This window comes from Collimonas sp. OK412 (assembly GCF_900112135.1).
Classification (GTDB): domain Bacteria; phylum Pseudomonadota; class Gammaproteobacteria; order Burkholderiales; family Burkholderiaceae_D; genus Collimonas; species Collimonas rhizosphaerae.
Genome location: NZ_FOLC01000010.1, coordinates 1 through 56,611 on the forward strand (window position 1 = coordinate 1; position 56,611 = coordinate 56,611).

Genomic DNA, 56,611 nt, shown 5'->3' on the forward strand with positions numbered 1-56,611 from the left:
ACCATCGTATTGCTTGATGGCCGTGGTATTGGCCAGGTGCAGAGAATAACCAGCCTCGATGAGACTGTCGACAAGCCAGTACCAGTTATAGGTCGATTCCACAACAACGCCAGAGAGCTCTGACCGATACGGTTCCAAGGCCGCACAAATCTCGTCCAGATTATTCGGTAATCGCCTGGAATACACGACTTTGTCCGTGTCATCGGAAATGACAATAAAATTGTTGTTCGAATGGAGGTCTATGCCGCAAAATAACATGCCGTTCTCCTTGATAAAGTTGGGTTCGCACCGTTACTTTATCGCTTGGCGTTTGCCAAGGGGAGGACGGCTAGATGATTATCAGAGTGAACTTTCTGCGCGCTTTTTGCAGAAACTTCACTCTGACCCCACTTAGCGGGCCGCGGAGTACCTGCCTCTCATCGTTAAAAAAAGACAAAACCGTGCTGTGCGCCCTGTCTTTCTCCGAATCCGTCATATGGGGTCAGAGTCAAGTTTCGCGATGAAGCGCTGCGAAAGTTGACTCTGACCCCATATGACTCTCGCCGTGGCGATGTTATGAATGATCGCGCATCTGTCGATCTATGCTTGCCCGGCTCAGCCTGCGAGACCCTTGGCCAGCAGCTCGGCCACCAGCTGATTGAGGTCCAGTTCGCGCTCTTTCGCCAGGGTTTGCAATTGCAGCACCAAGGCGCCATTGAGCTTGACGGCAAATGGCACCAGCCCTGCCGCCTGGTCGCGCTTGCGCTGCTCGCGCCGGTCGATCGTCGCCGCATCGCCGCCGCCAAAGGCGGAAGCGCCGGGGGCAGTCATTTTACCCATGAGCTTCTTGGCGTCGCTCTTTGCCATTCCTGTTTTTTTCATGATGGAGATCCCTGTAGATGAACAATACGTGTTGCGCGCAGTATAAGCTGCATAAGCTGACTCAGGCTGGCGCTGTCCTGTTCACGTCGCCGTCCGGGGTTCACGGATCGCGGGTCACTGCCCCGGCACCCCGCCGGTTGCCGGCGGGCATCCTCTCCTGGCGCTGCCAGAACCGCAGCAGCGGCACGGTCATCGCCGTCGTCACCAGGGCCATCAGCACCAGCATCGAATACACCGGAACCGGCAGGATGCCCAGCTGCAGGCCGATGGTCAGCACGATCAGTTCCATCAGGCCACGGGTGTTCATCAGCGCGCTTATGATCCTGGCATCGCGGTGGGGGATTCCCGACCAGCGCGCCCCCAGGTAGCTGCCGCCGAATTTTCCCAGGACCGCCGCAACCAGGAACAGCAAGAACCATTGCCAGAAATCGGGCGACTGCACGCTGCCCAAAGAAACATGGATGCCGGCATAGGCGAAAAAAACCGGCATCAGGATCAGTTCGACAAAACCTGTCACCTGGCGCCGCCAGGCTTGCGCCAGGTCGGCGTGGCCGCGCAGGACCAGGGCTGCCATCAGGGCGCCGAAAGCGCTATGGAAGCCGATCGCCGCCGTTATCCATGAGGACAGGAGTACATAACAGGCCACGCACGCCAATATCGCGGCCGACGGCGCCGTCGTCTTGCCGCGGCTCAGCAAGCTGCGCCAAAGCGGCTTGGCAAGCAGCAGGGAAAACGCGATAAACGCAGCCAGCAAGCCCAGGTCGCGCAGGGTGCGGTCGAATGCATAGGTGCCGGCCGCGAAGGCGGCAATCATGGCCAGCAACAGCCAGCCGAGTATGTCCGTGAGCGTCGCCGCGGCCAGCGCGACGGTCGCCGGATAAGAGTCGGCCATGCGCAGGTCCATCACGATCCTGGCCATCACCGGCACCGCGGATATCGATAGCGCCAGGCCGCAAAACAAGACGTAGCCGACGGCGCCGGCATGCGGCGCAATCCACGGCCTGGAGACCAGGCCGATGGCGCAGCCCAGCGCAAACGGGATAAGCATTCCCAGCAGGGCGACCAGCAGCGGCGCGTTGGCCTGGCGCCGTCCCTGCAGGCTCTTCAGGTCAAGATGCAGGCCAAGCTGGAACATCAGCAGCACCAGGCCGAGCTCCCCCAGCTGCGACAAGGCCGGCATACTGGCGCTGCTGAACAGGAAACGATATGCATCGATATCGATGGCGCCGAGGACCGATGGCCCAAGCAGCAAGCCGGCGGCGATTTCTCCGACTACCCGGGACTGGCCCAGCTTTTCTGCCGCAGCCCCGCAGACAAGGGCGGCAAGGACGATGACGCTGAGTTGCACTAGGAAGATTGGCATGCCGGTACCTGGAAATGATTCGCGTGCAAGCGCATCGCGTGGTTAGCCGCCGCTTCTTTGCGACGTGGCATCGTCGTCGGCCATGTACACCGAGCGGTAAGGTTCGCCCCAGCCCAGGTAGTGCGTCAGCAAAGTATCGCTGGTGGCAAGCTGGGGCGGGGTGTTGATGCTCAGGCAGTCGACGATGTATTGTTCATTCAGCATGCCGGCCTCGCGCAATACCTCGATGGTGTGGAACTGATCTCCTTGGCTGCTGTAGACCGAGGATTTATCGTCGACGCCGGTGACGCGTTGCCATATCTTTTCCAGCAGCTCGGCGTTTGCGCCCGTATTGCGAAAGCCCATTACTCCAGCGTTCAACTCCCAGCCGCCAATGTCCTTGGCAAACAGGGCGTCGCGGTTTTCCAGCAAGGGCTCCAGTTTTTTCGCCTGGTTGGTAAACAGCATGTCGGCATCTATCCAGATCACCCAGTCGTGGTTGGCAATATAGCGCGACAACAGCCAGCTTTTCACCCAGGTTCCGGAAATGTTGCTGTCCAGCGGTTCCGGAATGGCGCGATACACATGGTAGGCGTAGCCATGGCGATCGCAGTAGCGTTTTACGTTGTGCTCGGAAACGCGGGCGTAGTCGGCGATGTGATGGGTGTATAGCGTGACCAGCGCGATTTTCGCCTCTGGATTGAAGCTCGATTGCAGTTCGTCGGAAAGGGCCGGGTAGGCCGGCGTCTTCAGCAGCGGCAAGCCGTCGATAAATGCGCCGTTGATTTGCCGCACCAGCAGGTTTTTCATGCGCTGGTCAAACAGGATGTCGTGGTTCGGTTCGCTGTCGGCCGAGGGCAGGGGAGCCAGGCTGACCATGAAGATGCGGGCGTCGAACCATTTCGTGATGCACCAGCTGACGTTGACGTAGCTGTCGCCGATCATGGCGTTGATTTCCAGCACCGGGAATTTCTCCAGCAGGTTCAGTTCGCTCCGGCCCATTTCATCCCGGATCAGGCCCTTGTGCAAGATGAAGATCATGTCATGCAGGATCTTGCGGTTTTCCGCGGTATTGCGCAGCGCCAGCATGTTGTTCATGACGATGCACGGCTCGCCCGACGCGCTGCGGCTGGGGCCTTTGACCACCAGTGCGTCGCGGCCGGCCAGCAAGGTTTCCATCGCCAGCGGATGGAAAATGGCGGCATTGCAGTCCAGCAGGAGGACCCAGTCGTTGTCGGCGGCTTGCCGCAATTCCTGCAGCAGCACGTGATAACGGTACGCCTGCCGCAGCATGGGATGGGCAATGTGCGCGGTTTCCAGCCAGCGGTGCGGATAACCGAACAGCCTGCAGTAATGCTGGTGGTTGCGCAAAACCTGCGGGTCCAGATGTTCAAACACACTGATGCACAAGGCCATTTTATTTCCCCAATGTTAGGTTGCTCTGGAATGAACGGGAATGCAGCATGTGTGTCGGCATTCAATTTTCCTGGTCGCCGTGGCATGGCGAATTAACGCCAGCCGCAGCAGCCAGCGCCAATGATAAAACAATAACGGCGGCATGAGTCAAGCCGCGAACGAAGAATATCCGCGCCGCGCAACGTAACAATCGGCGGCCGGCCGCCAAGCAGAGCAATTGCATCGCGGCTATCATGATGGGCATTGCGCCGCTGGCGCGAATTGATTAAAACATTCTTGCGACGCCATCCTATGCTTCCCATCCTGCTTATTCTCAATCCTTTGTCCGACCAAAGCCTGCAACGCATCGCACAAGGCTTCCAGGTCGTCTATGCGCCCACGGTGGAGCAGCGCAGCGCCGCCATCGCCAGCCACGCCGACGCCATACAAGCCGTGCTGACCATCGGTTCGATCGGCTTGCATGCCGGCGAAATCGCGGCGCTGCCCAAGCTGGAGCTGATCTGCGCGCTGGGCGCCGGCTTTGAGAACATCGACGTCGCGGCTGCGCGCGAGCGCGGCATTACCGTGTCCAACGGCGCCGGCACCAACGATGCCTGCGTCGCCGATCACGCCATGGGCTTGCTGCTGGCGACGGTGCGCGGCATTCCGCAGCTGGGAGTGGCCCTGCACCAGGGCATCTGGCGCGACGCCCTGCCTTTGCCGCCCAGCGTCTCCGGCAAGCGGCTGGGGATTATCGGGCTCGGCACCATCGGCAAGCAGATCGCGCGCCGCGCCGCCGGTTTCGACATGACGATCGGCTATCACAACCGTTCGGTCCGCGGCGATGTCCCGTTCGCGTATTTCGCCTCAGTGCTTGAACTGGCCCAATGGGCCGATTTCCTGGTGGTGGCCACGCCTGGCGGCGCGGGTACCCGCCACATGGTCAACCGCCCGGTGCTGGACGCCTTGGGACCGCAGGGTTTCATCGTCAATATCGCGCGCGGCAGCGTGATCGATACCGCGGCGCTGGCGCTGGCCTTGCGCGAAGGGCGGGTGGCCGGCGCCGGCCTCGACGTCTACGAGAGCGAGCCGCTGCCGCCGGCGGAATTGCTGGATTTGCCGAACGCGGTGCTGACCCCGCACGTGGCGGGCTGGTCGCCGGAGTCGGTGGCAGAGACGGTCCGCCTGTTCCTGGAAAACGCCGGGCGGCATTTTTCCGGGCAAGCGGTGTTGACGCCGGTGTGAGGCGATGAACGTTCAGGCAATAAAAAATCCGGCTTGGCGCCGGATTTTTTATTGCGCGACTGCCTGACCAAATCTGTCAATTCAGGAATTTCTTGTCCTTGGTGATCATGGTCATTTCGACAAATTTCGAACCGCTATGGTTGCTGCCGGTGAAATTCACGTCGAAGCCGCCGCCGTTATAGTTCTTCATGTTGATGGTTTCCAGCGCCTTGACCAGTTTGGCGCGGGTCAGGTCCTTGCCGGCCCGCTTCAAGCCCTCGACAAACACCTTGGCCGCGATGAAACCTTCCAGGCTGGAGAAGTTAGGCTCCTTGACGCCGGCTTTTTGCATCAGCTTGATGTATTCAGCCACCACCGGGGTCGACGAGCTCCATGGGAACGGCACCACCTGGGAAATGACGACGCCTTCTCCATCCTTGCCCAAGGCGTCGGCCAGGGCCTGGCTGCCGACGAACGATACGTTATAGAACTGGCCGTTATAGCCGGCCTTGCGCATTTCCTTGATGTAGGCGGCGCAGGAGGCGTAGGCGCTGATCTGGATGACCGCGGCAGGGCGTTTCGGCAGGATCTTGCCGACGGCTTCCTTGACGTCGGTGCTGTTGCGTTCCACCGTGGCCGCTTCGACCAGTTCCAGGTTCATCTTCTTCAGCGCGCGCTGCACGCCTTCCAGCCCGGCGCGCCCATAGGCGTCGTTCTGGTAGAACACGGCGATGTTCTTGATGCCGACGTTCGCCAGTTTTTCCACCAGGTGTTCGGTTTCGTCGAAATAGCTGGCGCGGATATTGAAGACCTGGCGGTTCAGCGGTTCACGCAGCGACTGGGCGCCGGTGACCGGGGCAAAGAACGGCACGCCGGCTTGCGTGAAAATCGGCAAGGCTGCGTTGCTGGTAGGGGTGCCGACATAACCGAACAAAGCGAACACATCGTCTTTTTCAATCAGGCGCTTGGTATTGGCGGCCGCCAGGTCGGCTTCGTATTTGTCGTCGGCCTTGATGATTTCGATCTGCCGCCCAAACACGCCGCCTTGTTCATTCACAGAGTCGAAGTACGCCTTGGCGCCGGCATTCATCTGGATTCCCAGCTGTGCGGCAGGGCCGGAAAATGCCGCGGATTGTCCCAGGATGATTTTCTGGTCGGTGACGCCGGATTCGGCAAAGCTGGCCGACAGCGGGCTGCAGACGCCGACCGCGATCGGCAGGACGAAGGAGAGCAGGCAGGAAAAAAGACGACGATGAGGGTGCATGATTGCCACTTTCTGATATTGATCAAGCGATGCAGCCAGGTAAGCATGAATCATACCTTCCCGTATTGCACCAGCGCGTATTATAGTGATATTGCTTGATGAAAACAAAAGAAGACGTGGTTTTGGCGGTAGTTAGGGCTTTTGCCAGTTTACTAAAACAGATCGGCGGTGCTGCTGGACCGTTTCTTCCACTTGGTGATAGCCTTATTGCAAGCGCATCCGGCGTACATGCCGGCATGCATCGCTAAATCAAGCAATCAATCAACAAGGAACGGGGATGTTTCCAGAATATGCCGGCGGGCAGTTGAACGCATGCTGAATTCCACGCACAGCCACGGCGACCTCGGTTTCGAGGCGCTGCGCAATACGCGCGACCTGGGCGGCTATCAGGCGGCGGACGGGCGCCGCATCGCAATGGGCCGGCTGCTGCGCGGCGCCAATCCGGGCATGGCGTCGGCGGCGGATATCGACAAGCTCAAGAATTACCGGCTGGACCTGGTGCTGGATTTCCGCACCGAGGCCGAGAAGCATGCCGCGGAGACGGCATTTGCGTCCTCTTTCAACTGGGTCTCCGATCCGGTCATGGTCGGCAACCTGTCGGCGGAAGTGCTGCAGCCTATAGTGAAGAGCGGCGATCCGGAAAACAGCCGGCGGTTCATGATCGATTTTTACCGTGCCTTCCCGGTGCGCTACCAGTCCCAGTTCCGGCGTTTCCTGCAACGCGCGGAGCAGAACCAGACCATGCTCTATCACTGCACCGCCGGCAAGGACCGCACCGGTTTTGCCAGCGCCTTGCTGTTGTCCGCCCTGGGCGTCGGCCACGCCGCCATCATCGCCAATTACCTGGAATCGAATCGCCATAACGCCATGGCCAATGCGCAAGCGCTGGCGCAGATGTTCAAGGTTGAATTGCCGCCGCAGCTGGTGGCGCCGTTGATGACGGTGGAGGCGGCTTACATGGATGCGGCGCTGGCGGTGATCGATGAGGAATACGGCGGCATGGACCGTTACCTGCGCAAGGTGCTCGGCATTGATATCGAACGGATCCGGAACAACTATCTCGTCTAAGCGCCGGTCTGGCGCATTCTCCCGCCTGCAAATAAAAAAAGCCACCGACAGGGTCGGCGGCTTCCGGATCACGGCACAACGGCTGCGATGTTTACCACATCAGGACACGCTGCTCCGGCGGCAGGTACATCTTGTCGCCCGGCTTGACGTCGAACGCGCTGTAGAAACCAGGCTGGTTGCCCAGCGTGCCGTTGCCGCGGAAACGCGGCGGCGAGTGCGGATCGGTTTTTACATACACGATGGCCTGGGCGTCGCGCACCTTGCCGCGCCACACCTGGGCCCAACCCAGGTACAAGCGCTGGTCGCCGCTGAGGCCGTCGATTACCGGCGGCGTCTTGCCATCCAGGGACAGGTGATAAGCCTTGTAGGCGATCGCCAGGCCGGAGTTGTCGGCGATGTTTTCACCCAGGGTCAGCTCACCGTTGACCTTGTAGCCGGGAACCGGGCTGTAGGCGCTGTATTGCGCTACCAGGGCCTTGGTCTTGACCGCGAATTTCTCGTGGTCTTCCTTGGTCCACCAGTCGCGCAGGTTGCCGATTTCATCGTACTGGCTGCCCTGGTCGTCGAAGCCGTGGCTGATTTCATGGCCGATCACCGCGCCGATGCCGCCGTAGTTGACGGCGTCGTCAGCATTGGCGTTGAAGAACGGCGGTTGCAGGATCGCTGCCGGGAACACGATTTCGTTGAACTCCGGGTTGTAGTAGGCGTTCACGGTTTGCGGCGTCATGCCCCATTCGGTGCGGTCGACCGGTTTGCCGAGCTTGTCGATGTTGCGCTTGAACTCAAACTCGCGGGCACGGATCACGTTGCCGACCAGGTCGTCGCGCTTGATGGCCAGGCTGGAATAGTCGCGCCATTTGTCCGGATAGCCGATCTTCAGCATCAGCGTCGACAGTTTCTTTTGCGCCTGCTTCTTGGTATCGGCTCCCATCCAGTCCAGGCCGTCGATGCTGTGGTTGTAGGCGGCGATCAGGTTGGCCACCAGTTTCTCCATGCGCGCCTTGTTCTCAGGCGGGAAGAACTGCTGCACGTAGAGCTGGCCCAGACCCTCGCCGACGCTGGCTTCCACCACATTGATGCCGCGCTTCCAGCGTGGTTCGTTTTCCGGCACGCCGCGCAGCACGGTGCCCTTGAATGCGAAATTCTGGTCGACATACTGCTTGGAGAGGTCAGAGGCGAAGCTGCTCAGCACATGCCATTTGAAATAGGCTTTCCAGACCGGCAGCGGCGTCTTTGCCAGGATCTTGTCGAAACCCTTGATGTAGCTAGGCTGGCTGACCACCAGGTAAGTCACCTTGTCTTTCAGGCCGGCGCCGGACAGGTAGCCGTCCCACTCGTAATGCGGAGCCAGTGCTTGCAGCTGCGCCAGTTCAACCCGGTTGTAGGTCTTGACCGGATCGCGGTTCTCGACCTTGGTCCATTGCACCTTGGCCAGTTCGGTTTCCAGGGCGACGATGCTGGCGGCGTTCTTCTTCGCGGCCTTGTCGCCGGACAGCGCCAGCATGGTTTCGATGTGGGCGCGGTACTTGGCCAGCGTGTCTTTCAGCTTGGCGTCGTCGGCCTTCAGGTAATAGTCGCGGTCCGGCAGGCCGAGGCCGCTTTGGCCGAGGTCGGCGATCACCTTGCTGGAATCCTTGGCGTCCTGGTGGATGCCGATGTCATACGGCGCGTTGACGCCGATGCTGTTCAGGTGGGCGATCAAGCCGGGGATCTGTTTCTTGTCTTTCAACGCATCGACTTTGGCGAACTCGGCGTCCAGCGGCTTGATGCTGAGCGTTTCCAGCGCCGGCTCATCCATGTAGCTGGCGTACAGGTCGGCGATTTTCTGCTGGTTGGAGCCAGGCGTGATGTTCTTTTCCGCGCTGACCGCGTCGACGATGGTATGCAGCTGGTTCAGCGAGTTTTCACGCAGCTCGTAGAACGCGCCCCACGACGATTTGTCGGCAGGGATTTCGGTTTTCTTGAGCCAGCTGCCGTTGACGTAGCTGTAGAAGTCGTCCTGGGGGCGCACCGCCGTATCGGCGTTCTGCATGTCGATGCCGCTGGCCAGCGGCGACGCCTGCGCCACGATGGCGGCGGCCACGGTGCGCGGAGTCTGGGCAAAACTGGCGGTGGAGCAGGTATAGCCTGCAACGAGTGTCAGCACTGCTGCACAAATCAGAGATCGTTTCACGAGTAAATAATCCTTATGAGAAGTCATCGGAAAAAACAGCCTTGTAAGGCATTCTAAAACCGGGTTAAAGCTGGGGCAGTCAAAGTTCAGGTTATACGCCCAAATGAAAGCGTTTGCTCAGGCCGCGGTTGACACGCTTCAGCGCAGGATTGCCTCCGGATCCTGCTTGTCGCGCAAGGCGGTGCACAGCAGCGCTTTTTCGCGGGTTTGCGCCAGGCCGCGCTCGGCGCCAGGCAATTGTTTCAGCAGCGGCTGGAAAAATGTCGTCAGGCGCTCTGCTTCGCGCTGCGAACAGCTGTCGCCGGCCACCAGCCCCGGCAGCTTGCCGCCGGACGAATCGCCGCTGCGCTTGATCAGTTGCGCATGGTTGGCGGTAAACCATTTCCACATGGCGTCGCGGCCTTCGCCATCTTCTCGGCTGGCGCGCAGCAGGGTGCTGATTTCGCCAACCTTGACGCGCGGATCGAGCGCCAGGTTGCGGGCGCGTTCGGCATTGCCGGCGGTCGTGGCAGAACCCAGGCCGGTCAGGATCGCCATCCGTTGCGCCGGTTCGCTGGTGCTGCCGAGCGCCTTGATCAAGACGTCGATGGCGCTGTCGCTGCTGTCTTGCGTGCTCACTGCCAGCACCGAACGCAGCAGGTCGGGATTGGCGGCTGCCAGCTTGAGCTGGCCGTCGGCATCCGGCTGCAGCGCTTGCTTGCCTTGCGCCAGCAGGGCTTGGCGCACTTCCGGCAATTTCATGTCGAGCGCCAGGAACTCCGCCAGCGTGGCGCGCAGCAGGGCGTCGTCCTGGCTTTCATTGGCGCGGCGCTGGTAACCGAGCTGCTGCAGGCGCGGCAGGTACAGCTGGCGCGCCAGTTCAGTCAGGCGGGCCTGCTGGGCCTGGTTGCGGGCTTCATGCTTGGACAACCACTTGAGCGTCGGGATCAGCGCAGTCGCTACTTCGCGGGTGTTTGACTGCGCCAGGCGCGGCGCCGCGGCCAGCACGGCGGCGGCATCCAGGGCGCCGCTGTCGAAACCGGCGTTGATGGCGTCGGCGTAGGCCAGCTGTTCCGTGTCCGGCAATTGGCCGAGGCTGGCAGTCAGGCGCACCAGGTCATCGTGCGCCATGTTGAAGCGGTAGTAGCCGGCGGCGTCTGCATTCGGCATGTACCAGCTGCTGGCGGAGGCGCCTTGCAACACCATCTTGCCTTGCTCCTGGTCCAGCAGTTCGCATTGCGTCTTGGCGCCGTCGCTGCCGGCGACGCTATAGCGTACGCATACCGGAATGCCCCACAGGCGCTTGGCTTCGCCGGTCGAGCCGAGCGGCAGGTAGCGCTGCTGTTTCAGGTGCAGCACGGCCTTGCCGTCTTCCCAGCTGAGCCTGGTGTCGACCAGCGGCACGCCGGACTGGTCGAGGAAACTTTGCATCGCTTTCGCAAAACGCCGGTCCTTGCCGGAAGCCTTGGCCAGCGCCGCCACCAGGTCATCCGCGGTAGCGTTGGAGAACTGGTGCTGCTTGATATACGCCCGCACGCCTTGGCGGAATGTGTCGGCGCCGAGGTAGCGCTCGAACATGTTCAGCACGGCCGCGCCCTTTTGATAGGTGATGCCGTCGAACGCCGTTTCGATATCGCCGTTGCCGGTGATCGGCTGGCGGATGCGGCGCACGCTGACCAGGCTGTCGCTTTGCATGGCGTAGCTGGCGCCGTTGATCAGCTCCAGGTTGGCGCGGTATTCGGGATGCAGCTGGCGCGTGATCTTGCTTTGCATCCAGGTGGCGAACGCCTCGTTGAGCCACAGGTCGTTCCACCATGGCATGGTGACCGTGTCGCCGAACCATTGGTGCGCCAGTTCGTGGGCGGTGACATTGAACGAGCCGCGCACATTGTGCGCCGGCGAATTTGCATCGAGCAGCATCAGGTAATCGCGGAACGTCACCAGCCCCGGATTTTCCATGGCGCCGGCGGCAAAGTCAGGCGCCGCCAGCAGGTCGACCTTGTCGAACGGGTAGCCGAAGCCGAAATAATCTTCCAGGGCGGTGATGATGGCCGGCGTCTGCGCCAGCGCGGGTTCGATGCGCGGGCCTTCGCCATGCGGCGCAATGCCGCGCAGCGGCGTCGCCTGGCGGCGCCATTGGGTGGCCGGGATTTCCGGTCCGTTCACCACATCCCATGGGCCGACGGCGAACGCCACCAGGTAAGTCGGCAGCGGCCTGGTCGGCGCAAAGCTGAGCTTGCGCCAGCCCTTGTCCAGCTTCTGTTCGCCGGTCTGCCGGGTGTTGGCGACCGCGACCTGGTCCTCAGGCACGGTCAGGCTGAGCGTGAACGGCGTCTTGAAGGACGGTTCGTCGAAACCGGGGAAGGCGTAGCGCGCGCTGATCGCTTCCATCTGCGTGATGACATAGGGCGCGCCCTGGCTGCTGACCTTGTACACGCCTTCCAGCTGTTCGTTGAACGGCGCACTGTATTCCAGCGTCACGCGATAGCGTCCGGCCGGCAACGTCTGGCCGAACTCGATCGTCGCCACACCTTCTTTTTGCGCCGCTACCTTGTAGCGTCCGGCATAGGTTTTTTTCCGCGCATCGGCCAGCGTGACTTTGCTGACGGCCAGGTCCTGGCCATGCAGCCACAGGTGGTCGGCGGCTTGCTTGAGGTCGATGTCGATGGCGGCGCTGCCGCTGTAGCCAGGCTGGCGCGGATCGACGCGCAAGTCGAGCTGATAGGCCAGCGGCTGGGCCCAGCGTGGCAGTTTTCCCAGCGGCGCGGAATCATTCGGGGTCGCCGCTGCGGCGTTGAATGAAGCGATGCCGAGGGCGAGAGCGGCTAATGTGAAACGACGGGTAGTACACATCACAGATGAAATCCTCCCAAATTTGGTCTTGGGATTCTAGCGCGCACCACGCTGATTCGCTAGGGAAATAGTATGAATATAAAAAGCGGAAATGATTTCCCGATGCGCCCGGCGCGTTTGGCGCACACCCTTGTGCGCGCGGCTGTCAGCTTGCCTTATCTGGAATAAGTAAAGGTGATAGGAGGGCGGGTAAAAGGGCGCGCGAGACGATTAGAAACGCTTAGAAACGGTTAATGCCGCGGCAAGGCGGCCGGGCCCTGCAGCGGCAAATTCAATACAAACTTCGCGCCGCCCAGTTCCGAGCTGCTGACACTGATCGTGCCGCCCAGCCGGTCGGCAATTTTCTTGACGATCGCCAGGCCCAGTCCGTAGCCGCCGGTGGCGCGGTCGCGGCTGCGGTCGAGCCGGTAGAACGGTTCGAAAATCCGCTCTCGTTCCTGTTCCGGGATGCCGATGCCGTCATCTTCGACGATCAGGCTCCAGCAGCCGGCGCCGGGTTCGGCGCGCACCCTGATGGCGCTGCGCGTATAGCGCGATGCATTGCGCACCAGGTTGGAGAATGCGCGGCCCAGGCTGCGCGGTTCGACGACGATCTCTTTCAGCGTGGCGTCGATAGCCCAGCTGATGGTGCTGCGGCGCAGGGCCAGTTCTTCGCTGGAGATACCGGTGGCGGAACGCAAGAAATCTTCCAGCATGATCTTTTCCCTGGATTCGGCCAGCGACGACTGTTCCAGCATGCTCAGCGTCAGCAATTCGCCGACCAGGATATCCAGCTCTTCCACGTCCTTGCGCATCGCCTGTATGCGTTTGTGGGCGTTGCTGTCGTCGGTGGTGTCCATCAGGTTGACCAGGCCGAATTCCAGCCGCGCCAGCGGCGTGCGCAACTCGTGCGAAGCAGCGTTGACCATGTCCCTCTGCGCCGTGATCAATGCGCCGATGCGGTCGGCCATGTTGTTGAAGTAGGCGCACAGCTGCTTGATCGAAGAGTTCTCGGACAGCTTGGCGCGCGCATCCAGTGCGCCGTCGCCAAAGCGGGCGGCGGCGATGCGCAGTTTTTCCAGGTCGCGCCAGTGCGGCGTCAGCCACAGCAGCATCGCTCCCAGCATGACGCTGAAAATGATCGCATAGGCAATCACTTCAATCCAGCCGGAAGAAATACGCGGATGAACTGTCAGGATGCTGCCGTCATCCAGCGTGATATAGACCTCGGGATGGTTAACGTCGCCGCCGGGGTTCCATGCCATGCCGTGTTGCGCCAGCTCCCTTCGGACCGTCGGCGACAGCGCATGCACCTGCTCTTCGGACATGCGGCTGTAACGTTGCTGGCTGATGCGATTCATGCCATCCAGCCTGGCTTGCTGGGCGTCGTCCCGGACCTGACCCAGGTATCGGCGCAGCAGCATCGACTCGCTGGCGTATTCGCGATGCATCTGGGTCGTGAATTGCGTCGAGAACAGATAGGGAAAACCTCTTTGCACGAAGATGATCGACAGGATCGACAGGACGGCAACGATCAAATACAGGCGTATCAGGATTCTTAGCATTATTCGTCCCAGGCGATAGGGCTGAACAGGTATCCGCGTCCCCACACGGTCTTGATCTTGCGCGGTTCGTTGGCGTCGTCGTCGAAACATTTGCGCAAGCGCGAAATGCTGACGTCGACGGTGCGGTCGAGGCCGTCGAAGCCGATGCCGCGCCAGCGCTTGAGCAGCTCGTCGCGGCTCAAGACTTTGCCGGCGGCCTGCACCAGGATCACGAACAGGTTGTAGTCGGCGGTCTTGAGGTCGACTTCCTGGCCCTTCCAGCAAACCTGGCGCGCCGACAGGTCGATGGCCAGTTCGCCGAACTGCAACTGCGCGCTGTGCGCAGGCTGGCCGCGCAGCTCCACCCAGCGCAGGATGACGCGCAGGCGCGCCAGCAGCAGGCGCGGTTCGACCGGCTTCAGCATGTAGTCGTCGGCGCCGATTTCGAGGCCGGCCACCTGGTCGAAAATGTCGGCGCGCGCGGTCAGCATCAGCACCGGCAGCGACGACGTCTTGCGGATCGCGCGGCAGATATCCATGCCGTCCATGCCCGGCAGCATGAGGTCCAGCACCACCACGTCCGGCTGTTCCTGGGCAATCGCTTCCAGCGCCAGGTCGCCGCGCAACACCAGCGTCACCTGGAAATCGTAGCGGCACAAGTATTCCGATATCAATTCGGCAAGGCGCGCGTCATCTTCGATCAGTAAAACCTTCTTCATTCCGTTTTTTCCTCTTTTGTCCATGATAGCGCCGCCGTCAAGCGCTCGATGGAGCCATTACAAACAAACACATAAATGATACGGACTCGCACATTTTTCCCACCGTTGTCTCACAGACACGCGCGACGAGACTGCCGAGAATGTGCGCTGGTTTCCTTTACCGACCGGAGAAAAATTTGAAACACCAAATCAAGTCAATTATCGCTGTCACCGTTTGCAGCCTTCTTGCATCGCGCATGGCGGCGGCGCAGCAGGCCGCGCCAAGCCAGCCGGGGTCCTGGCTGCAGGACACCAAGATTACAATCGGGCTCGGCGTCGGCCGCATGGCGCGTTATGCCGGCAGCGACGAGTACCGGGCGGTGCCGGTGCCGGTATTGAAGATCGTTTCCCCCAGCGGTTTCTTCCTCGACAGCACGCAGGGCGCCGGTTACCGCCACGACATCAGCGACACGCTGTTTGCCAGCGCCGCCATCGGCTACGACGCCGGCCGCAAGGATTCGAGCGACGGCTTGCGGTCAGGATCCGACAAACTGAAAGGCATGGGCGAGATCAAGGGCTCGGTGCTGGCCAATCTCGAAGCCGGCATCAAGCTGGGAGGCAGCAGCAGCTTTTCGGCCGGCCTGTCGCAGCCGCTCAGCAACCGCGAGCGCGGCATCAGCTATCACGCGCAGTTGAGCAGCACCGTGCTGAAGCTGGAAAAGGACAATGTCACCGTCAGCGGCGCCGCGTATTTCGGCAGCGCCAAATACAACCAGACGTTCTTTGGCGTTACCGCACTGCAGAGCCGCAATTCGGGCTATGCGCAATACAAGGCGGAATCGGGCCTGAACGCGTTGAATGCCTCGGTCGTGTGGACCCATAGCTTCAACCGGACCTGGTCGGTCTCCACCATGGTCGGCGCCACGCATTATGTGCAAAAGGCAGCCGACAGCCCGCTGGTCCTGGCCAAGACCAACTACAGTGGATTCACCAGCGTGAACTATTCGTTTTGAGCGCCCTCGGACTGCTGACACGACATGGTATTTAACCTGTTTCCGCGATCGAAGTGGCTGCGCGACACCCAGGACCTTGCCGCGCAGACGCGGCAGTCCGGACCGGCACGCATATTTCTCACCGGCGCCACGGGGTTCGTCGGCGGGGCGATTGCGGCGGCTCTCGCCGACACCGGAAATTTCAAGGAAATGCTTTTTCTGGTACGTGCAAGATCGGCTGCCGAAGGCGCGCAGCGGGTGCGTCAATCGATCGCTCGCTTTACGCAGCCGGGAGCGCCGCCGCCAGAGGTTTCGGAGCAGCAGGTCATCGTCGCTGACCTGAGCGATGCGGATGCATTCGCCGACGCCAGGCTCGATGCCGTGAGCCATGTCATCCACAGCGCGGCGATCACTTCGTTTGCCGACCGGCCCGCTATCTGGACGGTCAATGTCGACGCCACCATGCGCCTGGCTGAACGCTTCTCCCGGGTGGCCGGGCTAAGGCGCTTCGTGTATGTTGGCGCCGCGATGGCATGCGGCGTCGCGCGCGGGCCGCTGGTCACCGAAACCTTGCATTTGCCGCTTGAGCGCGCGCACCTGGTGCCGTATACCGCATCCAAGGCACGCGCAGAAAACCAGCTGCGGGAACGCTTCCCGGAGCTGCCGCTGGTAGCGTTGCGGCCGTCGATCGTCGTTGGCCATTCGGCGCTGGGCTGCAAGCCGTCGGCCAGCATCTTCTGGCTGCTGAAAGTGGTCTCTCAGCTGAACCGTTTTGTCTGTCCGCCCAGCGCTTACCTGGATATCGTGCCGGTCGATTATTGCGCCAGCACGATAGTGGCGTTGACCTTGAAGCCGACCTTGGCTTTTCCGGTGTATCACATCTCGGCGGGACAGGACGGCAGCGCTACGGTAGGCGAGCTGTTGCAGGCGTTCCGGCAAACCGAAGCAAGCGGGCAAGGACAGCCTTACCAGCGCGTGACGGAAGCGGCGCTGAAGCAGATGGTGCAATCATTCGGCGCGACAGCGCAGGAGGCGATCGATACCCGCATGCTGCATAAAGCCTTGACGCTGTACGGCCGCTTTTCGCGCCTGAATTACATCTTCGACCAGCGCCGGATATTGAGTGAAGGCATGCCGCCGGCGCCGTCTTTCCTGGATTATCTCGTCCGCTGCGACCATAGCGCGCGAGGACTGACGCTGAAGGCGCAAATGGCTTGTGACTTCAAGTAAGGCAAGGATTTGCGCCGGAAAAAGAAAAACCCGCATTGACGCGGGTTTTTCTGATACATCCGGCAATGCTGCAACTCAGGCGCGCTTGATAAGCCGCAGGATGAACAGCAGGATCACGGCGCCGACGGTGGCCGTCACGATCGATGCAATCCAGCCGCCGCCGACCTGGATGCCGAGGATACCCGCCAGCCAGCCGCCGATGAAAGCGCCGACGATACCAACGATGATATCGACCAGCACACCGAAGCCGCCGCCCTTGACCAGGACGCCTGCCAGCCATCCTGCAATTGCGCCCACTATCAACCAAGCGATAAAGCCCATGAGATTTCCTTTCAGAGTTGACCATCTTTAAACTACCCGTCAAGAGTAGCGTAAAAAGCATCAAAAATAGCGGCAAAATTGTTAAAGATAGATAAAACCGATGCCGATTTTATCGACCGCGGCGCCGCCGGTTTGCATGAGCATCAGCCAGAAACGACAACGGGACCCTGGGGTCCCGTTGCAGTCAGCTATCAGCTGCAAGCTTTGCCGTGGTCGGCATGGTTGCCTGCCGCCTTGGCTTCCGCTTCCGTCATGTAAGAACCGGCCTTGGTCTTGCCGTAGTATTTGGTGCCTTCGCAGTGATATACCTTGCTGGCGCTGTTGACCCAGACCTTGCCTGCGCCGCCGCCCGCTGCAGGAGCGGTAGCTGCGACGACAGGTTTGGCTGGCGCCATCGGGGTTGCTGCCGGAGCAGCCGGAGCTGCTGCTTTAGCGGCAGCAGGGGCTGGCGCTGCCGGGGCGGCTGCGGCTGGAGCCGGAGCGGCGGCAGGTGCGGCTGCTGCCGGTGCAGCGGAATACCATTCTTTTACGCCCTTATGGCCGGCGCAAGCGCCTTTCTTGGTAGCGTTGGAAGAATAGCTGCCGTCCTTGCACATGCCGGTAGTGCCGGCTGGCGCTGCTGCCGGGGCTTGGGCAAAGCTGGCTGCCGAAGTCAGTAAGGCTGCTGCCACTGCTGCTGAAATAAACAATGCTTTCATTTTGTTCTCCATGGAGTAAGTGAAACTCATGTGGCCGTTCAGCTGGCGCACCTTATTGTCAATCTATGTATCTATCCGTCTACCGCAGCACGACTAAGCAATGTTGTGCGCCGCACCTGGCAATATGACCGAGGTAGGTGTTAAACGCCGCCGGATTGGATATGGCTGACACGGTTATCGATACAATTGAAAACAATTGTGATATTTCTACCGCATGCCCTTGATCCATGCATTTCGATGCATTTAAGGAAATATTCGATTGGCCGGGTAAATACTCGGTTTTTCGTTACTTGAATGTCAATCGGAACCTGGGTGCATGCGCGGGCCGACATGGCCCGCGCATGCAGGCTAGAACGAGTAACGCAGGCCCAGGGTTGCGGTATAGCGTGGTGCAAGCTGCACGCCGTTGACCTTCTGGTAGACCGGCAATTGCACAAAACCGTACAGCGAGACTTGCTGGCTGACCGGAACCGATATTCCCGGGCTGAGATAGACCAGGGTGCCGCCGGTGCTGACGGTGTCCGCATCGGCGCCGGTATCGTGCAGCACACGCCGTACATTCAGCTGGATTTGCGGCGTGAAAGCAGCATTGCCCATGTAGCGCAGGCCGAGGTTCAGGTTGGCGCCGTCGCCAGGGCGGTAATGATCGCTGGAATTCAGCGCTTTCTGCACGATGCCCTGGACAAAATAATCCCAATTCTGGCTCAGCGTATCCATGTAATAGGCACCCAGGATGGCGTCGGTGGTGCCGGTGCCTGGCTGCAGGCCGCGGTCGATAGGGACCGGGCCTGGCGCGCTGGGGTCGCTGGACATGGCGGTGTCGGTATGGCTGCCGGTTGGCAGTTTCAGGCCGAACATGACGCCGAAATTGTGTTCCGGCATGAAGCCCTGGTAACGGCCGATGAGCTTGAGGTCGCCGATGCTGGAAGTCCTTGAATCGTACTGGCCGCCGCCATCCCCGGGCGTGACGCCATCCGAGGCGGTGCCTAGCGTGCTGTGGCTGCGCATGATGTAGGGCAGTTGCAGGTTGATGCCCCAGTCCGGATTGATGCTGTAGTCGAGGCCCAGCGTCAGGTAATTGTTGCGGGTATATTTTTCGACTTCTTGCGGATCGCCGTTATTGGAAATCCGGCTGGCGGCGCCGGGCGAAATCGTGCTGTTGCCGCTGCGCAGCTGGTTCTGGTTCAGGTAATCGTAGCGGATATCCAGTTTGAACCCGGAAGCGTTGCCGATGCCGAGGTTGTCCCAGTCTGAGCTGAGGGTGCAGCCGCAACTGGCGCAGGCCAGGGCTGCATGGGGAAACAGTGCAATGACAGAAAGCGCGGCAAACGGCAGTATTGCGGGCCGGATGCGGCGGCGTGATGGCGTAGCCATGGTATTCCTTGAGTAAGTTGTAAGGCGCAAACTCCCCGCGATGGGAGTTTGCGTTAGCAGACAAAATCAAGAAAAGGCCGGCGGCCCGCGTGATTGCGGATTGAGCCAGATGGCGCTGGCGTGCAGAGCGGATATGGCTGGCGCCAGGTCGACGCTGGCGCTGGCTGGGGCCTGCCATAAGCCCAGGCTGGGCGGCAAGCCGACATCGGTCGCGTGGATGAAGCACAGCAGGCAGTGGCCCTGGTGGTCCTGGTCTGGCGCCGGGTTGTCCGAGCCGGGGGCCTTGACATGGCCAGCCGTGCTGCATAGCTCGCCCAGCCCCGGCGGCTGGCCGTGGGCAGCCGGCAGCAGCTGCGCCACGCTTGGCAGCAATGCTGCAAACATGGCCAGGCAGACGGCTAGCTGACGCAATGGACGGGGCAGGCGGAACATAGAGCGGCACGGGTAAGCTGTTCGCCGAAATGGCAAACTTAGCCGTATGGTAGCGCCCCGCCAAGGCCGCAGCAAGTCGGGTAAACCCTATTGGTGGTCCTAGGCCTCGGGATGCAGGTCGACCTTGAACAAATCCTTGCCATCGACGTTGTGCAGGGACACCGTCATGACCTTGCTCTTGGCGTCGATCTTGCCGATGCCGAAAAATTGCAGCAGTTCGCTGGGCGGACGGTTCTGCTTCATGTCGCTGGGAATGCTGACATAACGCACGTCGGGACCGAAGGTGCGGTCGATTTCGCCCGGGCCGAACGTGCCGGCATGCAGCGGGCCGCCGACGAATTCCCAGAACGGCTTGAAGTCGGTGAAACTGGCTTTCTCAGGCAGATAGCAAGTGGCCGAGGCGTAATGCACGTCGGCGGTGACCCACACCACGTTCTTGATATCGTGCTGCTTGATGAACTTGAGCAGGTCGGCCACTTCCAGTTCGCGTCCGCTCGGCTTGCCGTGATCGTTGTTGGCCCATGCTTCGAAAGTGCCTTGCGGCACATCCGGGTTGAGGTCCGGCACCACGATGGAGATCGGCATGTCGCTGGCGATCACTTTCCAGGTCGAGCGCGAACGCAGCAAAGCCTGCTTGATCCAGCGCAATTGCGCCGCGCCGAGGAAGGCGGCGTCCTGGGTCAGCGCGCTCTGGCGGTTCGGCGAGTTGGCGCCGCGGTAGCTGCGTTCGTCCAGCATGAACACTTCCAGCAGCGGACCGTAGTTGAACATGCGATAGACCCGTTCGGGATCGCTGGGCTCGATCCGGTACGGGTTGTATTCGAACATCGCACGCTTGGCGTTGATTGCCAGGGTCGACAGGTCGCGCTCCTGGTAGCGTTTTTCCGCCGCGCCGATTTTCTGGCCCGGATACCAGTTGTTGCGTACTTCATGGTCGTCCCATTGCACCAGGAACGGCACTTCCGCGGCGAAGCGGAGCTTGTTGGCGTCCAGCAGGTTATAGGCGAAATTGCCGCGATAGTCGTCCAGCGTTTCCGCCACCTTGGACTTGGCCGGCGTCACCAGGTTTTGCCAGAGCGTGCCGTCGTCCAGCTTGACTTCCTTTTCGATGATGCCGTCGGCATAGATCTGGTCGCCGGAATGGATGAAGAAATCGGGTTTGAAGCGGCGCATCGTTTCATAGATCCGGTAGCCGCCCCAGGCCTCGTTGATGCCCCATCCCTGGCCGGCTTCATCGCCGGAGAAGGCGAAAGTGATGTCGCGCTCGGCGCCGCCGGGGATCAGCAGGCTGCCGCTCAGCGGCTCGCTGTAGACCGAGGGATTCTGGATGTCCTGGAAACGCACGCGGTAAAAAACGGTTTGTCCGCTGGGCAAGCCGCTGAGGTCGACCCGGGCCGAGAAGTCGCTGCTGGACAGGGCCAGCGGCCCTTGCACCGTAAGCGCATCGCGGAAATTTTCATTCGATGCGTACTCCACCACCATGCGCGAGGGGCGGTCGGCGCGGCTCCAGATGATTGCCTTGTCGCGCGTAATGTCGCCGCTCATCACGCCGCTGGGCAGTTGCGGCCGCAGCTTGTCCGAGGTAACCAGGGCTGGCGCGCCGCCCTGCGCCATGACGCTGTGCAGCGGTGCGCCGGTCAGCAGCACGCCGGCGCCGGCAGTCATTTTGCGCAGGAAATTCCGGCGTCTGGAGGTAGGAGTGTTGTGGCTGGACATGGCGTGCTCCGCGAAATGGAAAGCGAAGCGAAGATTTTATCGAGTTTGTATTACAGGACGATGAATTGCCTGTCCCCGGCCCGGAAATGAAAAAAGCCGAGCGGCATGTCGCCGCTCGGCCTTGTGTCAGGCAGCTGCCGGCTGTAACCGGATCAGTTGCTTTTGATGCCTTCGACCTGGATCGCCAGCTTCACTTCCGGCGAGAACATCGGCAAGCCGTAGGTGATGCCGAAGTCGCTGCGGTTGAAGGAGGCGCTTGCATCGGCGCCGCAGACTTCGCGCTTGAGCATCGGATGCTGGATGCACTTGAAAGAATTGATGGTCAGCGTGACCGGCTTGGTGACGCCGTGCAGGGTCAGTTCGCCGTCGATCGCGACCGGCTTGTCGCCGTCGAATTTCACCGATGTGCCTTTGTAGGTCACCTCAGGGTATTTCTTGACGTCGAATATGTCAGGGCTGGATGCATGTTCGTTCATCTTTGCCTGGCCGAAATCGATGGAACTTGCATCGATGCGGATATCGATGGAGCCGGTCTTGGCGGCACGGTCCAGCGTCACGCTGCCGCTGGTCTTTTCGAATTTGCCGCGCCAGAAGGAGATTCCCATATGGTCAGCGGTGAAGCTCGGATAGGTATGGTTGGGGTCGATGGTGTAAGTATCGACCGTTGCGAATGCACTGGCTGCGCTGGCCGCCAGCAGAGCGGCGATGATGAGTTTCAGTTTCATTGTTGATTGTCCTTTTGTTTTGAAGAGAAAAAATACCGAGTTAGTTCGTTACGAGGTGAAACTTGATGACGATTTCGTCTGCCACCATGCTGGTGTCTTTCCATTCGCCTTCACCGATGTTATAGGTGAGGCGCTTGATCGGCAGGTTGCCGTCGAAGACTTGCGCGCCGCCTTCTTTCTTGACGCTCAGGGGGAAGCTGACGTCGGTGGTCTTGCCCTTGATGGTCAGCTTGCCGGCGACGTCGTACTTGCTGCCGGCAGGCGCGCCGGCGCTGGCTTTGATCGAGCTGGCGACAAAGCTGGCCTTGGCGAATTGCGCGGCGTTGAACCATTCTTTCTTCAGCACTTCCTTATTGTATTCAGGATCGCCCAGGTCGAAGCTCGGGATCGAGATGTCGACGCTGGCTTTGGCAGCTGCGGGCTGGGCGCTGTCGAAATCGATCTGCGCCGTGAATTGCTTGAACTTGGCTTCCACCGGCACGTTCATTTGCTTGAACACGATGGTGACATTGCTCTTGGCCAGGTCCGGTTTCAGGGGAGCGGCGACGGCCGGCCAGCTGGCGCCGATGGCGAGCAGGCCGATAGCGGTGGTGCGTAACAGGAAACGGGTCATGGAATATTCCTTGTGATGGAGAGGGATGTTCAGGGCAGCATGCGTTTCAGCACGCCGTCGCGATCGATGAAATGGTGCTTGAGCGCCGCCAGCACATGCAGCGAGACGGCGCCCAGCATGATCATGTTGAGTGTGTAGTGGACCAGCTTCAGGATCGGTTTCAGGTCCGGATTCGGCGCTATCAGCACCGGCATCGGGAACAAGCCGAGATAAGTCACCGGCACGCCGGCCGCCAGGCTGTAGAAATAACCCGAGATCGGCACCGCAAAGATCAGCACATACAAAAGGATGTGGAGGCCGTGCGCGGCGCGCTGCTGCCATGGCTGCATGCTGTCCGGATAAGGCGGCGCGCCTTGCGTTTTACGCCACAACAGGCGTATGCAAGCCAGGCCCAGCACGGTGACGCCCAGCCACTTGTGCCAGGAAAAATATTTCAGTTTGGTGGGGGTCAGGCCGGGGATGTCGACCATGGTCAGGCCGAGGGCAAAGGTGGCGACGATCAGGATGGCGACCAGCCAGTGCAGCACAATGGCGGGGGGTGTGTAGCGTTGCATAAATATTGGTCGTGAATAAATTGATCAGAAGTCCGGAGACGCTACAGTACCGTGATATTTCACATGACTGCCGCCTGCCCGGCTGAGACTCGTAAAGCTGCAATGAGTTTCACTCGCGCGATGACATTCTGCTAATTTATCAATCGATTCGCTATAGTATCGGAAATTCTTGAATGCCGTTGCCGCAGGCCCGTGCACGGCCATGCTTATTGGCCCGCCGGGCCGTTCGCCTATCTGCGGCGGTAGATGCTTTCCTTGGATGGCGGGCCGTTGATGTCGTCCTGCGGTGCATAAAGTGAAATGGCGATCTTGCCGGGTTCCAGCGCCGGAGAAAGCTGCAGCCGGTCGACCCGCACGCCGGAGATCACGCATTGGCTATCCGGGGCGACCCGCAGCCGAACCCGCGCATTGCTGCTGTCCAGTATCGACAGCCTGGCGCGGTTGCAGTTGATGGCGTCGACCGCGCTGGCGTAGATCGCCACCGGATCGCCCTGGTTGATCTCGGCGTAGGGCGAAGGCGTGGCGCTGGTTGGCAGCCATGCCCCGAGCGCCCATGACGGAATCGCCAACGGAGGCGGTGGCGGCGGTACGGCATCTGCCGCAGGCGTCATCGCCAGATCCGGCGGCACGCCCGGCGCCAGGCCAGGTTCCTGTGCCGCGGGCATCGGCATCGGCGCGGCTTCCGCGGGCGATTCCGCAGGAGACTCCGAGACCGATGGCGGCGTTACCTGCTGGGCCTGGACCACATATGGCGCGGCGGCAAGCAGCGGTGCATGCGTGTCGGCCGGTGCGGGCGCCGCCAGCGCCGCTGGTTCCGCCGGCGCTCCTTGAGGGTTTGCCGCGGCGCTCGCGCCGAGCAAAGACGGCAGCAGTTCCATGACGGCCTGTTTCGGCATGGCGATCCGCAGCTGGGGCGTATCGACTACGCTTTGCACGTGCGATGTGCTCACCGCCCTGCCATCGATGACTACGGTCAGGTCCTGTTCCAGCGCCGCGCCGCTGGCCGCCGCCATGCGCTGCTGGGCATCCTGGCTCAGCGTGATTTCGAGGGCGACCGAATCCGGATTGGCGTTATAGGTATCCTTGATGGTCAGGCTGATTTCGGTGAAATCGCGCTGAGAGGAAAAGGCGATCTCTGCTGCGTGCGCCGCTGTAGCCGTGGCGATCGCCAGTGCAGCGCATAGCGGGGCCGCCAATGTTTTCCAGCATGCTGGCATGGTTATTCTCCGGGTAGGGTTTCGATGATTGGGTTTGCGGCCTGCCGGCCCGCCAGCGCCAGGTGCACGGCTTCCGCTACGCTCAGCGCGCTCAGTGATTCCAGCGGAAAGCCGGGGGCGACGGCGTTTTTCATGCAGTCATACGCAGGATCCTTGAGCCGCGCCAGCAATAAACGCAAGCCGCGGCTGTCGATAAAATTAAAAAAATCATGCAGGCCTTCCAGGCTGGAGCTGTCCAGGTCCGGGGACTCTTCCAGGCTGAGGATCACCGTGTGCAGCGGCGCCGGGGCGGCCAGGATATTCTGCCGCGCCTGGCCCAGGATGCGTTCGGCATTGGCGAAAAACAGCGGCTCGTTAGGGCGCAGGATGATGATGCCTGACACCGGACGGGCTTCCGGATGGGTACGGATATTGACGAAATCATGGCCTTGTCCGAGCTGGCCCAGCACCGAGATGGTCGATTGTGAAAATTGCCGCAGCATCATCAGCAGGCTGATCGCAATCGAAGCCAGCAAACCATCCAGCACGCCCAGCAGCAGCACGGCGATCACGGAAGCGATCACCACCAGGCGATCGCGGCGCCACTGGAAATAGGGGCGGAAGATGGCGGGATTAAGGGTGTGGCCGACGGCGTGGATCACGATTGCCGCCAGCACCGGTTCCGGCGTCAGGGCGATGGCGGGCAGCAAGGTCAGGACGATCGCCAGCATCACCAGCGCCGCCACCCAGCCCGACAGGCGCGAGGTGGCGCCGGCGGCTTCATTGGCGGAGGTGGCGGAATAACCTGCGCCGACCGGCATGCCGTGGAACAGGCCGGACAGCAGGTTGGAGGCGCCCAGCGCCAGCAGGTCGCGGTTGGGCGCCACCGTATCGCCATGCTTGATGGCGAAGCTGCGGATGGCGCCATACGATTCGGCGTACAGGATCATGCCCATGGCAAAGCCCAGTTCGCCCAGGCGCAGCCAGTCGGCGCGCGACAGCATGGGCAGTGTCGGCGTCGCCAGCTGCAGGTGGATGCTGCCGACCAGGCCGACGCCATATCGGGTCAAATCCAGCCACTGGCCGGCGGCGACGCCGATGACGATCACCAGCAGCGCGCCCGGCAGCCGGCGCAGGCGCGCAAACAGATACAGCAAGGCCAGCGCGGCCGCCATCACGGCGACGCTGATCCAGTTCCAGCGGCCGACCTGCATCGCCATTTCAGGGATGAAGCGCGTCATGTCGCTATGCTCGGGATGGACGCCGACGACGCCGGCAAACTGCTTGAAAATGATGACCAGCGCCAGGCCGAAGGCAAACCCGCGCAACACCGGCTTGGCGATGAAATCGGTGATGCCGCCCATGCGCGCCAGGCCGGCCAGCAGGAAAAACAGTCCGGTAATCATCACCAGTCCGATCGCCAGCGTCATGCGCAAGCCGGTGTCGCCGTTTGCCATGGATGCCGTGGCTGCCGCCAGCACTGCTGCGGAGGAGGAGGTGGCGGAGACGATGGCAAAGCGGCTGCTGCCAAACAGGCCGTAGCAGAGCAGGCCGGCAAACAGCGCGATCACCCCGGTTTGCGGCGGCAGGTTGGCGATGCTGGAATAGGCGACCGCCTCGGGCAGCAGCAGGCCGGCGATCGACAGCCCGGCTATCAGGTCCGCCAGGTAGGCGCGTTTGGCGGCGGGCGGCGGGTTCAGGTCGGCATGTTGGGATGGTGCAGCGCTCATGCGCCTCCTGAAGATGAGTTTGGGGATCCTGGTTTTATGCTGTTTCGGCGGTCCGGCAATCCGGCAAGACAGCGGAAAAGCAGCTTCGGACCGGACCGCCGCGGCAGTTTACGCGATAACGGATTGCCGTTGATTTTAAGTCAAATCTCCTCTGTTGTTGCACGCATTTTTTGCGGCAGGCAAAGCGCGCGCGGTGTCGTTTTTGATGGCAGATTATTTCCATCCGCCGGACAAGGATTGAAGAAGCCGGTATCGGCTGCGGGTGCGGGCGATTCCTTGCGCTGCCTGCTTCGCATCATTTTTACGGTTTTGCCGCCGGCCGCTCCCCGGGTTTGACAATCACGGTGCAAGTCATGCCTGCCGCCAGCGTGACGCCGTCCGGCACCTTGTCGATATGGATGCGCACCGGCACGCGCTGCGCCAGCCGGACCCAGTTGAAGCTGGGATTCACGTTGGCCAGGCCGTAGCTGCCCAGCGCATTGTCGCGATCGGTGATGCCGCGCGAGATGCTGTCGATATGGCCGCCGATCAGCTGTTCGCTGCCGAGCAGGCGCATGTCGACGGCGTCGCCGACTTTCATCAAGGGCAGTTTGTTCTCTTCGAAATAACCGTACACCCAGAACGAATTGGCGTCGATCACCGCCAGCTTGGGCGTGCCGGCCTGGGCGAAATCGCCGGCGTGCACGTTGAGGTTGGTGATCCAGCCGTCCACCGTGGCCCGGATTTCGGTGCGGTCCAGGTTCAGCCTGGCGCTGTCGCGCGCCGCCAGGGCGGCCTGGTACTGGGCCTGGGCGGCGGAAGCATCGGCACTCGAATTTTCACGGTTTTCATTGGAAATCACGTCGCCATCCAGTTTGGCGCGGCGCGCCGCATCGCGCTGTTTGGTGCTCAGCCCGATGCGCCGTTCAGCCACCGTCGCTTCGGCTTGCGCCAGCGCCAGCGTATAGCGCGCAGGATCGATCTTCATCAGCAGGTCGCCCTTGTGCACATAGCTGTTGTCGGCCACCGGCACCGCCACCACGATCCCGGACACATCGGCGGCGACGCTGATGACGTCGGCGCGCACCCGGCCGTCGCGGGTCCAGGGCGTATTCATGTAGCGGTCCCACAGCGCGCGCACCAGCAGGAAGGCAATCAGGACCACAATCAGCGTAATCGCCACTTGCAGCAGGGTTTTTATAATGCTTGAGGATTTCATGTCGGCCTAAAGGTAAATTTTTACGGCGAATTTTTATGGCAAATCAGGTAGCGTGCAGCAGCAGTCCGGCGCCGCCGAAAATACAAAAGAACAGGGCGATACGGAACAGGCTGGGATGCCAGACGTAACGGAACAGGCCCAGGCGGGTGAAGATCCAGTCGATCGCCATCTGCAGGAACAGGCAGCCGATGAACACCAGCAGCAAGGTCGGGATGAGCGCATCGAGGAGTGCGATTTCGCGCGGCATGGTCAAGTCTCCGAAGTGGTGGTTGAGGTTTCGGCCGGCGTCAGCACGGTGACGCGTTCCAGCATGGCGCCGCGCATCAGGTGCAGGTTGGCCAGCACCGCAGGCAGTGCGCCGCACACGGCGATCGCCGCCAGCACGGCATCGAGTGCGGCGCGCAAGCGCGCCTGGCTGGGGCGGGCAAACAGATAGGCGATGCCGCGTATGGATTGCTCGATCCGGTCGTGCGCTTGCCGGTCCGTGACGGCCAGCATTTCCTGGCGCAGCTGGATCACGGCGCGCCCGGTTTCCAGCACCGACAGCAGCCAGGTCATGATGTCGCGGTCGTCCGGGTTGTCCAGCGAATGGGTAATCGCAAAACGCGACAGCAGGTCGCGGGTGCCGCTTTCAAAGCGGCCCAGCAAGCCCGGCAGAGGCCGGTTGCAGGCTTCCTCCACCTGGCGCCGCAGGGCGCGCGCCAGGCGGCGCTTGATCCAGCGGCTGTCGGACGGATCGATGACCTGGTACAGGACCGAGGCGACGGCGACCCCGATCAGGCCGCCGGCCATGCCGTTGAGCAGCGCCGGCATGTCGAACTGGTAGTTGCTGCCGATGCTGGCGTAGGAAAAGAAAAACAGCAGTATGCCGGTGCCGATGCCAGAGTATTTTTTTGTGGTAGTGAGCCAGGCGCCAATCAGGATGAACGGCGCCAGCGCGATGCACAGCATGGCGAAATTTTCGGCTTGCGATTGCAGGTAGTAGGCCGACAGGAAACCGAAAAAACCGCCTAGCGCGCCGCCGATCATGAATTGCCGCACGATCTTGATGGGCGATGGGGCGGCGGCAAACAGGGCGCTGACAACCGTCGCCATGACTACCGCATCGGTGCCGGACACCCAGCCCGATTCGATCCAGAACAGCGACGATATGCCGAAACCGATCGCGGCTCGCAGCGCCGAGGTCAGCACCAGCGTCGGGTCGGTGCGCGCGACGTAGTGCGCGGGCAGCTGGACGTCGTCGGGCATGTGCATTTCAGTCTGGATTACGACGGCATGGATCCTTGCATAGACCTGCAACTCATCGGCGAACCTTGCCAGCAGCTCGGCGGCGGAGTCGAAATCGAGCACGTGGCTGCTGTCGCCGGTGCTGCCGTTGGCCGTCGCCAGGCCCCGGCGCAAGGCGGCCAGGCGCTGCGGCAGCGCGAGGCGCACTTGCGCCAGCTGCGTCCGGTCCTGGCTGGAGAGGGCGCGCACGATGGCTTTATATTCCATCAGCAAGGCGTTCAGCGTGCTCAGTTTGCCGCCGGCTTGCAGGCGGCCGAACAGCTGGTCGAGCGAGTGGAAGGTGGTGGAAGCGGTCATGAACGCGTTGTTCAGCTGCCTTAGCTGCAGGCTTTGCAGATGCCCGGTCGCGCTTTCAAATACCGACGAGGTGCGCAGCGCTTCCAGGGAAATCACTTCACCGATAAAACGCAGCACCATGCGTTCGCGCGCCGGCCGGGAACTGGGAGCTACGTCATCCAGCGCGATGAAGGTCTTGAAATCGGCGAAACGCTTGCGCACCGTCAGCAGCAGGACATCGGACAGGCGCTTGGGAAACAGCACGTCGCTGACCACCCCGGCGCAGAGCAGGCCCAGCATCACTTCGCTCAGGCGCGTCATGGCGATGTCGAAAGCCTGGTCCGGCTGCAGCGCCGCCGGCAGGCCGACGATGACCAGCGTGTAGCCGGCCAGCACGAAGGCATACGACTGGAAATTACGGAAGACGGTCGAGCCGGCGGTGCAGAAAGCCAGCCAGCAGGCGCCTGCCGCCAGGAACAGGACCGGCTGTTGCGAAAACGAAGCGGCCAGGACGATCGACATGATGACGCCGACCGAGGTGCCGATGAAACGATAAAAGCCCTTGGCCAGCACCAGGCCGCTGCGCGGCTGCAGCACGATGACCACGGTAATCATTGCGGTGCCCGGCCTGGACAGGTCGAACAGCAGCGACAGGCCCAACGCCAGCAGGGTCGCCAGCAGGATCTTGCTGACATACAGCAGGTCCTGGCCATGGCCCTCCAGCCAGCTGACGGCGGCATGCTTCAGGTGGTCCAGCCAGCTTTCGCGGTTGCTTGCAATCTCGCTCATGGTCGGCGCTGCTTATTTTCCTGCCGCCACGGCATCGGCCGGCTGCGGCAAATCGTCGCCCAGGCCGCCGCCCAGCGCCTGCATCAGCTGCGCCCAGTTATCCAGGTAGCTGGCGCGGATCTGCGCTACGCGTATCTGCTGCTGCAGCAGGACCAGCTGGGTCTGGATCACGTTGATATTGGCGGTCAGCCCGGCCTGGTAGCCGCGCATCGCCAGGTCATAGGATTGCTTCGACAGCGCCAGCGCCTGTTCCGACTGCGCGCGCTGCTGTTGCTGCGATTTCAGCTTGACGATCTGGTCGGCCACGCTTTGCAGCGCTTGCACCAGCGTATTGTTGTAGCTTTCAATGGCGGCGTCGAAAGCGGCGGTCTGGGCGCCGAGGTTGGCGCGCAGGCGGCCGCCTTCAAAGATCGGCAGCGAAATCGCCGGTCCGACGCCGCGTACCGCGGAGGCGGCGCTGAGGAAGTTGGTGAAACCGAGCGCTTGCAGGCCGGCGAAGGCGGAGATGTTGATGTCCGGGTAGAACGCTGCCTTGGCGGCATCGATATTCTTGTCCATGGCTTCCACCCGCCAGCGCTGCGCGATCACGTCAGGGCGGCGGCCGACCAGGTGCGCCGGCACGTTGTCGGGCAAGCCTATGGCGAGCGGCGTGCTGTTGTCGGCGCCGACCAGGCGCGCCGCCAGCTGCGGCCGCTGGATCGTCTCGCCGCTGCCGGGGCCTTTGCCGCTCAAGGCCGCAATCTGGTTGCGCAGCAGGGCGATGTTTTCATCGATTTTCTCGATATTGGCGCGGGCGTCCGGCAAGGCGGTTTCGGCCTGGCTGACTTCCAGCCGGGTGCCCAGGCCTGCCGCCAGCCTGCGCTGGGCGAAGCTGGCGATCAAGGTTTGCTGCGCCAGCGTGGTGACGGCGATATCGCGCAGGGCGTATTGCGTCGCCAGCTGCAGGTAGCCGCGCACTACCGCCACTTCCAGGTTCAGCTGCGCGCTGCGGGCTTCGGCGGCGCTGACGTGGACGTTGTCGAGCGCCGATTCCAGCGCGCTGCGGTCCTTGTCCCACAGGTCGAGGTCGTAACTGGCCTTGACGGTGATTTCATTGTCCCAGTTCCAGCTGCCGCCCAGCGGCGGCGGGAAGATGTATTCGGAGGAGTACAAGCCGCGCGTGCTGGCCGCTTCGGCGCCGACCTTGGGCAGGGTGGCGGCGCGGGCTACGCCGGCCAGCGACGAAGCCTGGCGGATGCGCGCCTGGGCGATCTTCAGGCTGGGGTTGCCGGCCACCGCCTGCTGCACCAGGGCGTCCAGTTGCGGATCGCGATAACTTTGCCACCAGGCGCTGGTCGGCCATGCGGTCTTGTTCAGGTTGGCCAGTGCGGCGCCGCCGGAAAGCGCGTTGCCGTCGGTTAATCTGGATTGCTTGTCGATGCCTGAAAAGTCGGCGCAGGCGCTTAACAAGAGCGCCAAGGAAGCGGCAAGCAGAAGCTTGGCCGAGGGAGGACGCTGGAAGATGGAATATAACCGCATGGAAACCCAAATTGTAATGATTAGAGAGGTCTGAACGCTTATTTGCCGACAGCGCTTGCACTACACTAAAACCCCGGGTTACGCGGTGAACGAGGATATGCCTGAATAATAGCAAAACGCCAGCTAGGCTGGCGTTTTGTGTAACTCTGAAACTCGCTGGATCAGTGTTGCATCAGATACTTTTACAGTTTAGTTGCCGCTATAGACCGATGGCTCTGCCTTGTCGAGCTGGCTGACTACGTCAGCGCGGGTTTCCGGCTGGCCTACGGCTGCAACTACAGGGTACTGGTTGCGGGCAACGGTCAGCGAACCGTCTTTCTGGGCTTGTGCCAGTTCGGCCTGGACATCGGCGCGCGATTTGGCCGAAACAAACGGTGTTTCAGGTGGATATGGAGCGTCGGCCAAGGCGCTGCCAGCGGCAGCCAAAATTGCGAGGCCAGCAATAATTTGTTTCGTGTTCATGTTTTTCTCCGATAAGTGGTTGATGGCACCGGGCTCGGCGGAACAGGCATTGTGCAGCCCGTCGGGTCCTGCCTCGGTGAGCGGCGCACTTGCATTGGTTGATATTGCTTGTGTGTTGCGCCCATCGATGAAGCAAGTGTAGAGGCATCACGATCAACAATAAATGGTCATATTGGAAATTGACTATTCCTGATATGGCAATAATAAAAAGGAACTTTTTGGTGCGGTGCGCAACCAAACCACGTTAAGCAGAAGCGGGAATCGATGCAGGCCGGGACAGCCGGCTGTAGAGGAACGCTGGTTTTGCACCAGGAAGATGCAAAACCAGGAAAAAACCAGGAATCAGGCGATGTTGCCGGACGATTCGATGATGCCGCCGCCGAGACAGACATCGCCGTCGTACAGCACCGCGGATTGCCCCGGGGTGACAGCCCATTGCGGATCACTGAACCTGAGCGCGAAATTTTCCGTTCCAGGCAGCAGCAGGCTGTCAAACGCGCAGGCCATGTCGGCTTGCCGGTAGCGTGTCTTGGCCGACAGCTGGCCGCTGCCCGGCGCTTCTCCCGCCACCCAGCTGAGCTGGCCAGCCTGCAGCGTCGACGACAGCAGCCACGGATGATCATGCCCCTGGACGATGTACAAGGTGTTGTTTTCCACATCTTTCCTGGCGACATACCAGGGATCGCTATCGCCGCCCGCATTCTTGTGCGTCTTCATGCCCCCCAAGCCAATGCCCTTGCGCTGGCCCAGCGTGTAAAAACTCAAGCCGACATGTTCGCCCACCACATCGCCATCGGGGGTCTTCATCGGTCCCGGCTTATAAGACAGGTAGCGGTTCAGGAATTCGCGGAACGGCCGTTCGCCGATAAAGCAGATGCCGGTCGAGTCCTTCTTCTTGGCATTCGGCAACTGGATCTGCTCGGCGATCTTGCGCACCTCGGTTTTCTGGATTTCCCCCAGCGGGAACAGGGTCCGCGACAGTTGCGACTGGTTCAGCCGGTGCAGGAAATAACTTTGATCCTTGCTGGCGTCGACCGCTTTCAACAGTTCGAAGCGGCCGGAATCGGCCTGCCGCACGCGCGCGTAATGGCCGGTGGCGATCAGGTCGGCGCCTAGCTTCATGGCGTGGTCGAGGAATGCCTTGAACTTGATTTCGGCGTTGCACAGCACGTCCGGATTCGGCGTGCGCCCAGCCTGGTACTCGCGCAGGAATTCGGCGAATACCCGGTCCTTGTACTCGGCGGCAAAATTGACCGCTTCGATATCGACCCCGATCACGTCGGCCACGCTGACCGCATCGATCCAGTCCTGCCGCGTCGAACAGTATTCGGAATCGTCGTCGTCTTCCCAGTTCTTCATGAACAGGCCGATCACTTCGTAACCCTGCTGTTTCAGCATCCAGGCCGACACCGAGGAGTCGACACCGCCCGACATGCCGATCACTACACGTTTTTTATTAGACATGGGCCGCTCCGCAAGCGCTGGGATGGGTGTTGAGCATGGTCAGCGGCGCGCGCTGGCCGCGCAGGTAATCGTCGATGCACAGCAGCACTTGCGGGCTGCGGTGGCGTTCCGTGCACGCCGCCAGTTCGTCGCGCGACATCCACAAGGTGCGCAAGATGCCATGGTCGAGCGCCTGCTCATGCCGTGCGCCGAGATCGCCGCAGAAGGCGAAACGCAAGTAAGTGACCGCTTTGCCGGTGCGCGCCGATACATAACGCGCCATATACATGCCAACCAGCGCGGTAGGGGTGAAGTCGTGCGCGGTTTCTTCCAGCGTTTCGCGCACGACCGCCTGCACCAGCGACTCGTTGGGATCGAGATGGCCGGCTGGCTGGTTGATGCGGATGCCGTCACTGGTCGCTTCTTCAATCAGCAAGAAGCGGCCGTCGCGCTCTATGATCGCGGCAACTGTGACGGAGGGTTTCCAAACGTCAGTCATAAATTCCTCGGTTAATCCGATATTTTAACTTGCCTGCCGGTTTTCGATGGGAAGCGGCTCAAGGCGGCGCAGCGTCTTAGCACAGAAAGCGGGTGTGATTGTAGCCATATTCACAACGGGGGATTAATTTTAGGATAAATAACCTACATCAAGACCTCTGGTTGTTGAGCCGCAATTTTTCCGTGTAAGATTCCATACAGCTAATTTGCAGGGCAGGGTTGAAGAGCCGCCTGGCCTGGGGGCGTGGCGCGTTATCCCGCCCTCGGCAAATCCAAGAATTCTTAACATAGTGGGAGAAGTACATGAAAATCGGCATTCCCGCCGAGACGCGGCCTGGCGAAACCCGGGTTGCTGCGACTCCGGAGACGGTAAAGAAGCTGGTGGCAGCCAAGCACCAGGTGCTGGTGCAGTCCGGCGCAGGCATTTCATCCAGCATTACCGATGAAGCCTACGCCGCCGCAGGCGCCGAGATAGTCACTGCCGCCGCGGCGTTCGGCGTTGAAACCGTGCTCAAGGTGCGCGCTCCCGGCGCCGATGAACTGGCCTTGCTGAAAAGCGGCACGGTCGTGGTCGGCATGTTGAATCCTTTTGATGCCGACAATATTGCTGTTATGGCAAGCCACGGCCTGACCGCGTTTGCACTGGAAGCGGCGCCGCGCACTTCGCGCGCGCAATCGATGGATGTGCTGTCGTCGCAAGCCAATATCGCCGGCTACAAGGCAGTGCTGATGGCGGCCAATACCTACCAGCGCTTCATGCCGATGCTGATGACCGCCGCCGGTACGGTCAAGGCGGCGCGCATGCTGATCATGGGCGCCGGCGTTGCCGGTTTGCAGGCAATTGCCACCGCCAAGCGCCTGGGCGCGGTGATCGAGGCTTCCGATGTGCGGCCCGCGGTCAAGGAGCAGATCGAGTCGCTCGGCGCAAAATTCCTGGACGTGCCTTTCGTTACCGACGAAGAAAAGGAAATCGCCCAGGGCGTGGGCGGCTATGCGCGGCCGATGCCGGCTGACTGGATGCGGCGCCAGGCTGAACTGGTGCATGAGCGCGCCAAGCAGGCCGACATCATCATCACCACCGCCCTGATTCCCGGCCGCAAAGCGCCGGTGCTGATCAGCGAAGACACCGTCAAGGCCATGAAGCCAGGTTCGGTGATCCTCGACATGGCGGTCGACCAGGGCGGCAACTGTCCCTTGTCGGAAAGCGGCAAGACCGTCGTCAAGCATGGCGTCCATATCATCGGCGAAGGCAACCTGGCGGCGCTGGTGGCGGCCGATGCTTCGGCGCTGTATGCGCGCAACCTGCTCGATTTCCTCAAGCTGATCATCAACGCCGAAGGCGGCCTGGTGATCAACCGCGAGGACGATATCGTGGCCGCCACCTTGCTGTGCAGCGGCGGCGAAGTGCTGCGCAACTAAGCGACGCAAATAAGCTGCGCAAGACAAGTACCGATTTAATCAATGGCTGTAAAGGGGCAGCCGGCCTTGGCCGGCGGCTTCGTAAAACTGGAGAAACAAGATATGCAACGCATCATGCTGCGCGCCAAGATCCATCGCGCAACCGTTACCCAAGCTGACCTGCACTACGAGGGCTCTTGCGGGATAGATGAAGACCTGCTGGAAGCGGCAGACATCCGCGAGTTTGAAAAAATCGAGCTGTACAACGTCAACAACGGCCAGCGTTTCTCGACCTATGCGATCCGCGGCAAGCGCGGCAGCGGCGAGATTTCGCTGAACGGCGCCGCTGCGCGCTGCGCCCACCTGGGCGACCTGCTGATCATCTGTACCTATGCCCCGCTTTCGAATGAAGAGGCCAGCAGCCATGTGCCGAAAGTGGTGTTTGTCGACGACAACAACCGGATCACCGGCCTCAAGAAAATCTAAGGCGAATGCTGAAAGGCAACTGGGCAAATCGGCAACGCTGTCCTTCTATCAAGGGGAAACCATGGAAGTCACGCACACCATCACCAACCTGATCATTTTCGTACTGGCGATCTACGTCGGCTACCACGTGGTCTGGACCGTCACACCGGCATTGCATACGCCGTTGATGGCGGTCACCAACGCCATTTCGGCCATCATCATCATCGGCGCCATGCTGGCGGCCGGCCTGACCGAAGGCATCGTCGGCCAGGTCGCCGGCACGCTGGCGGTGGCGCTGGCAGCCGTCAATGTATTCGGCGGCTTCCTGGTGACCCAGCGCATGCTGGAAATGTTCAAGAAAAAAGAGCCTAAGGCAAAACCTGCCGCAAAAGAGGGAGCGCAGCAATGAGCATGAACCTGGTGACCTTGTTGTACCTGATCGCCTCGGTCTGCTTCATCCAGGCGCTCAAGGGTTTGTCGCATCCGTCTTCGGCGCGGCGCGGTAATGTCTTCGGCATGAGCGGCATGGCGATTGCGGTCGTCACCACGATCGCCCTGATCGTCAAGCTGAAGGCCGAATCGCAGGGCGCCGGCCTCGGCTTCTGGCTGGTGGCCGGCGGCGTGGTGGTGGGCGGCGGCATCGGCGCCATGCTGGCCAAGCGGGTAGAGATGACCAAGATGCCGGAACTGGTGGCGGCGATGCACTCGCTGATCGGCCTGGCAGCGGTGTGTATCGCGGTGGCCGCGGTGTCCGAGCCTTGGGCTTTCGGCATTGCCGCGCACGGCGAGGCGCTGCCTGTCGGCAACCGCATCGAACTGTTCATCGGCACCTTCGTCGGCGCGATTACCTTCTCCGGTTCGGTGATCGCTTTCGGCAAATTGTCGGGCAAGTATAAATTCCGCCTGTTCCAGGGCGCGCCGGTGAGTTTCCGCGGACAGCATTTCATCAACCTGCTGCTGGCCGTGGCAATGCTGGGACTGGGGCTGATCTTTGTGCTGACGCAGTCCTGGCTGCCCTTCATCCTGATGACCATCATCGCGTTTGCGCTGGGCGTGTTGATCATTATCCCGATCGGCGGCGCCGACATGCCGGTGGTGGTGTCGATGCTCAACAGCTATTCAGGCTGGGCCGCTGCCGGCATCGGTTTTTCTCTGAACAACTCGATGCTGATCATCGCCGGTTCGCTGGTCGGCTCGAGCGGTGCGATCCTGTCTTACATCATGTGCAAGGCGATGAACCGTTCGTTCTTCAACGTGATCCTGGGCGGCTTCGGCGGCGACGCTGCTGCTGCGACATCGGCTGGCGCACAGGCCCAGCGCCCGGTGAAATCCGGCTCAGCTGACGATGCTTCGTTCCTGCTGGGGAATGCCGAAACCGTCATCATCGTTCCCGGCTACGGCCTGGCGGTGGCGCGTGCCCAGCATGCATTGATGGAGCTGGCTGAAAAGCTGTCGCACAAGGGTGTCATCGTCAAGTTTGCGATTCACCCGGTGGCGGGGCGCATGCCAGGCCACATGAACGTGCTGCTGGCGGAGGCCGAAGTGCCGTACGACCAGGTGTTCGAGATGGAAGACATCAACAGCGAATTCGCGCAGGCCGATGTGGTGCTGGTGCTGGGCGCCAACGACGTCGTCAATCCGGCTGCCAAGGATCCGAAGTCATCGATTGCCGGCATGCCTATCCTGGAAGCGTACAAAGCCAAGACCGTGATCGTCAACAAGCGTTCGATGGCCTCGGGCTATGCCGGGCTGGACAACGAACTGTTCTATATGGACAAGACCATGATGGTGTTCGGCGACGCCAAGAAGGTGATTGAAGATATGGCTAAGGCGATCGAGTAAGCGTCGGCTGTCCTTGTAAAAAAGCCGCGGCAGGTAAAACTGCCGCGGCTTTTTTTATCGTGCGGCAGGCGCGGATTCAGCGCCTTCCGAACATCATTTGCTGCGCCAGCAAGCGCCTGGCCGGTTTCACCACGTCGACCAGCCCGAGCGACAGGCCGAGCAGGGTTTGCGACAGCGCGCCGTCGGGGGCGCTGGCGAAGATCCGCGCCATGACGTCGGTGAGATGTATCGTCAGGCTCCGGTCTGCCTGCCTGGCGGCGGTAAACCGCAGCAGCGTATCGGGCTCCGTGCCGCCGGCCAGCAGGCGCGCCAGGACCGCGGCATCGCGCAGGCCCAGGTTCAATCCCTGGCCGGCAACCGGATGCAGGGTTTGCGCGGCGTTGCCGATGGCGACGGTCCTGGCGGACGCTGCCGGGCGTGCATTCAAGCCCAATGGAAAACTGTTGCGCGCCGAGGTTTTGGTAAAGCGCCCGAGCCGGCCGCCGAAAGCTTCCGCCAGCGCCGCCAGGAACGCCGCATCGTCCAGCGCCAGCAGCTGGCTGGCGGTAGCGGGGCGCACGCACCATACCAAGGCGTAGTTGTTGCCCTGGCCGTCGTCTTGCGGCAGCAGCGCCAGCGGCCCTTGGTCGGTAAACCGCTCAAACGCGCGGTGCGCAATCGGCGCGCTGCCCTGGACATGGGCGACGATGCCGATCTGCTCGTAATCGCGCTGCAGCGACTTGTCGTCCTGGGCGCCGAACAGGCCGCCCTCGGCTTGCACCAGCAATTTACTGCGCAACGCACGGCCGTCGGACAATTGCAGCTCTACGCAGTCTTCCTGCTCGGTGCTGGCGCTGACCTGCGCCGGCCTCAGCAACTGCACGCCCGCCAACGCCGGTAGTGCCGCCAACGCGGTCACCAGGGTTCCGTAACGCGTGACATAGCCAAGCGCCGGCAGCTGGAATTCTTCGCGCTGGATCAACGTGCGGCCGAAATGCGCGCGGCGCGACACATGGATCTGGTGGATGGCGGTGGCGGCAACCGGCCAGGCGCCGATCTCTTGCAGTATCTGGCGGCTGCCGTAGGACAGCGCCAGGGAGCGCGGATCCTGGCGTGCCTGCTCGACTGTCTTGGCGTCGATGAGGGCAATGCGGTCGGCTGCCACGCCGCGTTTCACCAGCAAGGCCGCCATGCTCAAGCCGACCGGGCCGGCGCCGCAGATGGCGATGTCGGCGTCGGTCCGAGGCTGGTCGATATGCTCGCTCATGCCGGCAAACCCCACGCACGCAATTGCGCTGCGGTCGATTCGGGAGATGTGTGGTGGATGGCGCGCCAGCCGAGCGCACGCGCAGCGTCGGCGTTGCGCTGGACGTCGTCGATGAACACCAGGTGTTCCGCTTGTGCGCCGGGATAGTGCTTGCGGATGCGCTCCAGCATGCGTTGATAAATGCGCGTATCCGGTTTGACCAGTTTTTCCTCGCCGGACACCAGTACATCCTTGAAGCGCTGGAGGACGGGCTGGAACGGATGGGTCTTGCGGGCATAGGGAAAAGTTTCGGCCGACCAGTTGGTCAGGGCGTACAGCGGCACGCCGGCTGTTTCCAGCGCCTCGAAAATCGCCATGCCTTCTGCCAGCGTACCGTTCAGCATTTCGGTCCAGCGTGCGTAAAAGGCATGGATCAATTGTGCGTGGCCAGGATGGCGCTCGCTGAGCGTTGCAGTCGCTTCGCTTAACGGGCGGCCGCCATCTTGCTGGAGATTCCATTCGCCGTTGCAGATGTTGGCGAGGAACCATTTGCGTTCGGCCTCATCGGCGATCAGCTTGCGGTAAAGGTAATCCGGGTTCCAGTCGAAAAGAACGCCGCCGAGGTCGAACACGACGATGGTGGGCGTTGCCGCTGTTTTTGCCGTTGCCATGGACGTCACTTGCGCATCAATGCTTCGATCTCGGCCACCGATGTCGGCACGCCGCTGGTCAGGTTCAGGTTGCCGTCGGCGGTGACCAGGATATCGTCTTCGATGCGGATGCCGATGTTCCAGTATTGCTCCGGCACGCCCTCGGCCGGACGCACGTAGATGCCTGGCTCGACCGTGGTGACCATGCCGGGCTGCAGCTTGCGCCACGGTTTTTGCTGGCCCTCGGGAGCCGCTTCGCCGGGTTCACGGTAGGCGCCGACGTCATGCACGTCAAGGCCGATCCAGTGGCCGGTGCTGTGCATGTAGAACTGGCGGTAATCGCCTTTTGCAATCACGTCGTCGAGCGTGCCGCTCTTGTTCTTGTCGAGCAGGCCGGTATCCAGCATGCCTTGCGCCAGCACCCGCAGCGCCGCGTTGTGGCCATCGATGAAGCGCTGTCCCGGCCGGGTGGCCGCGATCGCCGCGTGCTGCGCCGCCAGCACGATTTCATACAAGGTTTTTTGCGGGCCGGAGAATATCCCGTTGGCGGGAAAGGTGCGGGTGATGTCGGAAGCGTAGCTTTCGAACTCGCAGCCAGCGTCGATCAGCACCAGGTCGCCGTCCTTCAGCTCGGTGTTGCCGGCGCGGTAGTGCAGCACGCAGGCGTTGGCGCCGGTAGCGACGATCGAGGTATAGGCGGGCGATTCGGCGCCGTTGCTGCGGAATTCATGCAGGATTTCCGCTTCCAGATGGTACTCGCGCAAGCCGGGGCGCGCTATGCGCATGGCGCGGCAATGGGCGCCGGCGGCAATGTGCCCCGAGCGCTGCATGATCGCGTGCTCTCCGGCGTCCTTGAACAGGCGCATCTCGGCCAGCAGCGGATCCAGGCTGTGGATGGTGGCCGGCGCGCTGATGCCGACGCGGGCCTGCCCGCCCAGCTTGTTGAGCCAGCCTTGCAGCTGGGCGTCGCGGTTGGCTTGTTTGCCCAGCGAGTAAAAGATCGCCGGCGCATCCGCCAGCAGCTTCGGCATTTCTTCGTCGATAGCGTCGATCGCATAGGCGGCGTCGAAACCGAGCTGTTCGCGCGCGGCGGCCGGGCCGAAACGGAAGCCATCCCAGATTTCCCGCTCCAGGTTTTTTTCGCGGCAGAACAAGACCGTCTTGGGATCCTTGCCGGCCACCAGCACGATCACGGCGTCCGGTTCGGTGAAGCCGGACAGGTAATAGAAACTGCTGTCGTGGCGGTAGGGGAAGTCGGAATCGGCGTTGCGTGCGGCTTCGGGCGCGGTCGAGATAATGGCGACGCCGCCGCCCATGGCCTGCATTTGCGCAATCAGTTTGCTGCGGCGTGTGCTGTAAGGAGTCATGCTGGCGTCTTTCTGGAATAGGTTGGGTTGCTGCCGCTTATGTATTGACGATTACAGCGGCGCGTTCAGTTGGTTCAAGCGTTCGATGGTGCCGACATCGGTCCAGTCGCCGCGATACACTTCGCCGCCGATCTGGCCGCGTGCCGCGTATTCGCGCAGCAAGGTCACCAGTTTTTCGGACTGGCCGGGGCTGACGGTGTCGAACATGGCTGGACGATACACCCCGATGCCGGAATAGGTGTAGGTCTGGCCGGCTTCGCCGTCGTTGCTGACGGAAAAACTATGCAGGCCGAAATCCCCTTGCGGATGATGGACCGGGTTTTTCACCAGGTAGAGCCAGGCGTTGTCGCGCTTGTCCGCTGCATAGGGCTGGCCCCAGATGTCATTGTCTTCCAGCGTATTCTTGACTTGCTCGAAATTGAAATGCGGGCAATAGACATCGCCCGCAATCGCCACGAACGGCGCTTCGCCCAGCAGGTGACGGGCGTTGGCGATGCCGCCGGCGGTTTCCAGCGCCACGGCTTCCGGCGAGTAGGCGATGGTGGCGCCGAATTTGCTGCCGTCGCCGAGCGCATCTTCGATCATCTGCCCCAGGTGGGCGTGGTTGATGACGATTTCGGTGATGCCGGCGCGCACCAGGTTGACGATGTGCCAGACGATCAGCGCCCGGCCGCGGACCTTGAGCAGGGGCTTGGGAAGGGTGTCGGTCAGCGGGCGCATGCGCTCTCCGCGGCCGGCGGCAAAAATCATGGCTTTCATGGATGTTTTACCCGGGTTGCCATCAGAACGTATAACCGACTTGCACAGCCTTGTCTTCCAGCTTGTCCAGCAAACGCACCAGCGGAATCAGTTCGCGGTAGCGCAATGCCGTCTTGCGGACGTAGTCCATGACCAGCGGGATGTCTTTCAGGTAGGCTTCCTTGCCGTCGCGGTGATGCAGGCGCGCGAACAGGCCAAGGATTTTCAGGTGGCGCTGCAGCCCCATGTATTCGAAATCGCGGTAGAAGGTGTCGATGTCGGTCGCGACCGGCAGGCCGGCGCGTTTGGCGCGTTCCCAGTAACGGATCATCCAGTCGAGCACTTGCGCTTCCTCCCACTGGATGTAGACATCGCGCAGCAGCGAAACGATATCGTAGGTGATCGGGCCGTACAGCGCGCCCTGGAAATCCAGCACGCCGGGATTGCCGCTTGGCAGCACCATCAGGTTGCGCGAATGGTAATCGCGATGGATGAATACCTGCGGCTGCGCCAGGTTGTTGGCCAGGATGGCGTCGAATACCTTGTTCAGGTCCGCGGTTTGCTGGTCGGTCAGGGTTGCCTTCAGGTGCTTGCCCAGGTACCACTCGGGGAATATTTGCAATTCTCGCAACAGGAAGGCGCGGTCGTATTCGGGCAATACGTCCGGCCGGCTTTTGGTTTGCAGCAGCACCAGGGCGTCGATGGCATCCATGTATAGCGCCGGCGCGCTGTCGTCATTCAATTGCTGCAGGTAAGTCGTGGAGCCGAGGTCGGACAGCAGCAGGAAGCCGCGTTCGAGGTCTTGCGCCAGGATTGCCGGCACCGACAGGCCGATGCCGGCAAACAGCCCGGCAATTTCGATGAACGGCCGCACGTCTTCTTGCGGCGGCGGCGCGTCCATGACAATCAGGGTCTTGGCCCCGACTGTTCCTGGAGCGGCCGTGTCGATTCTGAAATAACGCCGGAAACTGGCGTCGGCAGAGGCAGGGCGGAGGGTTGACGGGACGGTTGGCACGGCGTCAAGCGCAGTTAGCCATTCGACAATTTGGGTCTGGCGCAGATCGGGCAGGGCAGGGGCAGACGGTGACAAAGGCATTGAGCAATCCAGTATTACGGTTATCGGTGGTGAGTTCCCATATAATAAGGGATTAAATTCAAAAAATCGCCTGCTATGGTGTTTGCCAAATTCATTTCATGACCCGGTCCTCCTCAGCGCTTCCTAAGCAATTCCAGTCATGTTCAGGTCGGGCCGCGTTCGGTCGGGCCGCGCTCGGTCGGGCCGCTCCAGGCCGGGCCGCGTCCCAGTTGCCTGCCTTGCGGCGCATGACTATCCTGGTGGCTTCGGTCGTCGCGGCAGCGTACATGCCAATGTGGGCATGGGCGCAAACGACCGAAACGGTCACGCCGGCCGTTCCCACCACGCAAAACAGCATCAAGCCGCCGCGTGTCAACGATAGCGACGCGCCGACCACGGTTGAGGCCGAGCAGATGACCGGCCGGCCGGACCGGCTGATCAACCTGGATAACGACGTGGACATGACGCGCGGCCAGACCAACGTCAAGTCTGACAAGGCGACCTACCGGATTGTCGAAAACGAGGCGGAAGCCCACGGCTGCGTGCGCATGAACCGCTACGGCGACAAATACACCGGCGACGATCTCAAGCTGAATATGGATTCGGGGCAAGGTTTCCTGACGAATCCGACATACTGGTTCAAGGCCAATGACGGCCACGGCAGCGCGGAACGCATCGATTTTATCGACGAGGACAAGTCAAAAGTCATCACCGGCACCTACACTACCTGCCCGAGCACCAAGCCGGACTGGTATATCAAGTCGAGTACGCTGGATGTCGACAGCGGGCTGGGCGAGGGGACTGCCCATAACGGCGTGCTGTATTTCAAGAGCGTGCCCATCCTTGCTTCGCCGATCCTGTCTTTCCCATTGTCGAACGACCGCCAGTCAGGCGTGCTGCCGCCGATCATAGGGACCACCAATAACGGCGGCTTCGAGTTCAACCTGCCTTATTATTTCAATATCGCCCCTAACCGCGACTTGACGCTGTACCCCAACATCATCACCCAGCGCGGTCTGCAGATGGGCGGCGACGCCCGCTACATAGGGGATGGCTATAGCGGCCAGACCAAGATCGAGTATCTGCCCGACGACAAGCTGACCAAGACCAATCGTTATGCCGTGCAGTCGATTCATCTGCAGACGCTGGCGCCTGGTTTCACCATGGGCTGGAATGTCAACTTCGCCTCGGACAATAATTATCCCGACGATTTTTCGCGTTCGATTACCCAAAGTTCTACCCGGACCCTGAATCGGGAATTCGATTTGAACTATACCGGTTCATTCTGGAACGTGGCAGCGCTGGCATCGCGCTATCAGGTATTGCAGGATTTCGATTCCAATGGAAATCCGACGCTCAGCCGCCCCTATGACCGCCTGCCTCAAGTCACCCTCAATGCAGGCAAGCAGGATATTTACGGGTTTGACTGGAACGTGACCGCGCAATACACCCGCTTCAGGAATGGCCAATACGATTTTCCGCAAGGCAGCGGCACCACATATACCAGCAGCACCTTGCTGCCATTGGGCGGCGAGCGCATCTATATCAATCCGCAGCTTTCTTACCCGATCATTCGCCCCGGCTATTTCATCACGCCAAAGATCCAGCTGGATGCAACCTCCTATAACATCTCGCCGAATAAATTCGACATACCGAATCCGATTCCGGCGGGCCAAACCCCCTTGGGAAATAGTTATAGCCGGGTACTGCCAACCTTCTCGCTGGACAGCGGTTTGATTTTCGAGCGCGACGCAAAGTTTTTCGGCAACCCGATGACGCAGACGCTGGAGCCGCGGCTGTTCTATGTGCGCACGCCTTTCCGTGACCAGAGCCAGTATCCGCTGTTCGACAGCGGTGTCGCCGATTTCAATTTCGCCCAGATCTTTACCGAGAACCGGTATACCGGCCATGACCGTATCGGCGACGCCAACCAGCTGACGGCTGCCGTGATCTCGCGCTTTATCGAAGAGTCCGGCATAGAGCGCTTGCGCCTGGGTATCGGCCAGCGGTTTTATTTCACCCCGCCGCGCGTTTCATTGGGCGGAACTACCGATACGATCACCACCAGCCGTTCGGATCTGCTGCTGTCGGCAGGCGGGCAGGTGACGCAGGCGCTGGGCATCGACAATACGATCCAGTATAGCCAGAGCAATAACCAGTGGGTGCGCGCCAGCTCCAACATCAAGTGGCAGCCGGGCCCGAAAAAAGTCATCAATTTCTCCTATCAGCTGGACCACAATAACGTCGATCCGCTGCTGCTGGACAATAAGTACCTGAAGCAATTCGACCTCTCCGCACAGTGGCCGCTGAGCCGCCGCTGGTACGGCGTGGGCCGCGTCAGTTATTCCCTGCAGGAAAAAACGGTCGGGCAAAGCCTGCTTGGACTTGAGTACAAGGCCGATTGCTGGGTCTTCCGCGTGGTTGGACAACGCACGCCGACCTCGTCAACCCGCACGACTACAGGTATATTCGTGCAACTTGAGTTGAATGGTTTGTCAAGTATCGGCTCCAATCCGATGCAAGCCCTGCGCAGCAGTGTCCCAGGTTATCAGAATGTTAATCAACCCGACTCTTTCATTAGCCGTTGAATCCGTCATTTTTACTTATGAACGTTTTTCCAATTATGCGTAAAACCAATCAAATCCAACTCGCTGCAATGGCATTCTCGCTGTTGTCCGTTACTGCCGGCGGCGCCTTGGCCCAAGCCGCATCGACGACGCCGCCGGCGGTTGCGCCAACTACGGCGCCGGCTGCCAAGCCAGCCGCGGCCAAGGCAAATCCGCAGACCGTGGATGCTATCGTCGCGGTGGTGAACACGGACGTGATTACCCAGCAGGAATTGGCGAAACGCATGAGCGACGTGGTGCAGCGCATGCGCGCCCAGAATATCGAATTGCCGCCGGTTGCCGAGCTGCAAAAACAATTGCTGGAACGCATGATCCTTGAGCGCGCCGAAACGCAGCTGGCGAAAGAAAATGGCTTGTCGGTAGACGATGTCATGCTGGACCGGGCGATCAGCCGGATCGCCGAGCAGAACAAATTGTCGATGGCGGATTTCCAGAAGCAGCTGGCGCAGGACAAGATTCCTTATGCATCTTTCCGCGAAGAAATTCGCCAGGAAATGTTGTTGCAGCGGCTGCGTGAACGTGAAGTCGACAACAAGATCCAGATTTCCGAATCGGAAGTCGACAACTACCTCGCCGCTGAAAGCAGCAACAAGCAAACCGCTCAGGAACTCGACCTGGCGCAGATCCTGGTCCGGGTGCCGGAGAATGCTTCGGCCGAACAGATTGCACAGCGCGCCAAGCGGGCTGAAGAAGCCATGCAGCAAATCAAGTCGGGCGGCAACTTCGCCGCTGTCGCCGCCGCTTATTCCGATGCCAGCGACGCCCTGACCGGCGGCGACATGGGCTGGCGTCCGCAAGACCGCCTGCCGGCGCTGTTTGTGGAAGCCGTCGCGAATCTGAATCCGGGACAGGTATCGAGCATCCTGAAAAGCGCCAACGGCTTTCATATCATCAAGCTGGTGAACAAGCGCGCAGCTGCGGCAGCGGCCGATACTGCCGCGGCGCCGGTCCAGCAGACCCATGTGCGGCATATCCTGATCAAGGTGACGCCAACCGTGACGGCGGCAGAAGCACGCCGCCGCCTGGCCGACCTGAAAGAGCGCATCGACAACAAGGCTGCGACGTTTGAAGAGCTGGCCAAACTGTATTCGAACGATTTGTCGGCTTCCAAGGGCGGCGACCTTGGCTGGGTTTACCCCGGCGACACCGTGCCGGAATTCGAACGCGCGATGGATGGGTTGAAGCCGGGCCAGGTCAGTGATCCGGTCGAATCGCCGTTCGGCTATCACCTGATCCAGGTAGTGGAGCGCAAGGCTAACGACGTATCCAAGGAACGCCAGCGCCTGGCAGCACGGATGGCGATTCGTGAACGCAAGACGGAAGAGGCCGCGAACGAGTGGCTGCGCCAATTGCGTGACCGCACATACGTCGAATACCGTAACGACGACCGTTGATTGCTGTGTACCAGCCAGCCTTGAGGGTAGCGCATGTCTGATCAGCCGGCCGCGCAAGCGGCTGCAACCCCGCTTACATCGCCAAGGCCGATATTGGCCGTCACTTGCGGCGAGCCGGCCGGCATTGGTCCCGAAGTCGCGATCAAGGCCGCCTGGCAGCTGCGCGCCGAAATCAACAGCGTACTGATTGGCGACGCCGCTTTCCTGGCGATGGTCGCCGCCGAGATCGATCCGCAGATCCGGCTCGTGGCGTTGTCGCAGCAAGCCTTGCGCAACAGCGGCCTGCCGAATTTCCCCCATGGCCAGATTGCCGTGATCGACTGTCCCCTGGATGCCCACGTGCAGCCGGGCCAGCTGGACGCGCGCAACGGTCGGGCCGTGCTGCGTACGCTGGATATTGCGATCAGCGGCGCACAGCAGGGGATATTCGACGGCATGGTCACCGCGCCCCTGCAAAAAAGCACGATCAATGACGCCGGGGTGCCATTTACCGGCCATACCGAATACCTTGCCGAAAAAAGCGCGACCGCACAGGTGGTGATGATGCTGGCCACGGACCGGACCACGCCGCCGCTGCGGGTAGCGCTGGCGACCACCCACCTGGCGCTGAAAGATGTCGCCGCAGCGCTCACCTTTGACAGCCTGAGCCGCACCATCGATATCCTGCATGCCGATCTGCAGAAAAAATTCGGCCTGGCGCAGCCGCGCATCCTGGTGACGGGTTTGAATCCGCATGCCGGCGAAGGCGGTTACCTGGGGCGCGAAGAAATCGATATCATCACGCCGGCGCTGCAAGCCGCCAAGGCGCGCGGCATTGCCGTCAGCGGCCCTTATCCGGCCGATACGCTGTTCCAGCAAAAATACCTGGAAGGTGCCGATTGCGTATTGGCGATGTATCACGACCAGGGTTTGCCGGTATTGAAATATGCCAGCTTTGGACACGGCATCAACATCACGCTGGGCTTGCCGTTCATCCGCACTTCGGTGGATCATGGCACTGCGCTCGATCTCGCCGCTGCCGGCCTGGGCCGGGCCGACCATGGCAGCATGCTGGCGGCGCTGAACGTCGCGGCGCAGATGGTGCGGCTGAGTCAATTGAGGAAAGAGTAAGCTGTTGCCTTGGGCCGGCTCTTGAACGCCCGGCCATGGTTGCAGCCTGTCCGCCTCGCAAATAAAGAAAAATATGAAGAACCACATTCCCCGCAAGCGCTTCGGCCAGAATTTCCTGACCGACGACACCGTGCTGTACAACATCATCAGCGCGATAGATCCGCAAGCCGACGACAATATGGTCGAAATCGGACCGGGCCTGGCCGCCATGACACGTTTGCTGCTGGAATCGCTGCGGCAATTGCATGTGGTCGAACTTGACCGCGACCTGGTGGCGCGGCTACAAAAGAATTTTGATCCGGCCCGCTTGCATGTGCATTCCGCCGATGCGCTGAAATTCGATTTCAGCAGCATCCCCCTGGCTGGCGGCCGCAAGTTGCGCGTGGTCGGCAATCTTCCCTACAACATTTCCAGCCCATTGCTGTTCCATCTGGCGCAGATCGCGCCGCAGGTGCAGGACCAGCATTTCATGCTGCAAAAGGAAGTGGTGGAGCGCATGGTCGCTACGCCTGGCAGCAAGGCGTTCGGCCGCCTGTCGGTGATGCTGCAATGGCGCTACGACATGCAGCTGATGTTTATCGTGCCGCCGACTGCATTCGACCCGCCGCCGAAAGTGGAGTCGGCCATCGTGCGCATGATTCCAATCGCCCAGCCCCTGGCTTGCGACCAGAAAAAACTGGAAGATGTCGTACTCAAGGCGTTCACGCAAAGACGCAAGGTGATCAGGAACTGCCTGGCCGGCATGTTTACCGAAAATGACTTGATCGATGCGGGCGTCAATCCGCAGGCGCGGCCTGAAACCGTGTCGATGGAGTTGTTCGTGGCGCTGGCGAACCGCCTGCCCTGATTTTCCTGGATGTTCCTTCCTTCAGCCTTGAACGAAGGAACATCGATTCAATTTGGCCGGATTCGCCACGGCCTTATCTTTTGTGTCGCTCGGTCTATAAAGCGGCGCTGGCGGAAACGCCATCCTTGCGTTCGATCAGTTCAATTTTATAGCCGTCGGGATCCTGCACAAAGGCGATGACGGTGCTGCCTCCCTTCACCGGTCCTGCTTCCCGCGTCACGTTGCCGCCTTGCGCCTTGACGTCGGCACAGGCTTTGTAGGCATCTTCCACGGCCACCGCCAGGTGCCCGAACGCCGTGCCCTGGTCGTAGCTGTCGACGCCGTAGTTATAAGTCAGCTCCAGTTCGGCGTGGTCGGGATTGCTGCCGTAGCCGACGAACGCCAGCGTGTATTTGTATTCGGGATTATCGTTGGTGCGCAGCAGTTTCATGCCCAGCACCTTGGTGTAAAAATCGATGGAACGCTGCAGGTTGCCGACGCGCAGCATGGTATGGAGGATTCGCATGGTTGTTCTCGATGGTTGGGATGAGAGATGTTGCTCAGGCTTGCGCCGATATTGTAAATCGGCGCAACAAATCGGGCAGCGCTTGCCCTAGAAAACCGGCAAGGTTTCCTGGGCGCTGTCGCGCAGGGTTTTCCTGGCCGTTTCAAATTCGGGGAAAATCGATTGCACCGTGGCCCAGAAACGCGGGCTGTGGTTCATCTCGCGCAAATGCGAGAGCTCATGGGCAATCACATAATCGATCAGCGGCAGCGCAAAATGCATCAGCCGCCAGTTCAGCCGGATCTTGCCTTCCGAAGTGCAGGAGCCCCATTGCGTGGTCGCCGACGACAGCGCAAACGACTGGTAGGTGACGCCGAGTTTTTCGGCATAGATCGGCAGCCGCTCGGCGAATACGCGCTTGGCTTCCAGTTGCAGCCAGCCCAGTACGCGGTCCTTGAGCTGCTGCTCGCCGGCGTCGGCCGGCAGGCAGATGATCAGCTGGCCGCTGGCATCGTCAAAATGGATGCCGGCTTTCTGGGTGGCGTGGATGCGCAGAGTGATGCTGCGCCCCATGTAGGGCAGGGTCTCGCCGTCGCGCCATTGCATTTGCGGCTGCATGCGGCGCGTCGAACGATCTCGGTATTCGCTCAGCTTGGTAAAAATCCAACGTTTCTTTTCGCGGATGGCGGTTTCGATATCGCCCAGGGTCACCCACTTGGGGGCGGTGACGCGCAGGCCGTCGTCGCTGATCAGGAAGCCGATAGAGCGCCGTTTGGAGCGTAGCAGGGTGTAGTCGAGCACATGCTCGCCAAAGCGCAGGCGGCGCTTGCCTGGCGCCAGCGCGGTCGGTTCCTCCGGCGCCGGGGCTAGCGGCTTTGGCCTTGGCAGCGGGCCGGCCGGCGGCGGCGCAACAGGCAGCGTGCTGGCGGCCAGGTCATCGGCAAACAAATCCAGTTGCAGCGCTTGCTGCTGCTGTGCCTTGCCCTGGGGCCGACCATGCGGTCCCAAGCGCGGCTTTGCTGGCTTTTGATGCAATAATTTCAATGGTGTCCAAACTGGAGGGGTTATTGCTGCCTGGAATAAACATGCGGTGAAATCACGCGCATTTCAGATTCTATCCAATTTTCGACTTTCGCCATCAGCTCGCTGCTATCCATGCCTTCCGGAGCAATCGGCTTGCCGATGGAGACGGTGATCAGCCCCGGTTTCTTGATGAAGGAATTCTTCGGCCAGCACTCGCCGGCGTTGTGCGCGATCGGCACCACCACGGTGTTGGTTTCCACCGCCAGGCGGCTGCCGCCGTTCTTGTATTTGCCGGTCTCGCCGACCGGAATCCGCGTGCCTTCCGGGAACATGATGATCCACTGGCCGTCTGCCAGCCGCTTGCGTCCTTGCACCACCACCTGGGCGAAGGCGTCGCGGCCTTTGCTGCGATCGATAGGAATCATGCGCAGCAGGGCGATGCCCCAGCCGAAAAACGGGATATAGGTCAGCGATTTCTTGAACACGAACACCAGTGGGCGCGGCGTCATCTGCAGCAGGAAAATCGTTTCCCAGGCCGATTGGTGCTTGCTCAGCACGACTGCCGGCGCATCGGGGAAATTTTCAAAGCCCTTGACCTGGTAGCGGATGCCGCAAATGACCTTGGCCATCCAGATCACCATGACATTCCAGCGCGCGGTCAGGTAGTAGCGCCGGGCGTAAGGAAAGGGGGCGAACAGGATGCAAGCCATGGACCAGACCACGGTCAGGACAGTCATCAGCAGGAAGAACAGAAGGGAACGTAAAAACAGGGAAAAACGCAACATGCAGACTCCAGGTATTTTTTTCTAAACAAGCGATCTTTTTACGGGGCCGGGCCATCCGCCAGTCAGACTGACAGCTCCACCGGTTTCTTCAACAGGAATTCAACCACTGCCGCCAGGTCAGGAAAAACCAGGGTGCCGGGCGGCAGGCCGCCTTTGTCGCGCGTCTTCTCGCCTTTGCCGGTAAGCACCAGGTAAGGCGCGCAGCCGGCAACGAAGCCTGCCTGCAAGTCGCGCAACGAGTCGCCTACCGTCGCCACGCCGCCGCGCAGGCTGATCTCGAAGCGTTTGCCGATGTCGTGGAACATGCCGGGCTTGGGCTTGCGGCAATCGCAGTTGTCGTCGGCGGCATGCGGGCAAAAAAAGATGGCGTCGATTTCGGCGCCGACCAGCTGCGCAGCTTCATGCATTTTCTGATGGATCGCCATCAGCGTCGGCATGTCGAACAAGCCGCGCGCGATACCTGACTGGTTGGTCGCCACCACGACCCGATAGCCTGCCTGGTTCAGGCGTGCTATCGCTTCCAGCGAACCCTTGATCGGAATCCATTCGTCGGGCGATTTGATGAAGGCGTCCGAATCCTGGTTGATGACGCCGTCGCGGTCGAGGATGATGAGTTTCATGGCTACCTGGCGCTTAGGCCGCTAGTTTGGAAATGTCGGCAACCTGGTTCAGCATCACGTGCAGGTTGGCCAGCAGCGCCAGGCGGTTGTTGCGCAATTGCGCATCCTCAGCCATCACCATCACGTCGTTGAAGAAGCCGTCGACGTTTTCCCGCAGCCGCGCCAATGCTTTCAAGGCAGTGCTGAAATCGCCTTTGGCAAAAGCAGCGTCGACTTCGGGCTTGAGTGCATTCATCGCTGCGAACAGCGATTGTTCGGCGCTGTCGCGCAGCAGGTCTTGCTGCACCGTGCTGCCGACGCCTTCGGTCTTTTTCAGGATATTGGTGATGCGTTTGTTGGCCGCGGCCAGCGCTTCCGCTTCGGGTAAGGCTGCAAACGCTTGCACCGCATCCAGGCGTTCGATGATGTTGTCGAGCCGCTCCGGCTGCTGCGCCACCACCGCTTCGATTTCGTTCTGCGCATAACCGCGTTCGCGCAACAGGCCGCGCAGGCGGTCGTACAGGAACGGCAGTACGTCGCTGCCCGGATCCTTGAAATTGGGGTTGCCGGCGAACTGCAGCGCCGCATTGCCCAGCAATTGCGTGAGCGAGATCGGCAGGCGTTTTTCCAGCAGCATGCGCAGGATGCCCAATGCATGGCGGCGCAGGGCAAACGGATCCTTGTCGCCGGTCGGCTGCAGGCCGATGCCCCAGATGCCGACCAGGGTTTCCAGCTTGTCGGCCAGCGCTACCGCGATGCTGGTGTCGGTGGTCGGCAGGGCGTCGCCGGCAAAGCGCGGCTGGTAGTGTTCCGAAATGGCCAGGGCGACATCGTCCGCTTCGCCGTCATGGCGCGCGTAGTAGTTGCCCATGATGCCTTGCAGTTCAGGGAACTCACCCACCATGTCGGTCAACAGGTCGGCCTTGGCCAGCAACGCTGCACGTTCGGCCAATGCGGCGTCGCTGCCCAGCAGACCGGCGATCGCCGCGGCCAGGGTCTTGACCCGCTCCGTCCGCTGCAACTGGTTGCCGAGCTTGTTGTGATAGACCACATTGGCCAGCAGAGGCACGCGCTCGGCCAGTTTCTTTTTCTGGTCCTGTTCGAAGAAGAACTTGGCGTCGGACAGGCGCGGGCGCACCACGCGCTCGTTGCCTTCGATGATGTAATGCGGTTCGCTGGTCTGCAGGTTGGAGACGATCAGGAAACGCGAACGCAGTTTGCCGGCGCTGTCGGTCAGGGCAAAATATTTCTGGTTGGTCTGCATCGTCAGGATCAGGCATTCCTGGGGAACGCTGAGGAATTCGTCTTCGAATTTGCAGGCATACACCACCGGCCATTCAACCAGCGCCGTGACTTCGTCCAGCAGCGCTTCAGGCATCAGCACCTGGTCGTCGGCCGCAGATTTTGCCGCCCCTTCGAGCAGGTCCTTGCGGATTTTTTCCTTGCGTTCGCCGAAGCTGGCGATGACTTTGCCTTGTTCGGCCAGCGTCGCCGCGTAGCTGTCGGCGTCGGCCAGCTTGATGCGGCCTGGCGACAGGAAACGATGGCCTTCGGTCTGGCGGCCGGCATCGAGGCCGAGCAAGGTCAGCGGCAATACCTGTGCGCCATGCAGCGCCACCAGGCTGTGCGCCGGCCGTACGAAGCGTACGGTGTGGCCGGCAGCATGGCCGTGCTGGCGCTGGTAACTCATCACTTTCGGGATCGGCAGCTTGGCTACCGTGTCTTCCAGCACGGCTTGCAAGCCGGCCGCCAGCGCCACGCCTTTGGCGGTGTAGCTGTAGAAAAAGCTTTCGGCCTTGCCGTCAGGCGCGCGCTCCAGTTCGGCCGGGGTAATCACCGCTTGTCCGCATTGCGCAGCCAATGCGGACAGCTTCTTGACCAGCGGCGCGGTTGCGCGGCCATCGGCGTCCAGCGCCACCGACACCGGCAGCACTTTTTCACGCATGGTTTTATCGAGCGAGGTGGCGCGCACATTGCTGATCGACACTGCCAGCCGGCGTGGCGTGGCGAATGCGGTGGCGACCGCGCTGTCATTGAGGAAGTCGCGTGTTTTCAAGCCATTGAAAATGCCGTTGGCAAATGCATCGCCAAGTTTCGCCAGCGCTTTCGGCGGCAGTTCTTCCGTGAAAATTTCAATCAGCAGGGTCTGATCCAAGAGCGTGTCCTTCATACCGCTTCTCCCGCACGCTGCGCTACTGCCGCCATGTATTCATCTCCAAATTCTTGCAACAACAGATCGCCGTTTTCCTTGGTGATCTCCCACATCGGGAAGCCCAGCTTCGCCCGTGAATCGTAATATGCCTGCGCCACTGCGCGCGACAGGTTGCGGATCCGGCCCATGTAAGCGGCGCGCTCGGTGACCGAAATCGCGCCGCGCGCATCCAGCAGGTTGAAGGTGTGTGCTGCTTTCAGCACCATCTCGTAAGCCGGCAGCGCCAGCGGCACCTCCAGCAGGCGCTTGGCTTCGGCTTCGTAGTTGCCGAACAGCGGGAACAGGAATTCAGTGTTGGCGTGTTCGAAATTGTAGGTCGACTGTTCGACTTCGTTCTGGTGGAAGACGTCGCCGTAGCTCAGCTTCTTGGTCACGCCGTTTTCAACCCATTCGGTCCACACCAGGTCGTAGACATTTTCCACGCCCTGCAAGTACATCGCCAGCCGTTCGATGCCGTAGGTGATTTCACCCAGCACCGGCTTGCAATCGAGGCCGCCGACTTGCTGGAAATACGTGAACTGCGTCACTTCCATGCCGTTCAGCCAGACTTCCCAGCCCAGGCCCCAGGCGCCCAGGGTCGGGTTTTCCCAGTCGTCTTCGACGAAGCGCACATCGTTGCGCTTGAGGTCCAGGCCAAGTGCGGCCAGCGAACCGAGGTACAGGTCGAGGATGTTTTCCGGCGCAGGCTTGAGCACTACCTGGTATTGGTAGTAATGCTGCAGACGGTTCGGGTTTTCGCCATAACGCCCGTCCTTGGGACGGCGCGACGGCTGCACATAGGCGGCGCGCCAGGGTTCGGGGCCGATGGCGCGCAGGAAGGTCGCGGTATGCGAAGTGCCGGCGCCGACTTCCATGTCGTAGGGCTGCAGCAGGGCGCAGCCTTGGGCGTCCCAGTAATCTTGTAATTTAAGAATTATTTGTTGAAATGTAAGCATCGTTTTGTTGCTTTTCCATACGGTAAAGTGCCGAAAATCGGGCGGAATCCAGGGATAACGAAGAGCGCCAGAGGATGAGCGCTAAAACCAGCGATTTTAGCGGGTTTTGGCTGCTTTAGGGCTGCCTGCGCGCTTTGCGGCCGCACCACCACCAGCTGGCGGCCAGCATCGAGAGCGCCAGCGCCAGCATCAGGCGATTGCCCAGCAGGATATACGGCGTTGTGCCGCTATAGCCTTGCACCGCTATCGCCAGCGCATCGCGGCTGTAAGGGACCAGCCGGGTGCGGACCACGCCGTGCGGATCGATCACGGCGGTGGCGCCGGTATTGGTTGCGCGCAGCATCGGGCGGCCGGTTTCCAGGCTGCGCATTTGCGATATCTGCAAATGTTGCGGCAATGCAATCGTATTGCCGAACCAGGCGATATTCGACATGTTCAGCAGCAGCGTGGCGGTGGGCTTGCCGGCGGCCCGGGTGGCGGCCAGCTGCCCGGCAATTTCTTCGCCGAACAAGTCTTCGTAGCAGATGTTGGGCAACACCCATTGGTCTTTCACCGCGAACGGCGCCTGCACCACTGCGCCGCGGGTGAAATCGCCTAGCGGGATGTTCATCATGTCGACAAACCAGCGGAAGCCCAGCGGGACGAATTCGCCGAACGGCACCAGGTGCTGCTTATCGTAACGGTAGGAGCGATCCTCGGTTTGGGGCGAAATGCCGACCACGCTGTTGGAGTAGCGCTCGGGGCCGTCGATATAGGGAATGCCGAGCGCGATGTGGCTGCCGCTTTGCCGCGCGAACTCGGCCAACGCAGGGATATAGTCCGGCGGCAGCTGGGTTTGCAGGATCGGTATCGCCGTCTCGGGCGTGGCGATCAGGTCTGCGGGCGCGGAGCGGATCATGTCGATATACAGCCGCAGGGAATTGACGATCTGGGCGTTATCGAATTTTTCTTCTTGCGGCACGTTGCCTTGCAGCAGGCGCACCGAAATCGGCTTGCCATGCGGCGCGGTCCAGTTGAGCTGGTGCAGGCCAAGGCCCGCGGCCAGCACCAGCACGGCGGCCATCGCCGGCGCTTTGTGGCGCGGCAGCAAGGCCAGGCAGCCGGCGATCAGCGCCGAAATGCCGCCGATGCCATAGACCCCGACCAGCGGCGCATAACCGGCGAGCGGACCGGCGGTATGGGCATAGCCCGAAATCAGCCAGGGAAAACCGGTAAACAGCCAGCCGCGCAGCCATTCCGTCAGCGCCCACAGGGCCGGGAAAATCGCCAGCGCAAACAGCAGCGGCGAAGCCGACCAGCGGCGCCGCAGCCAGAGCGCGGCAGCGGTGCCGATGGCCATGTACAGCCCCATGATGGCCGCCAGCAGCGCTACCGCCAGCGCCGCCAGCCAGCCCGGCAAAGCGCCAAAGTCATGCAGCGAAATATAAATCCAGTAGACGCCGTGCGCCACCCAGCCGAAGCCATAGGCCCAGCCCAGCAGGGCGCCATGCTTGATGGCGGGGACGCGGATCAGGCAGAACACGAACAGCGCCAGCGTCAGCAGCTGGACCGGCCACAGCCCATACGGCGCGAAGGCAAACACGTTGACGGCGCCGGTAAGGGCGGCCAGCGGCAGCAGCAGGGAAAGTTTAGGAAACGAAGTCAGGCGAAAACTCATGGGCAGCGGTGATCTTGCTCTTGGATGGAGTGAGCCGGCGCCAGTGCGGCCAGGCGCCGGCCCATGCTCTTTTTCAGGACTCTTCGTGAGCCGATTCCGGCAATTTCTCGACCAGCAAGACATGCACCTGGCGCGCATCGGCGCGCAGCACTTCAAAGCGCACATTGTCTATCGTGAACTCATCGCCTTTGCGCGGCACGCGTCCAAGATGGTTGGCGACCAGGCCGCCGATGGTGTCGACGTCTTCATCCACCAGCGCCGTCTCCAGCGTTTCGTTGAACTGTTCGATCTCGGTCAGCGCCTTGACCCGCCAGCGGCCGCCATGGTCGCCGTCGCGGATGGCGAGGATATTGTCTTCTTCTTCGTCGAAGTCATATTCGTCTTCGATGTCGCCGACGATCTGCTCCAGCACGTCTTCAATCGTGATCAGGCCGGCGACGCCGCCGTATTCGTCGACCACGATCGCCATGTGGTTGCGGTTGGCGCGGAAATCGCGCAGCAAGACGTTGAGGCGTTTCGATTCGGGGATAAACACGGCAGGCCGCAGCATGTCGCGCACGTCGAAAGAATCTTCGGCGTAGTAGCGCAGCAGGTCTTTCGCCAGCAGGATGCCGATCACCTTGTCGCGCTCGCCGTCGACGGCAGGGAAGCGCGAGTGGGCGGTCGACAGGACTTCCGGCATCCAGTCTTCGATCGGTTTGGTGACGTCGATCATGTCCATTTGCGAACGCGGGATCATGATGTCG

Annotated in this window: 51 protein-coding genes and 1 pseudogene (1 of these 52 cut by a window edge); 13 read left to right on the top strand and 39 right to left on the bottom strand. The window is 61.2% G+C overall.

Annotation, left to right across the window (positions count from 1 at the left end; translation table 11 throughout):
* The 4 genes and pseudogenes from BM062_RS12270 to BM062_RS12285 form a co-directional block, all read right to left on the bottom strand.
* Positions 1-258 (bottom strand): annotated as a pseudogene (locus BM062_RS12270) (IS110 family transposase); the annotation flags it as partial.
* A 336-nt stretch (positions 259-594) separates the two neighbouring features.
* Positions 595-861: a hypothetical protein gene (locus tag BM062_RS12275; RefSeq protein WP_092397198.1), complete on the bottom strand. Its 267-nt coding sequence runs from the start codon at positions 859-861 to the stop codon at positions 595-597.
* 100 nt (positions 862-961) lie between these two features.
* Complete coding sequence (locus BM062_RS12280) at positions 962-2,224, bottom strand: cation:proton antiporter (RefSeq protein ID WP_092397200.1); 1,263 nt, start codon at positions 2,222-2,224, stop codon at positions 962-964.
* A gap of 42 nt (positions 2,225-2,266) precedes the next feature.
* A complete protein-coding gene (locus tag BM062_RS12285) occupies positions 2,267-3,619 on the bottom strand; it encodes a glycosyltransferase family protein (protein ID WP_092397202.1) in 1,353 nt (450 codons plus the stop codon).
* Between the two features lie 291 nt (positions 3,620-3,910).
* On the opposite strand from BM062_RS12285, the gene BM062_RS12290 reads away from it, so the two are divergent.
* Positions 3,911-4,843, top strand: coding sequence for a 2-hydroxyacid dehydrogenase (locus BM062_RS12290; RefSeq protein ID WP_175500977.1), 933 nt, complete (start codon positions 3,911-3,913; stop codon positions 4,841-4,843).
* A 76-nt stretch (positions 4,844-4,919) separates the two neighbouring features.
* On the opposite strand, the gene BM062_RS12295 is transcribed toward BM062_RS12290, so the two are convergent.
* Complete coding sequence (locus tag BM062_RS12295; RefSeq protein WP_175500978.1) at positions 4,920-6,086, bottom strand: ABC transporter substrate-binding protein; 1,167 nt, start codon at positions 6,084-6,086, stop codon at positions 4,920-4,922.
* 98 nt (positions 6,087-6,184) lie between these two features.
* Here BM062_RS12295 and BM062_RS25550 point away from each other — a divergent pair, with 98 nt between their 5' ends.
* Positions 6,185-6,334, top strand: coding sequence for a hypothetical protein (locus tag BM062_RS25550; protein ID WP_175500979.1), 150 nt, complete (start codon positions 6,185-6,187; stop codon positions 6,332-6,334).
* Between the two features lie 64 nt (positions 6,335-6,398).
* Positions 6,399-7,154: a tyrosine-protein phosphatase gene (locus tag BM062_RS12300; protein WP_175500980.1), complete on the top strand. Its 756-nt coding sequence runs from the start codon at positions 6,399-6,401 to the stop codon at positions 7,152-7,154.
* 91 nt (positions 7,155-7,245) lie between these two features.
* Here the strand turns inward: BM062_RS12300 and BM062_RS12305 are convergent, their stop codons facing one another.
* The 4 genes from BM062_RS12305 to BM062_RS12320 all read right to left on the bottom strand — a co-directional run bounded on the left by BM062_RS12305 (position 7,246) and on the right by BM062_RS12320 (position 14,401).
* On the bottom strand, positions 7,246-9,354 hold the full coding sequence (locus BM062_RS12305) for a M13 family metallopeptidase (RefSeq protein ID WP_371326582.1): 2,109 nt from the start codon (positions 9,352-9,354) through the stop codon (positions 7,246-7,248).
* A 111-nt stretch (positions 9,355-9,465) separates the two neighbouring features.
* Positions 9,466-12,159, bottom strand: coding sequence for a M1 family metallopeptidase (locus BM062_RS12310; RefSeq protein ID WP_092397209.1), 2,694 nt, complete (start codon positions 12,157-12,159; stop codon positions 9,466-9,468).
* Between the two features lie 230 nt (positions 12,160-12,389).
* Complete coding sequence (locus BM062_RS12315; protein WP_175500981.1) at positions 12,390-13,703, bottom strand: ATP-binding protein; 1,314 nt, start codon at positions 13,701-13,703, stop codon at positions 12,390-12,392.
* Positions 13,703-14,401 carry a response regulator gene (locus tag BM062_RS12320; protein ID WP_217647583.1) on the bottom strand — a complete coding sequence of 233 codons (699 nt, stop codon included), beginning with the start codon at positions 14,399-14,401 and terminating at the stop codon, positions 13,703-13,705. Before BM062_RS12320 ends, BM062_RS12315 begins: the two co-directional genes overlap by 1 nt.
* A 176-nt stretch (positions 14,402-14,577) precedes the next feature.
* Between BM062_RS12320 and BM062_RS12325 the strand changes: the two genes are divergently transcribed.
* Entirely contained in the window at positions 14,578-15,393 is an 816-nt protein-coding gene (locus tag BM062_RS12325; protein ID WP_175500982.1) for a MipA/OmpV family protein, read from the top strand.
* 24 nt (positions 15,394-15,417) lie between these two features.
* Positions 15,418-16,602: an SDR family oxidoreductase gene (locus BM062_RS12330; RefSeq protein WP_092397217.1), complete on the top strand. Its 1,185-nt coding sequence runs from the start codon at positions 15,418-15,420 to the stop codon at positions 16,600-16,602.
* A gap of 75 nt (positions 16,603-16,677) precedes the next feature.
* On the opposite strand, the gene BM062_RS12335 is transcribed toward BM062_RS12330, so the two are convergent.
* The 17 genes from BM062_RS12335 to BM062_RS12415 all read right to left on the bottom strand — a co-directional run bounded on the left by BM062_RS12335 (position 16,678) and on the right by BM062_RS12415 (position 33,433).
* Positions 16,678-16,923, bottom strand: coding sequence for a GlsB/YeaQ/YmgE family stress response membrane protein (locus tag BM062_RS12335; protein WP_014007628.1), 246 nt, complete (start codon positions 16,921-16,923; stop codon positions 16,678-16,680).
* 191 nt (positions 16,924-17,114) lie between these two features.
* Positions 17,115-17,621 carry a DUF3761 domain-containing protein gene (locus BM062_RS12340; protein WP_092397219.1) on the bottom strand — a complete coding sequence of 169 codons (507 nt, stop codon included), beginning with the start codon at positions 17,619-17,621 and terminating at the stop codon, positions 17,115-17,117.
* A gap of 348 nt (positions 17,622-17,969) precedes the next feature.
* Positions 17,970-18,995, bottom strand: coding sequence for a TonB-dependent receptor (locus tag BM062_RS12345; protein ID WP_092397221.1), 1,026 nt, complete (start codon positions 18,993-18,995; stop codon positions 17,970-17,972).
* Between the two features lie 66 nt (positions 18,996-19,061).
* On the bottom strand, positions 19,062-19,379 hold the full coding sequence (locus BM062_RS12350; protein WP_175500983.1) for a DUF2946 family protein: 318 nt from the start codon (positions 19,377-19,379) through the stop codon (positions 19,062-19,064).
* A gap of 147 nt (positions 19,380-19,526) precedes the next feature.
* Positions 19,527-21,143, bottom strand: a complete 1,617-nt coding sequence (locus BM062_RS12355) for an alkaline phosphatase D family protein (RefSeq protein WP_092397225.1) — start codon at positions 21,141-21,143, stop codon at positions 19,527-19,529.
* A 152-nt stretch (positions 21,144-21,295) separates the two neighbouring features.
* On the bottom strand, positions 21,296-21,868 hold the full coding sequence (locus tag BM062_RS12360) for a YceI family protein (RefSeq protein WP_092397227.1): 573 nt from the start codon (positions 21,866-21,868) through the stop codon (positions 21,296-21,298).
* A 40-nt stretch (positions 21,869-21,908) separates the two neighbouring features.
* Positions 21,909-22,481 (bottom strand): YceI family protein, encoded by a 573-nt coding sequence (locus tag BM062_RS12365; RefSeq protein WP_092397229.1) that lies wholly within the window; start codon positions 22,479-22,481, stop codon positions 21,909-21,911.
* Between the two features lie 29 nt (positions 22,482-22,510).
* Complete coding sequence (locus BM062_RS12370; RefSeq protein WP_092397231.1) at positions 22,511-23,035, bottom strand: cytochrome b; 525 nt, start codon at positions 23,033-23,035, stop codon at positions 22,511-22,513.
* A 230-nt stretch (positions 23,036-23,265) separates the two neighbouring features.
* Positions 23,266-24,252 (bottom strand): hypothetical protein, encoded by a 987-nt coding sequence (locus BM062_RS12375; protein ID WP_092397233.1) that lies wholly within the window; start codon positions 24,250-24,252, stop codon positions 23,266-23,268.
* Positions 24,253-24,254: 2 nt separating this feature from the next.
* On the bottom strand, positions 24,255-25,961 hold the full coding sequence (locus BM062_RS12380; RefSeq protein ID WP_092397235.1) for a SulP family inorganic anion transporter: 1,707 nt from the start codon (positions 25,959-25,961) through the stop codon (positions 24,255-24,257).
* 301 nt (positions 25,962-26,262) lie between these two features.
* On the bottom strand, positions 26,263-27,159 hold the full coding sequence (locus tag BM062_RS12385; RefSeq protein WP_092397237.1) for an efflux RND transporter periplasmic adaptor subunit: 897 nt from the start codon (positions 27,157-27,159) through the stop codon (positions 26,263-26,265).
* Between the two features lie 43 nt (positions 27,160-27,202).
* Positions 27,203-27,406: a DUF1656 domain-containing protein gene (locus BM062_RS12390; RefSeq protein ID WP_092397239.1), complete on the bottom strand. Its 204-nt coding sequence runs from the start codon at positions 27,404-27,406 to the stop codon at positions 27,203-27,205.
* Positions 27,407-27,408: 2 nt separating this feature from the next.
* Entirely contained in the window at positions 27,409-29,511 is a 2,103-nt protein-coding gene (locus tag BM062_RS12395; protein WP_092397241.1) for an FUSC family protein, read from the bottom strand.
* Between the two features lie 12 nt (positions 29,512-29,523).
* Entirely contained in the window at positions 29,524-30,969 is a 1,446-nt protein-coding gene (locus tag BM062_RS12400) for an efflux transporter outer membrane subunit (protein WP_254785051.1), read from the bottom strand.
* A 249-nt stretch (positions 30,970-31,218) separates the two neighbouring features.
* Positions 31,219-31,491 carry a DUF4148 domain-containing protein gene (locus BM062_RS12405; protein WP_092397245.1) on the bottom strand — a complete coding sequence of 91 codons (273 nt, stop codon included), beginning with the start codon at positions 31,489-31,491 and terminating at the stop codon, positions 31,219-31,221.
* Positions 31,492-31,833: 342 nt separating this feature from the next.
* Positions 31,834-32,955 (bottom strand): tRNA 2-thiouridine(34) synthase MnmA, encoded by a 1,122-nt coding sequence (gene mnmA / locus BM062_RS12410; RefSeq protein ID WP_092397247.1) that lies wholly within the window; start codon positions 32,953-32,955, stop codon positions 31,834-31,836.
* The gene (locus tag BM062_RS12415) at positions 32,948-33,433 is read right to left on the bottom strand and encodes an NUDIX hydrolase (protein WP_092397248.1); all 486 of its coding nucleotides are present in this window, start codon (positions 33,431-33,433) and stop codon (positions 32,948-32,950) included. Before BM062_RS12415 ends, mnmA begins: the two co-directional genes overlap by 8 nt.
* Before the next feature lie 302 nt (positions 33,434-33,735).
* Here BM062_RS12415 and BM062_RS12420 point away from each other — a divergent pair, with 302 nt between their 5' ends.
* From BM062_RS12420 to BM062_RS12435, 4 genes are all read left to right on the top strand, one after another.
* Positions 33,736-34,851, top strand: a complete 1,116-nt coding sequence (locus BM062_RS12420) for a Re/Si-specific NAD(P)(+) transhydrogenase subunit alpha (protein ID WP_092397250.1) — start codon at positions 33,736-33,738, stop codon at positions 34,849-34,851.
* 102 nt (positions 34,852-34,953) lie between these two features.
* Positions 34,954-35,316 carry an aspartate 1-decarboxylase gene (gene panD, locus BM062_RS12425; protein ID WP_092397482.1) on the top strand — a complete coding sequence of 121 codons (363 nt, stop codon included), beginning with the start codon at positions 34,954-34,956 and terminating at the stop codon, positions 35,314-35,316.
* Positions 35,317-35,377: 61 nt separating this feature from the next.
* Positions 35,378-35,704, top strand: coding sequence for an NAD(P) transhydrogenase subunit alpha part 2 (locus BM062_RS12430; protein ID WP_092353619.1), 327 nt, complete (start codon positions 35,378-35,380; stop codon positions 35,702-35,704).
* Positions 35,701-37,137 carry an NAD(P)(+) transhydrogenase (Re/Si-specific) subunit beta gene (locus tag BM062_RS12435; RefSeq protein WP_092397252.1) on the top strand — a complete coding sequence of 479 codons (1,437 nt, stop codon included), beginning with the start codon at positions 35,701-35,703 and terminating at the stop codon, positions 37,135-37,137. The genes BM062_RS12430 and BM062_RS12435 overlap by 4 nt, the downstream gene beginning before the upstream one ends.
* A gap of 76 nt (positions 37,138-37,213) precedes the next feature.
* Here BM062_RS12435 and BM062_RS12440 read toward each other — a convergent pair whose 3' ends face one another.
* Genes BM062_RS12440 through BM062_RS12460 form a run of 5 tightly spaced genes read right to left on the bottom strand, consistent with a single transcriptional unit; the run spans position 37,214 to position 42,213 of the window.
* Positions 37,214-38,383, bottom strand: coding sequence for a UbiH/UbiF/VisC/COQ6 family ubiquinone biosynthesis hydroxylase (locus BM062_RS12440; protein WP_092397254.1), 1,170 nt, complete (start codon positions 38,381-38,383; stop codon positions 37,214-37,216).
* On the bottom strand, positions 38,380-39,033 hold the full coding sequence (locus BM062_RS12445; protein ID WP_092397256.1) for an HAD family hydrolase: 654 nt from the start codon (positions 39,031-39,033) through the stop codon (positions 38,380-38,382). Before BM062_RS12445 ends, BM062_RS12440 begins: the two co-directional genes overlap by 4 nt.
* A gap of 5 nt (positions 39,034-39,038) precedes the next feature.
* The gene (locus BM062_RS12450; protein WP_092397258.1) at positions 39,039-40,379 is read right to left on the bottom strand and encodes an aminopeptidase P N-terminal domain-containing protein; all 1,341 of its coding nucleotides are present in this window, start codon (positions 40,377-40,379) and stop codon (positions 39,039-39,041) included.
* Positions 40,380-40,430: 51 nt separating this feature from the next.
* Entirely contained in the window at positions 40,431-41,138 is a 708-nt protein-coding gene (gene murU / locus BM062_RS12455; protein ID WP_092397260.1) for an N-acetylmuramate alpha-1-phosphate uridylyltransferase MurU, read from the bottom strand.
* A 22-nt stretch (positions 41,139-41,160) separates the two neighbouring features.
* Positions 41,161-42,213: an aminoglycoside phosphotransferase family protein gene (locus BM062_RS12460; protein ID WP_092397262.1), complete on the bottom strand. Its 1,053-nt coding sequence runs from the start codon at positions 42,211-42,213 to the stop codon at positions 41,161-41,163.
* A gap of 227 nt (positions 42,214-42,440) precedes the next feature.
* Between BM062_RS12460 and BM062_RS12465 the strand changes: the two genes are divergently transcribed.
* The 4 genes from BM062_RS12465 (at position 42,441) to rsmA (ending at position 48,170) form a co-directional block, all read left to right on the top strand.
* On the top strand, positions 42,441-44,780 hold the full coding sequence (locus tag BM062_RS12465; RefSeq protein WP_254785052.1) for an LPS-assembly protein LptD: 2,340 nt from the start codon (positions 42,441-42,443) through the stop codon (positions 44,778-44,780).
* A 68-nt stretch (positions 44,781-44,848) separates the two neighbouring features.
* Complete coding sequence (locus BM062_RS12470; RefSeq protein ID WP_254785053.1) at positions 44,849-46,213, top strand: peptidylprolyl isomerase; 1,365 nt, start codon at positions 44,849-44,851, stop codon at positions 46,211-46,213.
* 33 nt (positions 46,214-46,246) lie between these two features.
* Positions 46,247-47,323 carry a 4-hydroxythreonine-4-phosphate dehydrogenase PdxA gene (gene pdxA, locus BM062_RS12475; RefSeq protein ID WP_092397268.1) on the top strand — a complete coding sequence of 359 codons (1,077 nt, stop codon included), beginning with the start codon at positions 46,247-46,249 and terminating at the stop codon, positions 47,321-47,323.
* Between the two features lie 73 nt (positions 47,324-47,396).
* On the top strand, positions 47,397-48,170 hold the full coding sequence (rsmA, locus tag BM062_RS12480; protein ID WP_092397270.1) for a 16S rRNA (adenine(1518)-N(6)/adenine(1519)-N(6))-dimethyltransferase RsmA: 774 nt from the start codon (positions 47,397-47,399) through the stop codon (positions 48,168-48,170).
* 94 nt (positions 48,171-48,264) lie between these two features.
* Here rsmA and gloA read toward each other — a convergent pair whose 3' ends face one another.
* The 8 genes from gloA to BM062_RS12520 all read right to left on the bottom strand — a co-directional run.
* Complete coding sequence (gene gloA, locus BM062_RS12485) at positions 48,265-48,675, bottom strand: lactoylglutathione lyase (protein WP_092397272.1); 411 nt, start codon at positions 48,673-48,675, stop codon at positions 48,265-48,267.
* Between the two features lie 87 nt (positions 48,676-48,762).
* Positions 48,763-49,662, bottom strand: coding sequence for a M48 family metallopeptidase (locus tag BM062_RS12490; RefSeq protein WP_175500985.1), 900 nt, complete (start codon positions 49,660-49,662; stop codon positions 48,763-48,765).
* Between the two features lie 56 nt (positions 49,663-49,718).
* Positions 49,719-50,462 (bottom strand): lysophospholipid acyltransferase family protein, encoded by a 744-nt coding sequence (locus BM062_RS12495; RefSeq protein WP_092397276.1) that lies wholly within the window; start codon positions 50,460-50,462, stop codon positions 49,719-49,721.
* Between the two features lie 62 nt (positions 50,463-50,524).
* Positions 50,525-51,082 (bottom strand): D-glycero-beta-D-manno-heptose 1,7-bisphosphate 7-phosphatase, encoded by a 558-nt coding sequence (gmhB, locus tag BM062_RS12500; RefSeq protein WP_092397278.1) that lies wholly within the window; start codon positions 51,080-51,082, stop codon positions 50,525-50,527.
* A 13-nt stretch (positions 51,083-51,095) separates the two neighbouring features.
* A complete protein-coding gene (gene glyS, locus BM062_RS12505) occupies positions 51,096-53,216 on the bottom strand; it encodes a glycine--tRNA ligase subunit beta (protein WP_092397484.1) in 2,121 nt (706 codons plus the stop codon).
* Between the two features lie 11 nt (positions 53,217-53,227).
* On the bottom strand, positions 53,228-54,208 hold the full coding sequence (gene glyQ, locus BM062_RS12510) for a glycine--tRNA ligase subunit alpha (RefSeq protein WP_092397280.1): 981 nt from the start codon (positions 54,206-54,208) through the stop codon (positions 53,228-53,230).
* A 115-nt stretch (positions 54,209-54,323) separates the two neighbouring features.
* Positions 54,324-55,865 carry an apolipoprotein N-acyltransferase gene (lnt, locus tag BM062_RS12515; protein ID WP_175500986.1) on the bottom strand — a complete coding sequence of 514 codons (1,542 nt, stop codon included), beginning with the start codon at positions 55,863-55,865 and terminating at the stop codon, positions 54,324-54,326.
* A 73-nt stretch (positions 55,866-55,938) separates the two neighbouring features.
* Positions 55,939-56,611, bottom strand: partial view of an HlyC/CorC family transporter gene (locus BM062_RS12520; protein ID WP_092397284.1) — the 3' portion only. The gene runs 209 nt beyond the window's last position; only the last 673 of its 882 coding nucleotides appear in the window; the start codon falls outside the window, past its right edge; its stop codon occupies positions 55,939-55,941.

Coding starts and splice junctions, on each gene's coding strand:
- BM062_RS12355 (WP_092397225.1), bottom strand. CDS start 21,143: ATGTCCAGCCACAACACTCCTACCTCCAGACGCCGGAATTTCCTGCGC.
- rsmA (WP_092397270.1), top strand. CDS start 47,397: ATGAAGAACCACATTCCCCGCAAGCGCTTCGGCCAGAATTTCCTGACC.
- BM062_RS12385 (WP_092397237.1), bottom strand. CDS start 27,159: ATGAAATCCTCAAGCATTATAAAAACCCTGCTGCAAGTGGCGATTACG.
- BM062_RS12360 (WP_092397227.1), bottom strand. CDS start 21,868: ATGAAACTGAAACTCATCATCGCCGCTCTGCTGGCGGCCAGCGCAGCC.
- BM062_RS12345 (WP_092397221.1), bottom strand. CDS start 18,995: ATGGCTACGCCATCACGCCGCCGCATCCGGCCCGCAATACTGCCGTTT.
- glyQ (WP_092397280.1), bottom strand. CDS start 54,208: ATGCTTACATTTCAACAAATAATTCTTAAATTACAAGATTACTGGGAC.
- BM062_RS12315 (WP_175500981.1), bottom strand. CDS start 13,703: ATGCTAAGAATCCTGATACGCCTGTATTTGATCGTTGCCGTCCTGTCG.
- BM062_RS12300 (WP_175500980.1), top strand. CDS start 6,399: ATGCTGAATTCCACGCACAGCCACGGCGACCTCGGTTTCGAGGCGCTG.
- BM062_RS12330 (WP_092397217.1), top strand. CDS start 15,418: ATGGTATTTAACCTGTTTCCGCGATCGAAGTGGCTGCGCGACACCCAG.
- BM062_RS12290 (WP_175500977.1), top strand. CDS start 3,911: ATGCTTCCCATCCTGCTTATTCTCAATCCTTTGTCCGACCAAAGCCTG.
- mnmA (WP_092397247.1), bottom strand. CDS start 32,955: ATGTCTAATAAAAAACGTGTAGTGATCGGCATGTCGGGCGGTGTCGAC.
- BM062_RS12340 (WP_092397219.1), bottom strand. CDS start 17,621: ATGAAAGCATTGTTTATTTCAGCAGCAGTGGCAGCAGCCTTACTGACT.
- BM062_RS12420 (WP_092397250.1), top strand. CDS start 33,736: ATGAAAATCGGCATTCCCGCCGAGACGCGGCCTGGCGAAACCCGGGTT.
- BM062_RS12335 (WP_014007628.1), bottom strand. CDS start 16,923: ATGGGCTTTATCGCTTGGTTGATAGTGGGCGCAATTGCAGGATGGCTG.
- BM062_RS12450 (WP_092397258.1), bottom strand. CDS start 40,379: ATGACTCCTTACAGCACACGCCGCAGCAAACTGATTGCGCAAATGCAG.
- BM062_RS12405 (WP_092397245.1), bottom strand. CDS start 31,491: ATGAACACGAAACAAATTATTGCTGGCCTCGCAATTTTGGCTGCCGCT.
- BM062_RS12310 (WP_092397209.1), bottom strand. CDS start 12,159: ATGTGTACTACCCGTCGTTTCACATTAGCCGCTCTCGCCCTCGGCATC.
- BM062_RS12370 (WP_092397231.1), bottom strand. CDS start 23,035: ATGCAACGCTACACACCCCCCGCCATTGTGCTGCACTGGCTGGTCGCC.
- BM062_RS12350 (WP_175500983.1), bottom strand. CDS start 19,379: ATGTTTGCAGCATTGCTGCCAAGCGTGGCGCAGCTGCTGCCGGCTGCC.
- BM062_RS12440 (WP_092397254.1), bottom strand. CDS start 38,383: ATGAGCGAGCATATCGACCAGCCTCGGACCGACGCCGACATCGCCATC.
- BM062_RS12415 (WP_092397248.1), bottom strand. CDS start 33,433: ATGACTGACGTTTGGAAACCCTCCGTCACAGTTGCCGCGATCATAGAG.
- BM062_RS12305 (WP_371326582.1), bottom strand. CDS start 9,354: ATGACTTCTCATAAGGATTATTTACTCGTGAAACGATCTCTGATTTGT.
- murU (WP_092397260.1), bottom strand. CDS start 41,138: ATGAAAGCCATGATTTTTGCCGCCGGCCGCGGAGAGCGCATGCGCCCG.
- gloA (WP_092397272.1), bottom strand. CDS start 48,675: ATGCGAATCCTCCATACCATGCTGCGCGTCGGCAACCTGCAGCGTTCC.
- BM062_RS12395 (WP_092397241.1), bottom strand. CDS start 29,511: ATGAGCGAGATTGCAAGCAACCGCGAAAGCTGGCTGGACCACCTGAAG.
- BM062_RS12495 (WP_092397276.1), bottom strand. CDS start 50,462: ATGTTGCGTTTTTCCCTGTTTTTACGTTCCCTTCTGTTCTTCCTGCTG.
- BM062_RS12365 (WP_092397229.1), bottom strand. CDS start 22,481: ATGACCCGTTTCCTGTTACGCACCACCGCTATCGGCCTGCTCGCCATC.
- BM062_RS12280 (WP_092397200.1), bottom strand. CDS start 2,224: ATGCCAATCTTCCTAGTGCAACTCAGCGTCATCGTCCTTGCCGCCCTT.
- BM062_RS12430 (WP_092353619.1), top strand. CDS start 35,378: ATGGAAGTCACGCACACCATCACCAACCTGATCATTTTCGTACTGGCG.
- panD (WP_092397482.1), top strand. CDS start 34,954: ATGCAACGCATCATGCTGCGCGCCAAGATCCATCGCGCAACCGTTACC.
- BM062_RS12380 (WP_092397235.1), bottom strand. CDS start 25,961: ATGAGCGCTGCACCATCCCAACATGCCGACCTGAACCCGCCGCCCGCC.
- pdxA (WP_092397268.1), top strand. CDS start 46,247: ATGTCTGATCAGCCGGCCGCGCAAGCGGCTGCAACCCCGCTTACATCG.
- BM062_RS12320 (WP_217647583.1), bottom strand. CDS start 14,401: ATGAAGAAGGTTTTACTGATCGAAGATGACGCGCGCCTTGCCGAATTG.
- BM062_RS12275 (WP_092397198.1), bottom strand. CDS start 861: ATGAAAAAAACAGGAATGGCAAAGAGCGACGCCAAGAAGCTCATGGGT.
- BM062_RS12445 (WP_092397256.1), bottom strand. CDS start 39,033: ATGGCAACGGCAAAAACAGCGGCAACGCCCACCATCGTCGTGTTCGAC.
- lnt (WP_175500986.1), bottom strand. CDS start 55,865: ATGAGTTTTCGCCTGACTTCGTTTCCTAAACTTTCCCTGCTGCTGCCG.
- gmhB (WP_092397278.1), bottom strand. CDS start 51,082: ATGAAACTCATCATCCTCGACCGCGACGGCGTCATCAACCAGGATTCG.
- BM062_RS12390 (WP_092397239.1), bottom strand. CDS start 27,406: ATGCCGCGCGAAATCGCACTCCTCGATGCGCTCATCCCGACCTTGCTG.
- BM062_RS12470 (WP_254785053.1), top strand. CDS start 44,849: ATGGCATTCTCGCTGTTGTCCGTTACTGCCGGCGGCGCCTTGGCCCAA.
- BM062_RS12285 (WP_092397202.1), bottom strand. CDS start 3,619: ATGGCCTTGTGCATCAGTGTGTTTGAACATCTGGACCCGCAGGTTTTG.
- BM062_RS12295 (WP_175500978.1), bottom strand. CDS start 6,086: ATGCACCCTCATCGTCGTCTTTTTTCCTGCCTGCTCTCCTTCGTCCTG.
- BM062_RS12375 (WP_092397233.1), bottom strand. CDS start 24,252: ATGCCAGCATGCTGGAAAACATTGGCGGCCCCGCTATGCGCTGCACTG.
- BM062_RS12460 (WP_092397262.1), bottom strand. CDS start 42,213: ATGCCTTTGTCACCGTCTGCCCCTGCCCTGCCCGATCTGCGCCAGACC.
- BM062_RS12435 (WP_092397252.1), top strand. CDS start 35,701: ATGAGCATGAACCTGGTGACCTTGTTGTACCTGATCGCCTCGGTCTGC.
- BM062_RS12465 (WP_254785052.1), top strand. CDS start 42,441: ATGACTATCCTGGTGGCTTCGGTCGTCGCGGCAGCGTACATGCCAATG.
- BM062_RS25550 (WP_175500979.1), top strand. CDS start 6,185: ATGAAAACAAAAGAAGACGTGGTTTTGGCGGTAGTTAGGGCTTTTGCC.